At 38.3% G+C, this 57671-nt stretch carries 51 protein-coding genes (2 of these 51 cut by a window edge); 23 read left to right on the top strand and 28 right to left on the bottom strand.

The features are described from left to right. Both QGN23_RS12395 and QGN23_RS12390 read left to right on the top strand, forming a co-directional pair. Positions 1-523, top strand: partial view of a sensor histidine kinase gene (locus tag QGN23_RS12395; protein ID WP_282904586.1) — the end only. The gene continues 950 nt to the left of window position 1, outside the view; the window shows 523 of its 1473 coding nt (coding positions 951-1473); its start codon lies beyond the left edge, outside the window; its stop codon occupies positions 521-523. Between the two features lie 72 nt (positions 524-595). After that, positions 596-1291 carry a tRNA1(Val) (adenine(37)-N6)-methyltransferase gene (locus QGN23_RS12390; protein WP_282904585.1) on the top strand — a complete coding sequence of 232 codons (696 nt, stop codon included), beginning with the start codon at positions 596-598 and terminating at the stop codon, positions 1289-1291. 4 nt (positions 1292-1295) lie between these two features. Here QGN23_RS12390 and QGN23_RS12385 read toward each other — a convergent pair whose 3' ends face one another. Beyond that, complete coding sequence (locus QGN23_RS12385; RefSeq protein WP_282904584.1) at positions 1296-1859, bottom strand: DUF6759 domain-containing protein; 564 nt, start codon at positions 1857-1859, stop codon at positions 1296-1298. 138 nt (positions 1860-1997) lie between these two features. On the opposite strand from QGN23_RS12385, the gene tsf reads away from it, so the two are divergent. From tsf to QGN23_RS12370, 3 genes are all read left to right on the top strand, one after another. Then, positions 1998-2822: a translation elongation factor Ts gene (tsf, locus tag QGN23_RS12380; RefSeq protein WP_282904583.1), complete on the top strand. Its 825-nt coding sequence runs from the start codon at positions 1998-2000 to the stop codon at positions 2820-2822. A gap of 101 nt (positions 2823-2923) precedes the next feature. Next, positions 2924-5581, top strand: a complete 2658-nt coding sequence (locus tag QGN23_RS12375; RefSeq protein ID WP_282904582.1) for a T9SS type B sorting domain-containing protein — start codon at positions 2924-2926, stop codon at positions 5579-5581. Positions 5582-5665: 84 nt separating this feature from the next. After that, positions 5666-8002, top strand: a complete 2337-nt coding sequence (locus QGN23_RS12370; RefSeq protein WP_282904581.1) for a choice-of-anchor L domain-containing protein — start codon at positions 5666-5668, stop codon at positions 8000-8002. Position 8003: 1 nt separating this feature from the next. On the opposite strand, the gene fmt is transcribed toward QGN23_RS12370, so the two are convergent. The 5 genes from fmt to folK form a co-directional block, all read right to left on the bottom strand. Next, positions 8004-8951 carry a methionyl-tRNA formyltransferase gene (gene fmt / locus QGN23_RS12365; protein WP_282904580.1) on the bottom strand — a complete coding sequence of 316 codons (948 nt, stop codon included), beginning with the start codon at positions 8949-8951 and terminating at the stop codon, positions 8004-8006. A 42-nt stretch (positions 8952-8993) separates the two neighbouring features. Further along, entirely contained in the window at positions 8994-10901 is a 1908-nt protein-coding gene (locus QGN23_RS12360; protein ID WP_282904579.1) for a RecQ family ATP-dependent DNA helicase, read from the bottom strand. 89 nt (positions 10902-10990) lie between these two features. After that, entirely contained in the window at positions 10991-12424 is a 1434-nt protein-coding gene (locus QGN23_RS12355) for an OmpA family protein (protein ID WP_282904578.1), read from the bottom strand. Between the two features lie 216 nt (positions 12425-12640). Then, positions 12641-13741, bottom strand: a complete 1101-nt coding sequence (locus QGN23_RS12350) for an OmpA family protein (protein ID WP_282904577.1) — start codon at positions 13739-13741, stop codon at positions 12641-12643. A gap of 10 nt (positions 13742-13751) precedes the next feature. Beyond that, complete coding sequence (gene folK / locus QGN23_RS12345) at positions 13752-14174, bottom strand: 2-amino-4-hydroxy-6-hydroxymethyldihydropteridine diphosphokinase (RefSeq protein ID WP_282904576.1); 423 nt, start codon at positions 14172-14174, stop codon at positions 13752-13754. A gap of 20 nt (positions 14175-14194) precedes the next feature. On the opposite strand from folK, the gene sppA reads away from it, so the two are divergent. Together sppA and QGN23_RS12335 are read left to right on the top strand one after the other, a co-directional pair. Then, complete coding sequence (gene sppA / locus QGN23_RS12340; protein WP_282904575.1) at positions 14195-15952, top strand: signal peptide peptidase SppA; 1758 nt, start codon at positions 14195-14197, stop codon at positions 15950-15952. 142 nt (positions 15953-16094) lie between these two features. Then, positions 16095-17543, top strand: coding sequence for an IS1182 family transposase (locus tag QGN23_RS12335; protein WP_282904574.1), 1449 nt, complete (start codon positions 16095-16097; stop codon positions 17541-17543). Between the two features lie 234 nt (positions 17544-17777). Here the strand turns inward: QGN23_RS12335 and QGN23_RS12330 are convergent, their stop codons facing one another. The 9 genes from QGN23_RS12330 to QGN23_RS12290 form a co-directional block, all read right to left on the bottom strand. Continuing rightward, a complete protein-coding gene (locus QGN23_RS12330) occupies positions 17778-18032 on the bottom strand; it encodes a GlsB/YeaQ/YmgE family stress response membrane protein (protein WP_282904573.1) in 255 nt (84 codons plus the stop codon). Positions 18033-18177: 145 nt separating this feature from the next. Next, positions 18178-19131: a signal recognition particle-docking protein FtsY gene (ftsY, locus tag QGN23_RS12325; protein WP_282904572.1), complete on the bottom strand. Its 954-nt coding sequence runs from the start codon at positions 19129-19131 to the stop codon at positions 18178-18180. Between the two features lie 108 nt (positions 19132-19239). Then, positions 19240-19395 carry a DUF4295 family protein gene (locus tag QGN23_RS12320; protein ID WP_133439611.1) on the bottom strand — a complete coding sequence of 52 codons (156 nt, stop codon included), beginning with the start codon at positions 19393-19395 and terminating at the stop codon, positions 19240-19242. A gap of 19 nt (positions 19396-19414) precedes the next feature. Beyond that, entirely contained in the window at positions 19415-19597 is a 183-nt protein-coding gene (rpmG, locus tag QGN23_RS12315) for a 50S ribosomal protein L33 (RefSeq protein WP_133439610.1), read from the bottom strand. Positions 19598-19603: 6 nt separating this feature from the next. Continuing rightward, entirely contained in the window at positions 19604-19843 is a 240-nt protein-coding gene (gene rpmB / locus QGN23_RS12310; protein WP_133439609.1) for a 50S ribosomal protein L28, read from the bottom strand. 147 nt (positions 19844-19990) lie between these two features. Next, the gene (murB, locus tag QGN23_RS12305) at positions 19991-21025 is read right to left on the bottom strand and encodes a UDP-N-acetylmuramate dehydrogenase (RefSeq protein ID WP_282904571.1); all 1035 of its coding nucleotides are present in this window, start codon (positions 21023-21025) and stop codon (positions 19991-19993) included. A gap of 3 nt (positions 21026-21028) precedes the next feature. Further along, a complete protein-coding gene (locus QGN23_RS12300; protein ID WP_282904570.1) occupies positions 21029-21547 on the bottom strand; it encodes a DUF2199 domain-containing protein in 519 nt (172 codons plus the stop codon). Between the two features lie 230 nt (positions 21548-21777). After that, positions 21778-22983, bottom strand: coding sequence for a pyridoxal phosphate-dependent aminotransferase (locus tag QGN23_RS12295; RefSeq protein ID WP_282904569.1), 1206 nt, complete (start codon positions 22981-22983; stop codon positions 21778-21780). 463 nt (positions 22984-23446) lie between these two features. Then, positions 23447-25588, bottom strand: coding sequence for a M3 family metallopeptidase (locus tag QGN23_RS12290; protein ID WP_282904568.1), 2142 nt, complete (start codon positions 25586-25588; stop codon positions 23447-23449). A gap of 80 nt (positions 25589-25668) precedes the next feature. Here QGN23_RS12290 and QGN23_RS12285 point away from each other — a divergent pair, with 80 nt between their 5' ends. Beyond that, on the top strand, positions 25669-26466 hold the full coding sequence (locus QGN23_RS12285) for a head GIN domain-containing protein (RefSeq protein WP_282904567.1): 798 nt from the start codon (positions 25669-25671) through the stop codon (positions 26464-26466). 99 nt (positions 26467-26565) lie between these two features. Here QGN23_RS12285 and QGN23_RS12280 read toward each other — a convergent pair whose 3' ends face one another. From QGN23_RS12280 to QGN23_RS12270, 3 genes are read right to left on the bottom strand one after another with little or no spacing between them, the layout of a single operon-like run. Then, the gene (locus QGN23_RS12280; protein WP_282904566.1) at positions 26566-27372 is read right to left on the bottom strand and encodes a TPM domain-containing protein; all 807 of its coding nucleotides are present in this window, start codon (positions 27370-27372) and stop codon (positions 26566-26568) included. After that, positions 27353-27781, bottom strand: a complete 429-nt coding sequence (locus QGN23_RS12275) for a TPM domain-containing protein (RefSeq protein ID WP_282904565.1) — start codon at positions 27779-27781, stop codon at positions 27353-27355. Before QGN23_RS12275 ends, QGN23_RS12280 begins: the two co-directional genes overlap by 20 nt. After that, positions 27782-28390 carry a LemA family protein gene (locus tag QGN23_RS12270; protein ID WP_282904564.1) on the bottom strand — a complete coding sequence of 203 codons (609 nt, stop codon included), beginning with the start codon at positions 28388-28390 and terminating at the stop codon, positions 27782-27784. Positions 28391-28466: 76 nt separating this feature from the next. Between QGN23_RS12270 and QGN23_RS12265 the strand changes: the two genes are divergently transcribed. Both QGN23_RS12265 and QGN23_RS12260 read left to right on the top strand, forming a co-directional pair. Next, entirely contained in the window at positions 28467-28964 is a 498-nt protein-coding gene (locus tag QGN23_RS12265; protein ID WP_282904563.1) for a dihydrofolate reductase, read from the top strand. Positions 28965-29034: 70 nt separating this feature from the next. Next, a complete protein-coding gene (locus QGN23_RS12260) occupies positions 29035-29601 on the top strand; it encodes a DUF2892 domain-containing protein (RefSeq protein WP_133439598.1) in 567 nt (188 codons plus the stop codon). A 298-nt stretch (positions 29602-29899) separates the two neighbouring features. Here the strand turns inward: QGN23_RS12260 and QGN23_RS12255 are convergent, their stop codons facing one another. The 3 genes from QGN23_RS12255 to QGN23_RS12245 form a co-directional block, all read right to left on the bottom strand. Continuing rightward, entirely contained in the window at positions 29900-30535 is a 636-nt protein-coding gene (locus QGN23_RS12255) for a trimeric intracellular cation channel family protein (protein WP_133439597.1), read from the bottom strand. 358 nt (positions 30536-30893) lie between these two features. Further along, the gene (coaD, locus tag QGN23_RS12250; RefSeq protein WP_282904562.1) at positions 30894-31373 is read right to left on the bottom strand and encodes a pantetheine-phosphate adenylyltransferase; all 480 of its coding nucleotides are present in this window, start codon (positions 31371-31373) and stop codon (positions 30894-30896) included. Between the two features lie 73 nt (positions 31374-31446). Then, positions 31447-32433, bottom strand: a complete 987-nt coding sequence (locus tag QGN23_RS12245; RefSeq protein WP_282904561.1) for a D-alanine--D-alanine ligase — start codon at positions 32431-32433, stop codon at positions 31447-31449. Between the two features lie 151 nt (positions 32434-32584). Between QGN23_RS12245 and lpxK the strand changes: the two genes are divergently transcribed. Both lpxK and QGN23_RS12235 read left to right on the top strand, forming a co-directional pair. After that, entirely contained in the window at positions 32585-33610 is a 1026-nt protein-coding gene (lpxK, locus tag QGN23_RS12240; RefSeq protein ID WP_282904560.1) for a tetraacyldisaccharide 4'-kinase, read from the top strand. Further along, entirely contained in the window at positions 33594-34412 is an 819-nt protein-coding gene (locus QGN23_RS12235; RefSeq protein ID WP_282904559.1) for a purine-nucleoside phosphorylase, read from the top strand. Before lpxK ends, QGN23_RS12235 begins: the two co-directional genes overlap by 17 nt. Before the next feature lie 266 nt (positions 34413-34678). Here the strand turns inward: QGN23_RS12235 and QGN23_RS12230 are convergent, their stop codons facing one another. Further along, positions 34679-35446, bottom strand: a complete 768-nt coding sequence (locus QGN23_RS12230) for an NYN domain-containing protein (protein WP_282904558.1) — start codon at positions 35444-35446, stop codon at positions 34679-34681. A gap of 118 nt (positions 35447-35564) precedes the next feature. Here QGN23_RS12230 and dinB point away from each other — a divergent pair, with 118 nt between their 5' ends. The 10 genes from dinB to QGN23_RS12180 all read left to right on the top strand — a co-directional run bounded on the left by dinB (position 35565) and on the right by QGN23_RS12180 (position 48172). After that, positions 35565-36650 carry a DNA polymerase IV gene (dinB, locus tag QGN23_RS12225; protein ID WP_282904557.1) on the top strand — a complete coding sequence of 362 codons (1086 nt, stop codon included), beginning with the start codon at positions 35565-35567 and terminating at the stop codon, positions 36648-36650. A gap of 94 nt (positions 36651-36744) precedes the next feature. Further along, positions 36745-37599, top strand: a complete 855-nt coding sequence (locus QGN23_RS12220; protein ID WP_282904555.1) for a helix-turn-helix domain-containing protein — start codon at positions 36745-36747, stop codon at positions 37597-37599. 11 nt (positions 37600-37610) lie between these two features. Next, positions 37611-38156, top strand: a complete 546-nt coding sequence (locus QGN23_RS12215; RefSeq protein WP_282904554.1) for a hypothetical protein — start codon at positions 37611-37613, stop codon at positions 38154-38156. Positions 38157-38510: 354 nt separating this feature from the next. Next, positions 38511-39053 (top strand): hypothetical protein, encoded by a 543-nt coding sequence (locus QGN23_RS12210; protein ID WP_282904553.1) that lies wholly within the window; start codon positions 38511-38513, stop codon positions 39051-39053. Between the two features lie 62 nt (positions 39054-39115). Beyond that, a complete protein-coding gene (locus tag QGN23_RS12205) occupies positions 39116-39907 on the top strand; it encodes a fimbrial biogenesis chaperone (RefSeq protein ID WP_282904552.1) in 792 nt (263 codons plus the stop codon). After that, on the top strand, positions 39900-40919 hold the full coding sequence (locus QGN23_RS12200) for a hypothetical protein (RefSeq protein WP_282904551.1): 1020 nt from the start codon (positions 39900-39902) through the stop codon (positions 40917-40919). Before QGN23_RS12205 ends, QGN23_RS12200 begins: the two co-directional genes overlap by 8 nt. 6 nt (positions 40920-40925) lie before the next feature. Next, positions 40926-43721, top strand: coding sequence for a hypothetical protein (locus QGN23_RS12195; protein WP_282904550.1), 2796 nt, complete (start codon positions 40926-40928; stop codon positions 43719-43721). A gap of 808 nt (positions 43722-44529) precedes the next feature. Continuing rightward, positions 44530-45204: a YceI family protein gene (locus tag QGN23_RS12190; protein ID WP_282904549.1), complete on the top strand. Its 675-nt coding sequence runs from the start codon at positions 44530-44532 to the stop codon at positions 45202-45204. A gap of 340 nt (positions 45205-45544) precedes the next feature. After that, entirely contained in the window at positions 45545-47020 is a 1476-nt protein-coding gene (locus QGN23_RS12185) for an alpha-amylase (RefSeq protein WP_282904548.1), read from the top strand. 90 nt (positions 47021-47110) lie between these two features. After that, the gene (locus QGN23_RS12180; RefSeq protein WP_282904547.1) at positions 47111-48172 is read left to right on the top strand and encodes an NAD(P)-dependent alcohol dehydrogenase; all 1062 of its coding nucleotides are present in this window, start codon (positions 47111-47113) and stop codon (positions 48170-48172) included. Between the two features lie 51 nt (positions 48173-48223). Here the strand turns inward: QGN23_RS12180 and QGN23_RS12175 are convergent, their stop codons facing one another. Continuing rightward, positions 48224-49492: an alkaline phosphatase family protein gene (locus tag QGN23_RS12175; RefSeq protein ID WP_282904546.1), complete on the bottom strand. Its 1269-nt coding sequence runs from the start codon at positions 49490-49492 to the stop codon at positions 48224-48226. Between the two features lie 213 nt (positions 49493-49705). Here QGN23_RS12175 and QGN23_RS12170 point away from each other — a divergent pair, with 213 nt between their 5' ends. Next, positions 49706-53116, top strand: coding sequence for a T9SS type B sorting domain-containing protein (locus QGN23_RS12170; RefSeq protein WP_282904545.1), 3411 nt, complete (start codon positions 49706-49708; stop codon positions 53114-53116). A 108-nt stretch (positions 53117-53224) separates the two neighbouring features. Here the strand turns inward: QGN23_RS12170 and guaB are convergent, their stop codons facing one another. From guaB to QGN23_RS12145, 5 genes are all read right to left on the bottom strand, one after another. Continuing rightward, the gene (gene guaB / locus QGN23_RS12165; RefSeq protein WP_282904544.1) at positions 53225-54685 is read right to left on the bottom strand and encodes an IMP dehydrogenase; all 1461 of its coding nucleotides are present in this window, start codon (positions 54683-54685) and stop codon (positions 53225-53227) included. 120 nt (positions 54686-54805) lie between these two features. After that, the gene (locus QGN23_RS12160; RefSeq protein WP_282904543.1) at positions 54806-55330 is read right to left on the bottom strand and encodes a DUF4252 domain-containing protein; all 525 of its coding nucleotides are present in this window, start codon (positions 55328-55330) and stop codon (positions 54806-54808) included. A 4-nt stretch (positions 55331-55334) separates the two neighbouring features. Continuing rightward, positions 55335-56615: a DUF4252 domain-containing protein gene (locus QGN23_RS12155; protein ID WP_282904542.1), complete on the bottom strand. Its 1281-nt coding sequence runs from the start codon at positions 56613-56615 to the stop codon at positions 55335-55337. A gap of 86 nt (positions 56616-56701) precedes the next feature. Next, entirely contained in the window at positions 56702-57358 is a 657-nt protein-coding gene (locus QGN23_RS12150) for a hypothetical protein (RefSeq protein ID WP_282904541.1), read from the bottom strand. An 11-nt stretch (positions 57359-57369) separates the two neighbouring features. Continuing rightward, on the bottom strand, positions 57370-57671 hold the 3' portion of the coding sequence (locus tag QGN23_RS12145; protein WP_133439576.1) for an RNA polymerase sigma factor. 211 nt of this gene lie beyond the right edge of the window; 302 of the gene's 513 nt are visible here — the last part of the coding sequence; its start codon lies off the right edge, out of view; the stop codon is at positions 57370-57372.

Here is a 57671-nt window from a genome sequence, read left to right as displayed (position 1 = left end):
GGTAGATCAAATTGATTTGGTCGCCACAGTGGCAAACGCTTTTTCTCAGTTTGCCCAGCTACCGGAAAAGAATAATGAGGTTTTTAACCTTAATAAAGAAATAAAAAACATCATTAATATTTTCAGCGACGAAAAAATATATTTCCACGCCAATAAAGAAAAAATAATGATCGACATGGATAAAATATATTTGTCCAGAATCATAACCAATCTGGTTTCTAATGCGAGACAGGCAACCGATGATGAGCGTGAAAACATCATTAATGTCGATGTAGAACAACGGCAAAAAAGGATCATCATCACCGTAGAAGACAATGGTGTTGGTATTTCCGAAGATCACTACAACCGCATTTTCGAACCTAATTTCACTTCAAAGTCGAGCGGAATGGGACTGGGATTAACGATGGTTCGCAAAATGGTGGAAGATTACAAAGGCGAAATCTCAGTGAAATCTGAACTTGGAAAAGGATCGACTTTTACCATTTCACTCCCAAACAACATGAAATCCATTCAACAAAACTAAATCATTCGCGCGGGACGCCGTATCATTCCGAGCCGCTATTTTTGTAAAAAATTCCAAAATCTACTACTTTCAGTGAAACCTTTTCATTTTAAACAATTCAGTATCCAGCAATCGAAAAAGGTGTTTCGTGTCGGGACAGACGGTGTTTTGCTCGGTGCTGCTTCTACGGTAAACAATGCGAAAAACATTCTGGAAGTGGGCACAGGAACTGGCTTGATCTCATTGATGCTGGCTCAAAGAAATCCAGAGGCAGATATTCATGCAATCGACATTAATGAAAATGCAGTAGAACTGGCTGTTGAAAACTTTGAAAATTCACCATTCAGAAATAGATTAAAGGTTTTTCTGCAGGATTATAAAAACTTTAATTCAAAAGAAAAATATGATTTAATTGTATCGAATCCTCCTTATTTTGAAGAAAATGGATCACAAAAAGATATTACTGCAAGACAGCAAACTGAACTTTCCTTCGGGTTTTTAGTAGACAAATCATTGGATTTATTATCTGAAAAAGGGTTTCTTTCGGTAATTATCCCTTTTGATTCCGGTGTACTGTTTGAAGAATATTGTTTTAAAAAATCATTGTATTTACACAACAAAATACAGATCTGTGGCATTAAAAATTCAAAACCAAAAAGACTGATATTAGAATTTGGATTCCATAAAAAGGAAACAAATGAGTCGGAATTAGTGATCGAGAAATCTCCCAGAAAATATACAGACGAGTACCTGAAACTCACAGAAGAATTCCATCAATTCTCAAAATAAATATTTATCTAGGGGCATTCAAAGTAATCACAATATCTTTACCTATATTTTTTGTAGAAGAATATTTTGCATCACAAACCATCGTCGTAATAGAATAACTGCCTTTTTCTACCATAATGAAATTCTCATTATTTGCCGGAATATTGAGGTTATAAAATTTCTTTCCACTGAGTTTCACAATCAGGTTGCATTTCGATTTATTTTTGATTTGCACATAAGCAGTTTTACTGCTGGGATCGTTATTAAAAAGATGATTTAACAAATCTGCAGTTGCCTTATGATTGGTATTCGAAGTATTTTTTACTTCATTTTTAAGGGCCGTTTTATTCACTGGTGCAATCGTCGGTTTTGCAACTTTAGCTTGCTGAGCTGGTGTTTTGTCGCTGTTCATGACCGCAAAAAGCTTTCTTTTAAATTCAGGAGTTCTGGGATGATCCGGATTGAATTTAATAAAATTGGCAATTACCTGCATATCAGTACTTTTTTCAACCTGATCGACGGTATATTTCGACTGGGCGCAAGAAAAAAATGAAATAAATAAAAACAGGAAATAGATATATTTTTTCATGAATGAATTAATTTTTAAAATTCTATATTTTACGAATAACGGAAAATTGTACTTTTTAGTTTGTGCGAAATTTATTATCTTTGCAACGCTTAAAAACATTAGCTAACTTAATCAATTTTTAATAAAAAAAACAAGAATATGTATACACCAGTTGCTGCAGATGTAGCTAAATTAAGAAACATTACAGGCGCAGGAATGATGGACTGCAAAAAAGCGTTGGTAGAAGCTGATGGAGATTTCGATAAAGCCATCGAAAACCTTAGAAAAAAAGGACAGAAAGTTGCAGCTAACAGAGCAGACAGAGATTCTCACGAAGGTGCAGTAATTGCAAAAGTTAACCAGGACAACACCATGGGAGCAATTATCGCTTTGAATTGTGAAACAGATTTCGTTGGAAAAAATGATAATTTTGTAGAGTTAGCTCATGAACTTGCTGAACAAGCTATTTTCTATGCAAACAAAGAAGAATTTTTAGCATCTGATTTCCACGGAATGACCGTTGCTGAAAAATTAATCGAGCAAACAGGAATTATCGGTGAAAAAATCGAAATAGGTGCTTTCGAAAGAATTGAAGGTCCATACTTAGGAGCTTATATTCATGCAGGAAATAAAATTGCTGCCATTACTTCTTTATCTGCAAATGTAGATGGAGCTGCAGAAGTTGCAAAATCTGTTTCTATGCAGGTTGCTGCTATGAACCCGATCGCTTTGGATGAAACTATGGTTTCCCAGGAAACGATTGATAAAGAATTGGAAATCGAAAGAGAATTATTGACTAAAGAAGGAAAACCGGCTAACATTATCGATAATATCCTTAAAGGAAAAATGCAGAGATTCTACAAAGACAACACTTTGGTACACCAGTCTTTCATCAAAGATTCAAGCGTATCAGTTGCTGACTATGTAAAATCAATTAACAGTGATCTGAAAGTTGTAGGATATGTAAGAGCGAGCCTTACTTAATTTCCCGAACTTTATTTATAATTAAAATCTCTTTCTATTTTTAGAAAGAGATTTTTTTTCGCCGAAATAGCAGTAATTTCACCTTCTTAATTTTTATCGAATTGAAAAATCTACTCGCTTTAGTTTTTGCATTATTTTTTACATACTCAACTGCACAGATGGATACCGAGCATTGGTTTGCGCCGATGGCAGGCAACAATCCTGCAGATGGGATACAATTATTGTATCTATCTACAGGTAGTTTAAACCCTGTGAACATTAGTATATATAGTGGAAATAAATTATTAGGAACGACAACAATATCTAAAAATAATTCTGGGAAATTTAGTGGAATCCCTCGTTCACAAATGATTATTGAAAACGATAAAGAGAAGATGGCTGTATCATCAAAAGGGATACATATTGTAGGTGATGGAAACTTCTTTGCAAATTACAGAGTTTCAACTCCAGACAGTGCAGAAATGATAACTTCAAAAGGAAAATCTGCACTTGGAACAAAATTTTTCCTTGGAATGGGAAAAATGAAACTCCGCTACAGTAACAATACTGCAGGAATCATTGCCACTGAAAATAACACTGTTGTTACATTATCTAATTATGAACCCTCTTTAAAATTTACGAATGACAAAACTCCAGGTACTTCTCAAAAAACAGTAACTTTAAATAAAGGAGAATCATATGTATTTGAAGTAGACAATATGTACAGTTATAATGTTGATTACAATGGATTAATCGGTGCTAAAATTGAAAGTAGTAAACCCATAAGCGTTACTTGTGGAAACTTTACCGGTGCGATAAGTATTGGAAGAGATTATTTTGTTGATGTTTTTGTGGATCAAACTATTCCTGTTGAAAAACTAGGAAATGAATATATCATCATGAATGGCAATGGAGATATTGCCAATACTGCACGGATGGAAAAAACGTTAATTGTAGCTTCAGAAGACAATACAGAAGTATTTTTAAATGATAATTCAAGTTCTACCCCAGATTTTATACTTCCAACTGCTGGATCTTTCAAATTTGTTGAAAATAAATTATACAAACCTGTCGATCCGCAAAACAACATTTATTCCTTATATATTAGAACCACAAAACCAGCTTATACTTACCAGATTTTTTCAGGGGGCGATGACTCTGGGATTAGTAGCGGAGCTATGAACCTTGTTCCTCCTCTTTCTTGCCTACTGCCTAGTAAAATTGATGAAATATCACAGGTTGATGAAAATCCTTTTGGAGATTATGATTATAATGTAAAGCTTAATATAACGGCTGAGAAAGGAGCAAATGTATTTGTAAATGGTTCACAAAATAATCTATTTGGGCCATTTCAGGTTAGTGGAAATCCAAATTGGGAAATTTATTATTACCCAAATGCAAAAGGAAATATTTCTGTTACCACAAATAATCGCAAATCTATTACTTTTGGTTTTGTAGGTGGAAATGATGAGATTGGCTATGGCGGTAATTTTGCAGGATTTAATGTAGACCCAGAAATTAAAAAAATTGGAGGATGTGATGAAAGCTCTATTTATCTTGAAGTACAAGATAATTTTGATGTTTATGAATGGTACTATTCTGAAGACAAAATAAATTGGATTTTGCTTCCAGAAACAACAAATCAAATCCATCCTGGCAATAAATATGGATATTATCAATGTAAAGTTACTAAAACATCATGTCCGCCTTCAAGGCTTACAGAAATATTTATTTATTATAAATGCACAGTAATTGGTCCGCCACAAACCTATACTTTAAGTTTTTGTGAAAATCTAAATCCTCTTATAGAACCTAAATTTTCAACTAATCCTTCATTAGCTATTGACCCATCTAAAACTATAATTTTGGAACAAGCCACAGAAGGAAAAGCTTATGTTGACAATCAAGGAAAAATTCATTTCGAACCCAATAATACTCATCTTAGTGAAGTAACATTTACCTATTATTTTCGGGGCGTCGGTGATTTCCCTGATTCAGAACAAGTTACGGTAACTGTTCAAATAACCCAAATGCAGGTTAGAAACATTGAGATCACAGAATGCCAAGACAGTTTTGGCTATGCAATATATAATCTTAAAAAATTTGAAACAGAAAATACTGATGTTCAAATCATAAAATATCAATATTATGAAGATTTGGCATTAACAAAAGAAATTAACTCAGCCGAACTCACCAATTACAAAACGATAAACAACAGTATCGTTTATGTTAAAGTCCTTAATTTATATGGATGTTTTAGAATTGGAGAAATTCATTTAAAAACCTATACAGTACCAAAAATTGATGTTCAGGTTAATGGAAGAACAGCAACGATAATCGCATCAGAAGGTTTATCACCTTACGAATATGCAATCGAGAACTCAAACAGTTTTCTACCTTATCAAAATTCAAATATATTTTCAAATCTTCCTTTAGGTCTTAATACGGTGTATGTGATGTCAGCCGATAAATGTACAGTCTCAACAAAAGATTTTATGATTACACAATTATTTAACGTTATTACTCCCAATGATGATGGCTACAACGACATATTAGATTACAGCGAACTGAAATCTAAAGAAAACTTCTTAATCAAGATATTCAATACTTCAGGTCAAATGATTTATGAATCGAATGAAAAAAGTTATACATGGAACGGCAAATCCAATGGCAAACCGTTACCTACAGCAACTTACTGGTATATCGTACAATGGACAGAACCTAAAACAAAACAGATTGTATTGCAAACAAGTTATTTATTACTAAAAAACAGAAATTAAATGATATACATCTCTTCCATTATTGATGGAAGAGATTTTTTTTATGGCAAATAAGAAGTAATTTTGTCTTCCGCAAAAAACACTATGTTTAGATACAGATTTTTCAGCAGCAGTTTTGCTCTTCTTTTTATATTATTCTCCATTTCCGGAAGCGCCCAACAGTACATCACGGTAGATACATCAACCTATACACCGGAACAGCTTGTAAAAGATATTTTTATCGGATCCCAAAATGCAGCCTGTATTACCGTATCGAATGTATCTGTAAAAGGCTGGCAGGATTACGGGAACAATCCTTTCAGTCACGGCTATTTCGAAAAAGGAACCTTACCGTTTAATATCGAAAAAGGACTGATATTGAGTACCGGCGGAGCATACAGGGCACCGGGACCGAATAACGGTGTGCTTTCAGAAGGCGACGCAACCTGGTTAGGGGATAAGGATCTTGAAAAAGCAGTTCCCGTTGCAAGTCCTTCCTGGAACGCCACAGCTCTGGAATTTGATTTTGTCTCGCTCACTTCTACCGGAATCAGTTTTGAGTATATGTTTCTATCAGAGGAATATCAGAAAAGCGGATGCAACTATTCCGACGCTTTTGCGTTTCTGATCAAAGAAGCCGGAGCCACCACCTACCAAAATATTGCTACAGTCCTCAATCAGGCCACCGGAAATCTGGATCCCGTGTCTTCGCGAACAGTGAGAGACAACACCTACTGCTCTCCCAGTAATGCCGAATATTTTGGGCAGTATAATTTGCCGCCAATGGTGCCACCGAACATGTCGCCAACCATTTTCGACGGGCAAACCAAAGTGCTTACTGCAAAAGCAGACGTCATTCCGGGAAAAACATACCACATCAAATTGGTCATTGCAGACAATACCAACACCAGTCATGATTCAGCAGTGTTTTTAAAAGCAGGAAGTTTCGTGGGCAAAAAAGATATAGGACCCGATCTGTTACTCGCGACCAATAATCCGATCTGCGAAGGAGGTACAAAAACTTTGGATGCCACCACAGCCGGAGCTACTGCTTATCAATGGTTTAAAGACGGCATTTTAATTCCTGGTGCAACAAATCCTAAGCTGAACATAACGGGAACCGCTGCGAATGCCGGCACCTATCAGGTAGACATCACCTTGGGAGGATGTAGTCTGAAAGGTTCCACTAAAATAGAAATCTCCGAGCAGCCTGTGATTGTTCCCAACAAAGTTTTTTCATATTGTGACAACCAGCTGAACGGAAGTGTTCCGATTAATTTTTCACAACTTTCTCCTCAGTTGATTTCAAATCTCAACAGCGCTTTTATTCCAAAATATTATCTGAACCCCGCCGGAACCGGAACGCCACTCGCTGATGGCTGGCTTTTAACTGCAACCACAAAAGTTTATCTGTTTGTGGAAAGTACTTACGGCTGTCCGGCAGCCATTGGCAATTTCACTTTAAAAACCGGAAATAAAATCCCGCTGCTCAAACCAGATTATTCTACACCGGCTATTTGCGATGATAATTTTCAAGGCGTTTCAGTGAATCTGAGTAATGATATTTCTCAATTCACTGCAGATCCTTCTTTAAATATTACTTTTTACAATTCACTGGCGGAAGCAAAATTGGGAACTCCGGGAACTTCCATTTCGACCAACCAAACTTTGAGCACTACCAAAACTTTTGGAATTCGGTTCGAAGGCAGTGACTGTCCCAATGTGGCAGAAATCACGGTCAACATTAAATCACCAAAAACTTCACCTATGCATGATCAACCGGTTTGTCCAGGTTCTGTCACAACGCTTGATGCAGGTCCCGGTTTTGATTTTTACGAATGGAGCACCGGCGTCAGCGGAAGCAGTGCTTCCGGTATCAGCGTGGGAATCGGTAATTACTGGGTAGATTTATATTCTAATGGATGTGTTTACCGTCAGAATGTGAAAGTCACTGCACCGGAACTGCCGCAAATTACCCATATTGATGTTTCGGGAAGTACGGCAACGGTTTATGTCTTAGACGGTGTTCCTCCATATTCTTATTCTTTGGACAATGTCAATTTTCAGGCCTCCAATATTTTCTATAATGTTCCGCGGGGCAAACATACAGTTTACGTGAAAGATGCGCAAAACTGTGACAGCGTGGCCAAAGAATTCCTGATTATTAATCTGATCAATGTCATCACGCCAAACAGCGATGGCCATAATGATGTTCTGGATTATTCTGATTTAAAAATTAAAGAAAACGTCAGTATACAGATATTCGACCGTTATGGAAATATGGTGTTCAGCTCGAAGGACAAACAGTTTATCTGGGACGGAAAATCAGGCGGCAGGGCACTTCCCACCGCAAATTACTGGTATATCCTGAACTGGACAGAACCAGACACCCAATTACCGGTTTCCTACAAAGGCTGGATTTTACTTAAAAACAGAAATTAAATTAAGCCATCGAAATATGGTCAAAGTTCTGGAATCCATTTAAGAAATCCTTCACAGACATTCTTTTTTTCCCTTCAAGCTGAACTTCTTGCGGGAAATAAAAACCGTCTTTTGTGAAAATTTCGAATTGGTGTTTATTTATTTCTAAAGTTCCCGGAATTTTATCATGTTCCGTCATTTTAAATTTACCTTTAAATATTTTTAAAAATTTTTCGTCTTCCCCAATTTTAATGGTCGTAAAAGAAGCAGGATAAGGCGACATTCCACGGATGAAATTATGAACGGTTTCCGCGTTTTGATTCCATTGAATCCGGGTATCTTCTTTAAAAATTTTAAAAGCATTTTTAGGATGTTCTACGATCGGTTGTGGCTTCTCCTGAATCGAGTTTTCGGACAGTCCATCGAGGGTTTTTACCACGAGTTCCGCGCCCATTTCCATTAAACGGTCGTGCAGTTCACCGGCATTTTCTTCGGGTGAAATTTCGATTTCCTGTTGAAGTAGGATATTTCCCTCATCAATTTTTTCATTGATAAAAAAAGTAGTTGCTCCCGTTTTTTTCTCACCGTTGATGACCGCATAATTAATCGGCGCAGCGCCACGATAATCCGGAAGCAACGAGGCGTGAAGATTAAATGTTCCCATTTCCGGCATCTCAAATAAAATCTTAGGCATCATCCGGAATGCTACAACGACAAAAACATCGGCATTGAGTTTCTTTATCGTTTCTAAAAATTCAGGATCCCTTAATTTCTCGGGTTGAAAAACCGGTAAGTTATTTTCAACAGCAAATTCTTTGACGGCAGACTGGTGAATCTTCTGTCCGCGTCCGCTCGCTTTATCTGCAACAGTTACCACACCCACAACTTCGTGAGAGGATTGATGAATTGCTTCTAAGGAAGTTTTTGCAAATTCCGGAGTTCCGAAAAAAATAACTTTTAATGATTTCATTGAATATATAATTGAGGATATTTTAATAAATACAATTCACTTTTAATCGTGATTGTAACAGTATGTTCTAAAATTGAGCATTTTGACTTTACCTGAATCGAGGAGATGAATCAGATTTTCTAAAATATTTTCTTTGACAAAATAATTCAGTTTAATGGAAATCTCTTCTACATTTGCGGGACCTGTTTTCAAAATTTCTAAAATTTCCCCGGAAATATCCCGTCCGAAAACCGTTTCTTTCTGTTGTTCACAAACCGAGCAATGTCCACAGTTTTTCACATTTTTTTCGCCGAAATAAGACAGGATCAGTTTCATTTTACAAAACTCATTATTCTGGACAAAAAATTTCATTTCCTCCCATTTCTGAATTTTGTTTTTCTGGATCTGGGCAAAAAGATTCCAGTACTTTCCTTCTATTGCCCGCTGATCACGGTGTTTCAGAAACTTAACACTTGACAAAGCGCCATCGATATAATCCAGATGTCCCTGATGCTGCAGTTCCCGAAGTCGCTCTTTAACCAAATGAGGATCCGACTCGATTTTAGTACTCAGTGATTTTTCGCTGAACATTACTTTGTGAGTGGTAAGTCCCGAAAGAGCCCTCAATAAGAGTTCTATAAAATAAGCGTCTTTTTTGGGCAACAAATCGATTTCATCAGGCGAAATTTTAAGCTCAAGTGATGAAAGAGAATTTTGATAATTATAAAAAATAATTTCCTGATGATGCAAAAACTGAAGAACGTTTCTAATCTTTGCCAAAGATACTTTGGTAAATTTCTGAATCCTTTGAATATGAAGTTGAAATACATTTTCCGGCAGATCATTCTCCGCAATTTGAAAAGTAGAATATAAGTAAGAAACGATATTCTGAAATTCTGCTTTCGATGGAATTTGATTGATTAAAATTTGGTCAAAATTCTTTAATTCCTGTTCATTCCAAAGTAGAAAAGCATAAGAATTTGTGCCATCCCGACCGGCTCGGCCGATTTCCTGATAATAATTTTCTATGGACGCCGCGGGAGAAAAATGGATAATGAACCGCACATTATCTTTATCGATTCCCATCCCGAATGCATTGGTAGAAATCAAAACCTGGTTTTGACTTTGAAGCCAACGGTTTTGTTTCGCATTTTTTTCTTTCACCGGAATCCCGGCGTGAAAGAAATCGACATTCGTGATTTGATTTCGGTGAAGAAAAGCGGTAAGTTCTTCAGCTTCTTTTCGGGTTCTGACATAGATAATTCCTGACGAATTATTATATTTCAGGAGATTTCGAATTCTTTCATATTTGTCAGCAATTTCATCGGAGACAATTTTAAGATTACTTCTTCTAAAACTTTTCTGAAAGATTGCCGGGTTTTTCAGATTGAGTTTCAACTGTATTTCCTGTAAAACTTTTGGAGTCGCGGTTGCAGTTAATGCAATGCACGGAATATTTTTCAACTGCTCTCTAAACCCTTTGATATGCTGATAACTCGGCCGAAAATCCTGCCCCCATTCCGAAATACAGTGCGCTTCGTCTACGGCAATAAATGAAATCTGAATCTCTTCTAAATTTTGAAGAAACAACCTGTTGGATAATCTTTCGGGAGAAATATATAATAATTTGGTCAAGCCGTCTTTGCAACGGTTAAAAATAATTTCGGCATCGAATTCATCCAGTTCTGATGAGAGATATTCGGCTTCAATACCGATGTTTTTCATCTGATGGACCTGGTCTTTCATCAAGGCCAAAAGTGGAGATATTACCAAACAGGTTCCTTCTAAAACCAAAGCCGGGAGTTGATAACAAAGTGATTTTCCGCCACCTGTTGGGAGTAAGGCCAGAGTATCTTTGCCGGAAATAATTGAATTAATGATTGTTTCCTGCGAATCCCGAAAGGTATCGTAACCCCAAAAATGCTTTAAGGTCTGCTGTTTTAATTTTTCAAAATCCCGGTTAGAAATCATTGAGTAAAATTACTGAAATAGATGGCATAAAACAAGAAAAGCCACGACGAACGTGGCATTTTCTTTAGTATTTAAAAGCGTTTAGAAAATTACTTTACTTCAAAGTAAACTCTTCTGTTCGCTCTGTTTTTCCATTCCGGACATTTCGTTGCAGGATCACATTCTGGATATTTAAGATCTGTTTTCCCTCTGCCTATTGCATCTAATTTACCAGAATTCACTCCGTTTTTAATCAAATAATTTTTAACATTATTTGCTCTTCGTTCAGACAATTTCTGGTTGTAAGCTTTGGTACCTCTTGTATCTGCACCTCCAATTACATAATAAGAACCTTCGGATGAATTAATATAATTAACAGCATTGTTTAAGATTGGAGTATTAGATGGAAGAATTCGGTCTGAATTCAAATCAAATTCAATCCCCTCTAATGTTCTGGTCTCATCTGAAACAGTAGATTTTAAGTCCCATGGACAGCCGTTATTTTCGACCGGTCCCGGAACAGTTACACACTTATCATACAAGTCGATTACGCCGTCTAAATCCGTGTCGAGCGCAACACCTGCACCATCCACTCTCGCACCTAAAGGCGTATTAAGCTGTCTGTCCCAGTCATCACAAACTCCATCGTTATCGGCATCTCCTTTTTTACAAACTTCAACATCCTGGTTTTTATCTGCCAATACATCTAATTTATAATAGATTTCCTGCAGTGGATCGTGCCAGAAAAGGTGAGACTCGTGTCTTCCTAAATTTAATGTTGCTCCTAACGTAATATTAATTAAGTTATCGGAAACATTATCATTTATCGTATTGGTACGTGCGCCATCAAAAGAATCATCTCCAGAGACAATATACATCCCTCTTGCTTCCAGATCTAATGATTTTGTAGCCCGGTATTTTAAACCGGCTCCGGCTTGACCAAACAAACTTCCAAATTTGAAGGGTTTAACTTCTGTAATTAAATTCTGATTATAAACAGGTCCAGCGTCTTGTCTATAGGCTCTGTAAGCCAACGTACCTGCCCCTGCATATCCGTGAAACGCCCATCTAAAAGGAGATTTATTATCTACTCTTCTCAAAAGATTTGAAAAGTTAATATCTCCTATAATAGAAAGCGCATCATATTGCGTTCGTGCTCCATCACCACTTGGTGAAGCAACATGATCTTTTGTATTTACAAATCCTTGTCTTGATTCCCCTTTATCATACTGAAGTTTAAGACCAAAAGCATGGGTAATTGCTTTGTCAACACTTAAGTAAGCAGACCAACCAAAAAGATTTTTTCCCGCTCCGTAACTTTTAATTGAAGTAAGGTCAGAAGACTGCATTAATGGCACCCCAGCACCAGCGGAGACAGCCCAGTCGTTAAATCTTTTTGACTCTTGGGTAAAAGGCGATACTGTTGCCGATCCTGAAGTATAAGAATTAGGATAATTACCGGTGGAGCTGGTAATAGAATCCTGCGCAAAAACCGCTGTAGGCAATACCAGCGCTAATGCAATACTTGTTAAATTTAGTTTCATATCGTTTGTTATTTTTTTAATTAATAAAGTTGATGAGTATCCGTTTTTAATAATGATGCAAAACTTTAACGCGAACATTTTACAAAAAATAATTTATTTATAAACACAATGGTTTTCACATTTTTTAAGTTCGCAAAGGCTTTGTACTTATAATTAATAACGGACATCCATTTAAAAGTTAATTTCATTGTTGCCAGATACAACAGTCATTTTTTTTTATTTTGGATTCACATTAATCGGACAGCCATCATTCTCAACTGGTCCCGGCACGGTGACACATTTATCATACAGATCAATGACGCCGTCCAGATCCATATCCAATGCAACGCCAGCTCCATCTACTCTTGCTCCTGCAGGAGTATCAAGTTGTCTGTCCCAATCGTCACAAACTCCATCATTGTCTAAATCACCTTTTTTACATACTACAAAATCAATTGCAGCATTATCTAAAACATTTATTCTGTTATTAATATTCTGCAAAGGATCAAACCAGGCGAGATGAGTATCATATTTTCCCAATTTAAAAGATAATCCCAGGTTCACGCTGAACATATTATCAGAGTTTCCAGATTTTATCGAATTATATGGGGGACGTGCATTTTTCCCATAACCACCTCCATCAAAAGAGTCGTCACCAGAAAAAATATACATTGCTCTGGCTTCAATATCAATCAGTTTAGAAGCGTTGTATTTCACACCCGTTCCAACTTGGAAAAAAAAACTGTCGAAGCCTAATTTTTGATCGATTTCAATAGGAATTCTTTTTGGAGTCGTACTCCATCTCGACATATCATTATCTAATAACAAGGTGTTATACGCTTGAAGACCAACTCCGCCATAACCGTGCAAAGCCCATCTATAAGGCGAATGATTATCGGTACGGCGCATTAAATTAGAAAAATTAATATCACCCAGGACAGAAACCTGATAATATTTTGTATAAGCAGTGGCCACGCCTGCGGCTACTCCTGCAGCTCCTGGTAACAGGGCTTTCTGATTGGTTTTACCCATTTGATAAAGCAAACTCAATCCAAAGGTAGGAGTAATCTGCTTATCTAAACTTCCGTAGGCATTCCACCCAAAATCAACTTTGCCATCGTAAAAGGAATTCACGTCTGCATTATGCATAAATGCACCTCCACCACCTACTGAAACAGACCAGTCACGAAACATCCTTGATGAATTATCAAAAGGTTTGATGTTTGCGGATCCAGAGGAGTAAGCGTTGGGATAATCTCCAGTAGTATTGGCAGCGGAATTATGCTGCGCATAAAAAGCAATGGGTATCGCTAGTGCTAATAATAAATTTAATTTCATATTGTTGTTTTTAGTGTTTCGATAGCTCACCTAACAATTTCCTAGAAAAATCACGTTGATATAAATGCTTGTGATGCGGAATTTTTAATTCTTTACAACAGAAATTGAGATTACCGAAAAACACCACATCTATATCGATTATCCTGTCTTGGTACTCTCCTGAAATCAATGTATCATCGCCCCTTCCCATCTGTCTCTCAATTAATTTCACATAATTTAAGAGTTTTATAGGAGAAAATTGTGTCTTTATTACTAATGCAATATTACAAAAAATATTATTACTAACAAACTCTACAGGGTTGGTAATCAAGACCTCACTTTTCCTTAAAATCTCACCAATCTCTTCTTCTATCCTAAGGAGGGCTAACCCAATATTGTGTTCAGGATTTCCTAAATTGCTTCCGAGTAACAAAGTGACCTCATGTTGCGACATATCGTAGAAATATATAAGTTATGAAGAGTTTTTTTAAAAATGTTATGGCAAATATAGTGGCTATTATTATTATAGCCGCCGTGTTTTCACTGTTTTTAATAATGATGATTGCAGCAAGCGCATTAAGCGGTGAACAAAAACCTAACATTAAAGACAATACGATCCTCACACTTGATTTTAAAACCAATATCATCGACAGCCCTACGGAAGATCAGAATGAGATGTTTGCCTTTGGTGATAAGCCGAAAAATATTTTAATATTCGATATGCTCGAAGCCATTAAAAAAGCGAAATCTGATGATAAAATTAAAGGGATAAGTATAGAAACTGATGGAATCCGTGCCGGCCTTACACAGTTAGATGATATTCGCGGCGCGCTGGAAGATTTTAAGAAAACCGGAAAATTCGTATATGCTTACGGTAATGTGGTTTCTCAGGCCGCTTATTATTTGGGGTCTGTTGCTGACCAGTATATTCTGAATCCAGCTGGAGGAATTGATTTAAAAGGGCTGTCAACCGAAGTTTTATATATGAAGAGCTTTGCGGATAAATACGGTATTGGAATTGAAATCATCAGACACGGAAAATATAAGTCCGCTGTAGAACCGTTTATGAGAGATGATATGTCGCCGGAAAACAAAGATCAACTTTCAACTTTATTAAATGATATCTGGTCCGTAAATTCACAGAAAATCGCAAATTCACGAAAAATTGATCCTGCACAGTTTAAAACCATTGTCGACAGTCTTTATGCAGCTATTCCCGATTTAAGTTTAAACTATAAATTAGCAGATAAGTTAATGCAGAAAAGTGAGTACGATCAAATGATTAAAACAAAACTGAATCTGGCGAAAAAAGACAAACTTACCAAAGTATCATTTAAAAAATACATCAGTTCTTTCAGTAGTGATTCCTCCAAAAAAGACAACCAGGTTGCGGTACTGTATGCATCCGGAGCAATCTATAACGGGGAAGGATACCAAAATGTTTATGCCGATAATTTCATAAAAGAAATTAAAAAAATTGCAGATAATGACAAAGTAAAAGCAGTCGTCCTAAGAGTAAACTCTCCCGGCGGAAGCGCAAATGCGTCTGATGAAATCCTGTTCGAATTACAACAGCTGAAAAAGAAAAAACCCATTATTGTCTCTTTCGGCGATTACGCTGCTTCTGGTGGTTATTACATCGCGATGGCCGCAGATAAAATCTACTCTGAACCGAATACCTTAACCGGGTCTATAGGAGTATTCGGGATGATTCCTTACTTTAAAGAAGCTGCAAACAAAAACGGCCTCACCTCTCACCCCGTCACTACCAATGCGAATTCTAATATGTACTCCGTCGTAAATGGCGTTACTCCAGGTGGAGTAGCCATTTTAACCAAAAGCGTAGAAAAAACGTATAAACGATTTGTACATTTTGTAACAGAAAACCGCAAGAAATCTTTTGCCCAAATCGATGAAATCGGTGGCGGCAGAGTCTGGAGCGGAACCCGCGCGAAGGAAATCGGCTTGGTTGATGAATTGGGAACATTGCAGGATGCGATCAATTTCGCAGCACAAAAAGCAAAGCTGAAAGATTATAGCGTAACTGCTTACCCAAAAAAAATGAGCCAGTTCGAGCAACTATTTAAAAATCTTGATGAAGATGAAATTTCTGCAAGACTGATTAAAAATAAAATCGGAACAGAAAACTACAAACTGTTTGAACAAATAACCAATCCGAAATTACAGCAAGGCGTAATGATGAAAATGCCTTTTGAAATTAAAATTGATTAAATCCTTTAGTAAAGTTTAAAAAAAATCCCGCTCTGAAATTCGAGGTCACTGAAAAAGTGCTTTATAATAAACAAAGGAGGGAAAACAGTTTTGTTTTCCCTCCTTTTTCGTATCTTAAAGGCGTATTTCAAAAGCAGAATATATGTTGGTACAGCAAGAAAAACTAGCACTGAGTTCCTATTCCGGATTATATGATTTAATTGTTCCCAGAGAAAATCTTCTTCGTAAAATTAATGAGCTTATTGATTTTTCTTTTATCTATGATGAGCTTTTGAACAAATATTGTTTAAGCAACGGTCGTAATGCAGAAAGCCCTGTGCGGATGTTCAAATACCTGCTTTTGAAAAGTATTTATACGGTTTCTGATGTAGATGTGGTGGAGCGTTCCCGGTATGATATGTCGTTCAAGTATTTTTTGGGAATGACTCCCGAGGAGAATGTCATTAATCCCAGCTCGCTTACAAAATTCAGAAAACTGCGTTTGAAAGACAGCGATCTGTTAAGTTTACTTATAGGCAAAACTGTGAGCATTGCCATTGAAAAAGGGATCATCAAATCCAGATCAATTATTGTAGACGCGACGCATACCCTGTCCAGAAGTAACCCTTTTTCCACGATAGAAGCATTGCGGGAACGCTCAAAATTACTTCGGAAAACCGTTTATCAGTTTGATGACGAATTTAAAACTCAAATGCCTTCAAAAAACACCGATAATGATCTAAACAAGGAATTGGATTATTGCAGAGAACTCGAAAAACGTATTGAAAACGACCCCGCTGTCTGTGAGATCCCTGCCGTAAAGGAGAAACTAAACCTTCTGAAAGAAATGATGGAAGACACCAACGAGCAATTGGTTTTTTCAAAAGACGGTGACGCCAAAACGGGTCATAAATCCGCTGACAGTTCTTTTTTCGGATACAAAACGCATCTGGCCATGAGCGAAGAGCGCATTATCACGGCAGCCGTTGTAACTTCTGGAGAGAAGGGTGATGGCCCGGAGCTTCCAAAATTATTGCAGATGAGCCAGGATAACGGGATGGAGGTAGATGCCATTATTGGCGATGCCGCTTACAGCGGAAAAGAAAATCTGAAATTAGCAAAGGAACAAAACATCAAAGTGGTCGCCCGACTGAATCCCGCCATCACGCAGGGGTTTCGAAAAGATGAAGATCAGTTTGACTATAATAAAGATGCTGACCGTTTTGTTTGTCCTGCCGGGCACATGGCAATCCGCAAGGCTAGGCAGGGCAAGAAAAACAAAGGGAAAAATCAGGTTGACACTTATTATTTTGATATCGAAAAGTGCAAGGTTTGCCCACTGAACGAAGGCTGCTACAAAGCCGGGGCGAAATCCAAAACCTATTCAGTCTCCATTAAATCAAATTTCCATCAGGAGCAAATGGCTTTTCAGGAAAGCGATTATTACAAAGAAAGATCCAAACACCGCTATAAAATTGAAGCCAAAAACAGCGAACTTAAAAATGTGCACGGCTATAACAGAGCGATTGCCTACGGCATCGAAAACATGCAAATGCAGGGAGCAATGGCTATTTTCGCAGTTAATTTGAAGAGGATACTGAAGTTAATATAGAGAAGAACGATATCTGAGCAGTAATTTATCAAAAGTCGTCACAGAGCACACATCCAAGACCATAAAGCCACAAAAATTTTATACACAAAAAAAGAAAAGAACTTATTACGAAAGTTTTAAACATCGTAATAAGCTCTCCTTTGTAACCCAAATTAGAAGAATAAACTAAAAATCATAGGGTTTTTCAGTGACCTCTGAAATTCAGAGCGGGATTTTAAATTTTTAGTTATTTGGTTAACCTCGTCTGGTGGCCATTCCGTAAATCCACAAAACAATTAACGCGCCTGCAACAGCCAAAAACATACTTCCGATGTTGAATCCTGTTACATCACCCAAACCTAAGAGCTGGCCGACAAACGCACCAACATAAGCGCCTACAATTCCTAAAACAATTGTCAATAACCAACCCATTCCCTGATTTCCCGGCATAATGAATTTTGCAATAGCTCCTGCGATAAGACCAAAAATGATCCAAGTTAAAATTCCCATAGTTTTAAAATTTTTAATGTTAATATTAAGTAATTATTATTGTTGATTAAATATCAAACATAAGACCAAAATGATTTAAATCATATAAATTGGTTCTAAAAATAAAAATTTACTAAATTAATCCTAACCGCATTATCCTTACATTTTATCTCTTTTTAAAGAAAGAATCTACAAATTCAGGTCCGTTAAACAGCTGTAAATCAGTCATTTTTTCACCTACGCCGATATATTTTACAGGAATTTGAAACTGATCAGAAATCCCGATCACCACTCCTCCTTTCGCAGTACCATCAAGTTTTGTTACCGCTAAGGCATTAACTTCCGTTGCTGCTGTGAATTGCTTTGCCTGCTCAAAAGCATTTTGTCCCGTAGAACCATCCAAAACCAAAAGAATCTCGTGAGGAGCATCAGGAATTACTTTCTGCATCACTCTTTTGATCTTCGTCAGTTCGTTCATCAGATTCACTTTATTATGCAAACGACCGGCGGTATCTATAATGACGACATCTGCCTGATTGGCCACCGCACTTTGCACCGTATCAAAAGCCACAGACGCAGGATCGCTGCCCATATTCTGTTTCACAATCGGCACACCTACTCTTTCGCTCCAAATCGTCAATTGTTCTGTTGCCGCTGCCCGGAAAGTATCTGCAGCACCCAGTACTACTTTTTTACCTTCCGATTTAAACTGGTGCGCCAATTTCCCGATTGTCGTGGTTTTGCCCACTCCATTTACGCCGACAACCATTATGACATAAGGCTTTTTCGTTTCATCAATATTTCCGGTTCCTGCGTGCGGGTTTTCCAGGAGCAAACCTGTAATTTCTTCACGAAGAATCTGATCCAGTTCATCGGTGCCCACAAATTTATCTCTTGCTACACGCTGCTCGATTCTTTCAATGATTTTAATGGTGGTAGATGCACCCACATCCGAGGCGATAAGAATTTCTTCGAGATGATCTAAAACATCTTCATCAACTGTACTTTTCCCAACAACTGCTTTGGAAATTTTCTCAAAAAAACCTTGACTGGATTTTTCTAATCCTTTATCTAATGATTCTTTCTCCTCCTTTTTGAATATTTTTTTATACCAACTCATTATAAAAATTACAAATTTGAATTATAAACATGTGCCACTGGCAAACAAAGATAAAATAAAAAAACTATCCATTTAGGATAGTTTTATATATTCTCGTGTGAGTGAAAATTATTTTTTCAAATAAGCATCAACTTCATCAGCGTTCATTACTTTCTCATCGAAAACGTAAGCTCCACTTTTAGCAGACTTTACCATTTTCACAACTTTGGTCATTTTTTTTGAACCTGCACCACCTTGAAGTGTTGCTACTACTTTTTTTGCCATTTTTTATTACTTTAAAAAATTACTTAATTTCTTTGTGAACAGTATATTTCTTCAGTACAGGGTTGAATTTTCTCAACTCTAATCTCTCGGTAGTGTTCTTCTTGTTTTTAGTAGTGATGTATCTTGACATTCCTGCTACTCCGGTTTCTTTGTGCTCTGTGCACTCCAGAATCACCTGTACTCTATTCCCTTTTTTTGCCATGATTTCTTATTTTTTAATGAAACCACTTCTGGTCCCTCTTACAATTGCTTCTTCAATCCCTATTCTATTGATAATTCTCAATCCGTGAGCTGAAACTTTTAAAGTTACAGATTTCTCTTGCTCCGGAAGGTAAAATTTCTTTTCCAATAAGTTAATTTCAAAACGACGCTTCGTTTTGTTATTAGCGTGAGAAACATTGTTTCCTACCATGGCACGCTTTCCTGTTATTTGGCAAATTCTTGACATATCTCGACGTTCTTATTTCTGAATAAATATTTGAGAGTGCAAAATAACGAAGAATATTTTAGTTAGACAAATATTATTGTAAATTATTTCAAAGAAAATTCAATCTTCTGCACTGCTATTATTGGTAACGGGAAATTCCTTTTATTATTAAACAATATTTACCTCTCTTTCCAGCTCAATCCCGAATTTTTCTTTTACCGACTGAATTATCATCCTAGAAAAATCAAAAATTTCTTTTCCGGAAGCTTCTCCGGTGGCATTTACGATTACTAAAGCCTGCAATTGATGTGAAGCCACATTCCCGATTTGTTTCCCTTTCCAACCGCATTGTTCGATCAGCCAACCTGCCGGAATCTTCACCAAATCCCCATTTGGATAATTCGGCATTTCCGGATATTTTTTCTGAACTTCTAAAAATTGCGCCATCGGAATCGAAGGATTTTTAAAAAAACTACCCGCATTTCCAATTATTTTCGGATCTGGAAGTTTACTCTGCCTGATGTTGATTACCGCCTTAGAGACATCCTGAATCGTGACACAGCGATTATCGGAATATTCACTTCCCAACTTCTTTAATTCAGCCTGAATCGCGCCATATTCTGTTTTGATTAAATGGTCTTTTCGGGTCAGTTTAAAAGTCACTTCCAGAATAACATATTTCCCTTTTCCTTCCCGTTTAAAAATGGATTCCCTGTAACCGAAACGGCATTTTTCATGATCAAATTTTTCTACTTCCAAAGTTTCCAAATTCAATACTTTGCAACTCACGAAAGTATCTTTAATCTCCACCCCATAAGCGCCAATATTCTGCATCGGCGACGTCCCCACATTCCCGGGAATTAATGATAAATTTTCTAAACCTCCATAACTTTTACCCAGGCAATACTGAACAAACGCATGCCAGTTCTCCCCCGCTTTTGAAGTTACGAGAACCTCATTCTCACTTATAATTTCTTCTGAAACACCTTTCAAATCTAATTGAATGACAACTCCGTCAAAATTTTGGGTAAATAAAATATTGCTTCCACCACCTAGAAAAAGTGGTTGTGCATTTTTAGCATTTGCGTATTTCAGCGCTTCAAAAAGTTCGTCTAAAGAAGTAACTTCTGCGAAATATTTTGAGGTCACATCAACGCCGAAAGTGTTGTGTTTTTTTAAAGAAAAATGGTGTTGGATGTTCATATTTTATTTCGGGCTGTTTGAGAGCATATTGTGAATTCTTTTCTCGGCTTCCTCTTTGGTAATTCCATGGTAAAAATCGTGCACAAAAGGATGATCAAAGTCTAAATGAGGATAAATTTCCGGCCTCTGATTTCCACTTTTGGTTTTTACATCCATCGGAATGCTTTTTTCAAATTTGTAATCAGGAAGCGCATTGCTCAGCCAACCAAAATAGATGGTTTCGTGATTTTCATTATTGAAATTAGCGACATAATCCTCATAACTTTCTTCGCTTACAGAAACCCAAAGTCCATATTCCAAATAAAGACCGGATTTTGCAATCTTCTGTTTTAATACCACCCGAATAAACCGGTCTGTTCGATCCGGATATTCAATCGTACAGAAATCTGAATCGATATGAACAGGAAAACTGTTTTTCTGTTCCTCCGTAAGCCAATAATAAGAATTGGGATAAGCAAAATTCAGCGCCGGATAATCGTGATGAATCTCACCACAAACTGAACATTTATATTTTGAATTCATTATTTAAGTTAATATCATTATTTAATAAAAACGTTCTGCAAATTTACTAAAATTTAAAACGCTTTAATTTTTTCAATTTTAATTTTAATTGACTGAATTTACATTAATTCAATCATCATATTGACGGAATTTACTTCTAAAGACAAGTACTTGATTTTATCGCTTAAGATTAATCAAAAAAAGCCACGAATACAATAAATATCCGTGGCTTTTGTTTATTTTTAAAAATATTAAAGACCGAATTCAATCTTATATTTCTGAAGCGCATCATTCAACAATTCTACACTTCTGCGTAAATCTGCTTCTTTTAAAACGTACGCAATTCTCACCTGCTTTTTACCCAGTTCCGGATTGCTGTAAAAACCGCTCATCGGCGCAACCATTATGGTTTCGTTGTTATGAGAATAGCTTTCGAGCAACCATTGCGCAAACTTATCGGTATCATCTACCGGAAGTTCTACCGCACAATAAAATGCGCCTTTCGGTTTCGGACAAATCACTCCCGGAATTCCGTTGAGTAAATCAACCAAAACATTTCTACGGTGCGTATATTCTGCACGGACTTTCAAAATATATTCTGTATCATTTACGTGAGCCGCCGCCGCCGCAATCTGTCCCAAAAGAACCGGACTTAATCTTGCCTGCGCAAAAAGCATTGCAGCATCATGAATCTCTTTCGAACGGGTCACCATAAAACCGATTCTTGCGCCACACATCGAATATCTTTTGGACTCAGAATCGATGATCACACAGTTTTCTGCAATTTCAGGAAAATCAAACATCGAAACCTGCTGTTTTCCATCGTACACATATTCTCTGTAAACCTCATCGGAAATAATCACGATATCATGTTTCAAAGCAATATCGGCCAACTTTTGCAACTCTTCTCTGGTGTAAAGATACCCCGTTGGATTCCCGGGATTACAAATTAAAATCGCTCTTGTCTTTGACGTAATTTTTTTCTCAAAATCTTCAATCGGCGGCAAGGCAAAACCACTGTCAATCGTAGAAGAAACCGCGACAACATTTACATTGAAGGTGTTGGTAAACCCATTATAATTCGCATAATAAGGCTCAGGAATAATAATTTCATCACCATCATCACACAAAGTAGAAATCGCAAAATTCAACGCTTCAGAACCACCGTTGGTCACGATAAAATTATCGGTCGTCAAATCGGTAAATCCTAAAGAATGATAATAATCTTTCAGCGCTGTTCTGTAATCCAGATTGCCTTCTGAAAGTGCATATTCAAAAATCTTTAAATCATTGTTTTTCACAGCATCCAAAGCAGATTGCGGTGTTTCGATATCGGGCTGACCAATATTCAAATGATACACTTTTATTCCTTTCTGTTTTGCTTGCAACGCGTAAGGAACCAGTTTTCTTACCGGCGATGCAGGCATATGCTGCGCTCTGTGAGATATTTTTGGCATTATGATATATTTTTTACAAAATTAAGAATTTTTTTGGAGCAGGACGATTTTTACTTCTTTGAGGTTCCGGTCCGGCTCTCCGTTACAATCTTTTTTTGCCCTTTCCTAATCCAACACCAAAAAAAAGGATTTCCTCTGCGATCCGGGCTAAAAGTTCAGGCGGTTTGTTTTTCACATTTTTTTTAACACAAATGTTTTCACGAACGACACGAATATATTTTTACAAAGCAACAGAAAACCACAACATCAAAAACAATCCTTGCTAGTTAAACTGGTGAAATTTCTGAACCCATTCGTTTAATCTGTGTTTAAAGCATCGCTAATTTCCGAAGGAAATCTAATCCTCTTAATTACTTAACTGAATCTTAATGGTTAAGTTATCAACTTATTTCACCAACAATTTTCAAGACAAAAAAAAACCGTAGAAAAAATCTACGGCTTCAAAATTATTTTATGTGAACTTTTATTTTATAAATCCTTTGCTTTTTAATAACGGATTTAAATCAGGATTTCTGCCGGTGAAGTTTTTAAACGCTTCATTCAGATCCATAGAATTTCCTACCGATAAAATATATTTACGGAAACGGTCACCATTTTCACGCGTCATTCCACCGTGGGTTGTGATCCAGTCCCAGGCATCAGCATTCAGCATATCGCTCCACATATACGCGTAATATCCTGCAGAATAACCGCCGCCCCAAATGTGCGCAAAATAAGGAGAATGGTATCTTGGTGGAACTTCTTTCAAATTAAAACCATATTTTGCCAGGACGGCTTTTTCAAATTCCAAAGTCGGCTTAAACTGGGAAGCGTCGGTTACAGAATGCCAGTTCATATCAATGGTCGCCGCAGAAACCAGTTCTGTTGTAGAATATCCCTGATTGAAAGTTCCTGCTTTTTTAATTTTGTCAACTAACGCCTGTGGCATCGGCCGTTTGGTTTGATAATGCAAAGCGTAATTTTTCAGCACCGAAGGTTCCAACGCAAAAAACTCGTTGATCTGAGAAGGAAATTCCACGAAATCACGCGGCACGTTGGTTCCCGAAATTGAAATGTATTTTTGGTCTGCAAACAACCCGTGCAGCGTATGTCCGAACTCGTGGAACATCGTGGTAACATCATCATACGAAATCAAAGAAGGTTTTCCTTCTGCCGGTTTCTGATAATTAAAGACATTTACGATAACTGGTTTTTGACCTAATAAATGCGATTGTTCAACGAAGTTGCTCATCCAGGCTCCACCATTTTTGTTATTTCTGGTATAAAAGTCCAGATAGTAAATCGCCAGAGATTTCCCGTCACGGTCGAAAACTTCATAAGCCACAACATCTGTATGATAAACAGGAAGGTCATTTCTTTTCTTAAAAGTAATTCCGTAGAATTTTTCTGCAGCGTAGAATACTCCTTTTTCTAAAACAGTTTTTACTTCAAAATAAGGCTTGATTTGATTCTCATCTAAATCATATTTTGCTTTTCTCACCTGTTCCGCATAGAAATTCCAATCCCAGGGTTCTACGGAGAAACCTCCTTTTTGCTGGTCGATCAGTTTCTGAATTTCGTCGCTTTCTTTTTTCGCAGTTTCTACGGCAGGAGTTGCCAAACGTGCCAAAAGATTCACTGCATTTTCAGGAGTTTTCGCCATCTGATCCTGGAGTTTCCATTCTGCAAAAGATTTCTTACCCATCAGATGTCCTTTTTCCATTCTCAGTTTTGCTTCTCTTTCCAGGATACTTCTGGTGTCGTCCGCGTCTCCTTTTTCGGCTCTGTACCAGGAAGCTTTGAAGAGTTTTTCTCTGGTTGCTCTGTTTTTTAAATTCTGAAGCATCGGCTGTTGCGTGGTATTCTGTAAAGCAAGCAAATACCCCGTTTTTCCGGCACTTTTTGCATCTGCAGCAGCGGCGGCGATTTCATCAGCAGAAAGTCCATCCAGTTCTTTCACATCGGTAATCAACAGGGCGCCATCTTTTCTTGCATTTAACAGTTTGCTGGTATATTGCGTAGAAAGCGTGGCTAATTCCTCATTAACTTTCTTAACCTGCGCTTTGTTTTCAGGAGAAAGATTAGCTCCGGCGATTTCGAAATTGGTGGTATACAATTCCAAAAGTCTTTTTTCTTCGGAACCTAAATTTTCTTTTTTAATGGCTTTGATTCTGTTATACAATTTCTCATTCAGCATAATTTTATCGCTCAATGCTGAAAAAACGGGCGCATACACTTCTTCCAGTTTCTGTAAAGTAGGGTTGGTATTAGATCCTGTCAAATTATAAAATACAAGCTGCGCTCGTTTCAACACTTCACCGCTGTTTTCTAAAGCCACGATGGTATTTTCAAATGTAGGAGCCGCTGGATTATTGGCGATATTATCTACTTCCACGATTTGTACTTTCATCCCATAATCAAATGCGGGTTTGAAATGTTCGTCCTTAATTTTATCAAATTCCGGTGCCTGGTATTGCAACGGACTTTTTTTCATAAAAGGGTTTGCTGCCAGAGTGGCATCCGGAACTGGAATTTCGGTAGGAGAAGCATTGGTGGTTTTCATAGTTGTACAGGCGGTTGTCATCGCCAAAGATGAAATAAAAAAAACAGATGTAATATTTTTCATTCGTAAATTGTTATTAAAGGATAAAGGTATTAATTTTTAGATATATCTTTAACATAACAAATCACTAATACCCCCAGTCTATGAAAACAATCTCTATTTCTGTACTCGCCGCATTTTTAACCTTATCTTCCTGCAACATCAAATCTGAGAATGGATTTCCTTTTAATCTGACGCCAAAAGAAGGAACCGGCATCCTCAAAACCCAGGAATATAAAATGTCTTTTGATGAAATTAAAGTCGCGCAATCCATTAATGCAGAGGTAATAAAAGCGGACGAAGAAAAAGTCGTGGTCACAGCTCCTGCTGATATTTTAGATGATATTTTAGTGGAAAACAATGGCGGTAAGCTATACATCCACTTTAAACCAAATCTTAATATTTCAGCACGGAATATCTCGGTGAAAATTTTTGCTAAAGATTTTAATACCATTAAAGCCAGCTCATCCGCAACGATAATCATAAAAGATAAATTCACTCAGGAAAAAACCGACATTGAAGTTTCCAGTTCAGGAACGATTAAAGGAAATCTGGAGGCCAATGATTTATCGATTGACGTATCGAGTTCAGGAACGTATTCCGGAACGGTCTGGGCAGTAAATCTGGAATCTGAAGTGACTTCTTCCGGTGATATCATTATTTCCGGAAAAACAAAAAACGCTACTTTGAAAGCCTCCTCATCCGGCACCTTAAACGCCAAAAACGTTATTGCTGAAAATGGCGACATCAGCGCATCGAGCAGTGGTGATGTAAGCCTTTCTGTTTCTAATCAACTTAAAGCTTCAGCAAGTTCGTCCGGAGGAATTGAAATTACGAGAAAAGGGAATTTAAACATCGTCAGCCAGAAAGAAAGCAGCGGTGGAAGTATTTCGATCCGATAAAATTTCGCTTTAGTCCAAATAAAAATTCAGCTCTGGAATATCGGAGCTGAATTTTTTTTATGTTAATTGGATATTGTAAACTTAATTACAAAAAAAGTATTACCAACCGCCAGAAGCACCACCGCCACCGAAACTTCCGCCACCGCCGAAGCCACCGAATCCGCCACCGCCGCGGGAACCGCCGCCAAATCCACCGCCACCGAAGCTGCCTGGGAATGGGAAGAATCCACCGGGATAAATACTTCGTCCTCTTCGGGAAAGAATCACATCATCGTCATCATTATTACCGCCACCACCCCGGCCGCCATTTTTAAATAAAAAGCTAAGGATGATGAAGACAAAAAAAGCAATCATCACGAGTTGACCCGGACTTAAACCTTTTTCACTGGAAGTATCTTTGACAATAGGTTTAAATTTCCCCTGAACCGCTTCCATGAGCGCAGTTGTTCCACGGTTGATTCCTTCGTACCACAAACCTTTCTTAAAATTCGGGGTAACGATATAATCCATAATCTGTCCGGCAACCGACGCAGTTAAATACTGCTCAACGGCGCGTCCCTGCTGGATCGACATGGTATGATCCTCGGTCGCGATAAGGAAAACAATTCCATTATCAATTCCTTTTTGGCCGATTCCCCATTTTTCGCCATACATTGTCGCCAAATAATTCACATCTTCACCACCGGTTGTGGGAATAATAATCACTTCAATTTCAGTAGAAGTTGAATCTGAAAATTTAATCAGTTTTTGATTCAGTTGATCTTTTTCAGTTTGCGTCAAAAGTCCTACCTGATCGTAAACCGGATAAAGAACTGCTGGTTTTTCTGGAACTTTCTGGGCAAAAACAAAAATGTTTAAACCTAATAAAAGAAAAGCTAAAAAATAGTTACGAGAACGTAATCTCATTGGGAAGTTCATTTGGATTTTCTCCCACAATCGGGAAATGTTTTTTCAATTCAATACCGGTTTCTACAATGCCTTTTTTCAAACCTTCGAAATACTTGCCTTTGGAAAATGCTGTTGTAATTTCATCATGCATCTGATCCCAAAATTGTTGGTGAACTTTTTTATGGATTCCTTCGTCACCGATGATGGTAAGATATTGCTGTTCAAAATTCACATGAAAAAGCACAGCATTTTTTTCAGCAGTCTGATCCTTACAAAGTTTTTTGAAAACTTCAAAAGCAATCTCTGCATTATTTCCTTCGGTGGTGGAATCGATATGAATCCTGATTTCTCCGGTGGATTGGTTTTCTGCTGTTTGAATGGCTTCTACCAGAGAAGCCATTTGATAATCTGTGAGGAAAGTATTCATTTAATTGGTAAAAACTTCTGGTGCTTTTTCCGCGCCAACTTCAGCTTTAAAATAAGGTTTCTCTTTAAAGTTGGTAAAGTTCGCCAAAATATTATTCGGGAACGTTTTAATCGCCGTATTATATGCCTGCGCCGATTCGTTATAATAGACCGTTTCGCTTCGGATGCTGTTTTCTATCGCCGTATATTCTCTTTGGAAATTAATGTACTGCTGATCCGCTTTCAGATTAGGATAACTTTCTACCACGGCCATCAATCTGCTTAAAGAACCTGTAAGCTCCCCTTGAGCGGCTTGAAACTTCGCCATATCTCCTTCAGTCATATTGGTAGGATCGATGGTAATTGAGGTCGCTTTTGAACGCGCTTCTATTACTTTGGTTAAAGTACCCTGTTCGAATTGCGAATACGATTTTACGGTCCGTTCCAAATTGGGAATCAGGTTCGCCCGTTTCTGATAAACAGTTTCAACATTTGACCATTTTGTATTGACGGTCTGTTCTTTGGCAACGAAATTATTGTACCCATTTTTGCCCCAGAAAAAAACCAGTACGGCAATAACAAGAAGAGCAATACCGATTGTTCCGGCGCTCATGCATCCTTTATTTCTCATAGTTTATTATTTTTTTAATTTAAAGTGATACCCAAATATACAAATTATGTGCTAAATTTGTGAAAATTTAAATAAAATGATTACAATTGTTGTAGCAATGGGGTTAGACAATGAAATTGGTGCAGACAATCAATTACTTTGGCATCTTCCAAAAGACTTGAACCATTTTAAAGAAATTACTTCCGGGCATCCCATTATCATGGGCCGCAAAACTTATGAAAGTATTGGCAAACCGCTTCCCAACCGCACGAATATTGTAGTCAGCAGAAAAAAAGACTGGTTCGAAGAAGGGATTTTGATTGTCGGCAGTATCAAAGAAGCCGTGAAATTTGCCAAGAAAATTGATGAGGAGATTTTCATTATCGGCGGCGGAAATATTTATGAACAAACCCTTGAATTAACAGATAAAATCGAGGTAACTCTGGTAAAAACCAATATCAAAGCGGATACTTTTTTCCCCAAAATAAGTCCTAAAATCTGGAATAAAACAGAAGAGGTTTGTCATGGAAAAGACGACAAAAATGAGTTTGATTTCTGTTTTCAGACCTATGAGCGAAAAGTAAAATTAACTTAAAATTCAGGAATTCTACATAGACTTCAATTCTCGACACAAATTATTATCTTTGCACCACTAAATTTTAACAATGAATAAATACATAAAATTCGTCATCACAGCCATAATGATTGCCTGCGGAGTTTATCTGATGATGAACAGAAATATCGGCTGGGGAATCGTAGTGGTTATTTTATCTGCCATTCCTGTTTTGCTTTTCTTTAAAAACGAATATATTTTATTGGCATTTTGGTTTTTAAGAAAACAGAATATGGTAAAAGCCTCAAGTTGGCTTGATAAAATCACCAATTATAAGTCGCAGTTGCACAGGACTCAGTATGGTTATTTTCATTATTTACAGGGACTTACTTTGGCACAGGACAATCCGTCGAAGGTAGAACCATTTATGAGAAAAGCCCTGGAATATGGTTTGAATATGAAACATGACCGCGCCATGGCCACCTTGAATATTGCAGCAGGAGCGATGCAGAAAGGAAGACGCCAGGAAGCGAAAAACTTACTGGAAGAAGCTAAAAAATTAGACACTGCCGGAATGATGACCGACCAGATTAAAATGATGAAAGATCAGTTGAAAATGCCGTCAATGCAGAAACACATGCATAATCCAAATATGCGGAACAGAGGGAAATTCTCTTAATAGAAAATAATTATTTAAGGTAAAGTAAGAAAGTCTGAGTTATTTCAGACTTTTTTTATGGGGAATTGTGAGCGCAGGAAAGGGCTGTTTATAATCCGTTTGACTGAATTTTATGAAACTCTTTATGACGAAAAGAACAGTTGCTGCTTTTTGAAAAAACAACTGAATGGTATTTTAGCCCCGATCGCAGTGGCATCCTTTTTCTTTTTTGGAAAAAAAAGGAAAAGATAGAACGGAGAACGGGACCGGTATTTCTGAGAAAACCTGCTCTTGTTGCTCCTAAAAAACACAATAACACTTACATTTCCGAATTATTATCTACCCCGTAAAATTTCGGTATCTGCCACTGGTATTTGATCGATAATGTTCGGATGGCAACAATCAGAAATATGGTGGAAATCTGTACAAAAGCGTAAGAAAGTGCCGTGTACTTCACCAACATCAAAAATATACCGCCGCCGACAATACAGGCTGTTGCGTAAATTTCTTTCCGGAAAATCAGTGGAATTCTGTTCAGTAAAATATCACGGGTAATTCCCCCAAAACATCCTGTAATCGTCCCTAAAGTAATACAGATCAAAGGATGCAGATCGGCATTCATCCCTTTCTGAATTCCAACAATGGTGAAAAGCCCCAGCCCAAAACTGTCGAAAATAAAAAGGGTGACCTTGAACTTTTTTTCCAGTGACTTGAAAATCATAGAAACAATACAGGTAACGAAAATTACCGAGCATATCACCATATCGTGCATCCAAAAAATGGGAACGCCGAGCAACAAATCACGGATCGTTCCGCCGCCGACAGAAGTGACAAAGGCAATGATGAGTACACCGAAAGGATCCAACCGCTTCTGCATCGCAGCAAAACTGCCCGACATCGCAAATGCAATAGTGCCCAATATTTCAATGGCTAATGTAAAGTTTTCCTGAACCATGTTTTTAATAAGTAATGAATAATAGGTAATGAGTAATCTGAACTGCTAATTTATAAATAAGTAATTGGTATTGGCTAATTTTTGCGGCTCATTACCTGTTGTTAACGTTCATTATCTATTGCGGCAGGCTATCCGAAAGTTTTTCTTGTAACTGGTCATCACCATTACAGTTTCATCACATTCTATTTTTAAATAATTTAATTTTTCTGAGGAACTTGAGGAACCATAAATTTGTTTTCTAATCACTTATAAATCCTCAGAATAAGCCAACCCAGAAAGAGCTCTGAGGATCGAAATGCACAGCTTTTTTGTTCTATCTCTAAAAAATTTGATTATAATCAGGATTGCTCATTACCCATTATTTATTGCTCATTTTATGAACACGCACCGCTTCCGGAACCAGGATTTCATAATTGCCTTCAAAGGTGATGATTTCACGGACGATGCTGCTGCTGATGAATGATTTGCCGGAAGAAGTTAATAAGAATATCGTTTCAATCATATTGTCTTTGGTCAATTCCCGGTTGGTTTGTGCAATGGCTTTCTCGAACTCGAAATCTGCTGGGTTTCTTAGTCCGCGCAAGATGAAATTTACATTTTTGCTCCGACAGTAATTGATGGTTAAACCCTCAAAATGATCAACTTCGATATTGGGAAATTTCTCAAATGATTTGCGGATAAACTCCATTCTCTGCTCCAGAGAGAACATGTATTTTTTCTGTGAATTTTGTCCGATCGCGATAATTATTTTATCAAATAAAGGATAAGCCCTTTCGACAATATCATAATGACCAAGCGTGATAGGATCGAATGAACCTGGGAAAACAGCGACTCTCATAGATGAATTTAGATTTTGAATGATAAAATTTTAGATGAAAAATAATTTTAAATCTAAAATAAAAAGGTTTTATTTAATTTTTCGCTAATGCTTTTTCTACTTCATTCCCACACAGATCTTTAATGGAAATCCCATAAATAGCAGCCTGTTGCGGCAAAATGGATGCCGGTGAAAATCCCGGATTGGTATTCATTTCGAGCATATAAGGAATTCCCTTCATAATGATGAATTCACTTCTTGAGAATCCACTCATTCCTAAGGCTTCATACGCGCGTTTCGAAATCTCTTCTACTTTTAAACGGGTTTCATCATCAATTCTGGCGGGAGTAATTTCTTCGGAAGCACCTTCATATTTCGCTTCATAATCGAAAAACTCTTTGTGAGGAACAATTTCGGTAATTCCTAAAACAATGGTTTCATTATTGAAATCAACAACGCCCACTGAAACCTCCATTCCATCGAGGAAACTTTCAATTAAAATTTCTTCGTCTTCAGCAAAAGCAAATTCCAGCGCTTTCTTTAATTCTGACTGTTCTTTCACTTTCGAAATTCCCAGAGAGGAACCCGACTGATTCGGTTTTACAAAAAGCGGCAAGCCTAATTCTTTGATGATTTCATCCTCCTTAATTTCTTCACCATGCCTTAAATAAATACTTTTCGCCGATGGAATTCCGTATTTTGAAAGAACGGCTAAGGTATCTTTTTTATTAAAGGTTAAGGCACTCTGATAAAAATCACAGCCCGTATATTTTTGACCGATGGTATTCCAATACGCCTGAAGTTCGCCGTTCTCGCCAGGTCTTCCGTGAATAATATTAAAACAGACATCAAACTTCACCTGAAATCCACTGCTTAAACTTACCGAAAAATCTTCTTTATTAATGGGGGCTTTTTCACCACGGTCGTCCAGGAAATACCATTCATCTTTTAAAATGACTACTTTATATACATTATAAAGATCGCGGTCCAGAGAATCGAAAATCAACTGACCACTTTTCAGGGATACTTTATATTCATCAGAATATCCGCCCATCACGACGGCCACATTTTTTTTGCTCATGAGGTAAAACTAAGGAAGCAAAATTAAGCAAATTGTTTAAACACCACGGCCATAATTACAAAATTTATATCATTCATTAAAATTAAGGAACTGACAAAAATGAGGTTTTAACTGTTTCCTGTACTGTTAAAAAGTCGTAATTTTGAACCCTATGAAAAGATGGTACCTCTACCCTTTTTCCCTGGGTTATCATTTGGCAACTGCCATTAGAAATACAATGTATAACTGGGGAATCTATAAATCGACCACATTTAAAACTCCGATCATCAATGTCGGCAATCTTTCGGTGGGCGGCAGCGGAAAATCGCCAATGGTGATGTATATCGCGGATCTTTTATCCAGGCATTACCGAACAGGCGTATTATCCCGTGGTTACGGACGAGTAACTAAAGGTTACGGCATCACGAATTACGACAGCAATTACAAAACTGTTGGTGATGAAGCAATGCAGCTTTTTGAAAGATTTAAAAACCGTTTTGTTATCGGCGTTTCTGAAGAAAGAGTTCCCGGTGCAAAAAAGATGATCGCCGACATGGATTTAAATGTCTTATTACTGGACGACGCTTATCAACACCGCGCCATAAAACCTGGCTTCAATATTTTGATGACGGATTATAATGATCCTTATTTTAGAGATTTTCTGTTACCGGCAGGGGATTTGCGTGAAAGCAGAAGCGGCGCAAAACGTGCCCAAATCATTATGGTTTCCAAATGTCCGGAAGATTTGACCGACGAAAAAAAACAATATTACATTTCGAGAATCAAACCTCAACATGACCAGAAAGTTTTCTTTTCGAGTATTGGTTATGATGAAAATGTGTATTCCAGGGACAAAATGATTCCTGATAATAATCTGGATTACTATGACATTTTATTAATTACCGGAATCGCCAATCCGAAACCTTTGCTTAAACATTTATCTCGTTTTTCAAAAAAGGTAAAGCATTTAAAATTTCGGGATCATCATAATTTTACCGATCAGGACATTAAAAATATCATTGCAGAATATAAAAAACTTGGCGAATATAAACTCATTCTCACCACCGAAAAAGACTACGTAAGGCTGAAAACTTTTGATTATCTTAGAGATCTTGTTTACTATTGGCCCATCAATGTGAATATTGACCGAAAGGAAGATTTTAATCAAATCATTTTAGATTATGTTAGAAAAAATTAAAGAGACTGCTCGTTTTATTAAAAACATGATTCAGGACACCCCAGATTTTGCAATCGTTTTAGGTTCCGGTTTAGGAAAACTGAAAGACGAAGTGGAACCGATTCATATTTTAGAATATCCTGAAATCCCGAATTTCCCCCAAACGACCGTCGCCGGACATGGCGGACAATTAATTTACGGAAAACTTGAGGGTAAAAAAGTGCTGATGATGAGCGGCAGATTTCATTATTATGAAGGGCACGATATTCAAACCATCGTTTTCCCTTTCCGGGTTTTTCATTTATTGGGAATTAAAAATCTGATTTTATCGAATGCTGCCGGTGGCGTAAATCCCGCATTCAATGTTGCCGATGTAATGATTATTAACGATCATATCAACATGATGCCGGAACATCCGCTGCGTGGAAAAAACTTAGACGAACTCGGCCCACGGTTTGTGGACATGAGCGAACCGTACAACAAAAACATGATTGAAGTTGCTTTAAATGTTGCCAAATATTTAGGCATTAAAGCGCATCAAGGTTGTTACGTTGCGTTGCAGGGCCCAACTTTTGAAACGCCGGCAGAATACGGAATGATAAAAGCCATCGGCGGCGACGCTGTTGGAATGAGCACCGTTCCGGAAGTAATCGTCGCTAAGCATCAAGGTATGGATTGTTTTGGGATTTCCATTATCACTGATGTTGGCGGACCGGATATCGCCTTCACTGTTTCGCACGAAGAAGTTCTGCAAGCCGCCGATAAAGCAATGCCGAACGTCATCAAAATTGTAAAAGGGTTGGTGAAGAATTACAACGCTTAATTTCCATCAACCATATAAATAGAGAAACGCATCTTTTCGGGATGCGTTTCTTTTGTTTCAAATCAATGGGATCAGGCACAAAAATGAGGTAAGACAGCAAAACAAACCGGCGCATGCTCTATTTCTACTGCACTTCCACTGATAGCAACCTGCACTGTATGCTGACTTTTAAGGCAAGGGGAAACAGAAAATCATGCAACTTCCTGGGCTTTTGAAGAACTTCAAAAGAATAAAACTTTTGTTCCTTTTGCGGTAAAAAAGAGACGCTATTTCACTTTCACATAAATGTGTCTGATATTATTCACGCCGGTTTCGCGTTCATCAATTTCGATTTTACCGATGCTTTTAATTAAAGGTAAAAGTTTTGGAAAACCGAAATTTCTTGGATCGAAATCAGGTTTCTTTTTAATAATGAAACTGCCGAGATTCCCGAGGAAAGTCCAACCATCTTCATCTCCCAGATCGTTAATACTTTCAGTAATCAATTTAATCGTTCTACCGTCAACTTTGCTGAGCGGTTCTTTTTTCCGTTTTGGTTTTTCCGCTTTTTTAGTGACTGTATTTTCAGAATCCTTTTCGGAATCTTTTTCAGAATCGTCTGTATTATTTAAAATTTCCAGATAAATAAATTTATCGCAGGCTGATATAAATGGTTTCGGTGTCTTTTTTTCGCCAAATCCGATTACGTTCATTCCGGCTTCCCGAAGTCTTGTCGCCAGTCTCGTAAAATCGCTGTCGCTGGAAACGATGCAAAAACCATTGACCTTTTCGGAATACAAAATATCCATCGCATCGATAATCAAGGCACTGTCGCTGGAATTTTTTCCTGTCGTATAACTGTATTGCTGGATTGGAGTGATCGCATTTTCCAGGAGCACATTTTTCCATCCGGAAACCGTGGGCTTGGTCCAGTCGGCATAAATCCTTTTGATGGTTGGCGTTCCATTTTTAGAAATTTCCTCCAGCATTTCTTTTACATTTTTGTAGGGAACATTGTCCGCATCGATGAGGACTGCTAATTTATCGTCTGTCATATTAGTTTTATTTTTTTAAAGAATATTGTTGTCACTGGTTATATCCAAATTTACACCATTTTTTCTTAAAGACATAATAATTAATGGGGATACCAATCCCATTTTATAATTTTACACCATGCAAACCGACCGAAAAATAATTCATGTGGATATGGATGCGTTTTACGCTTCTGTAGAACAACATGACTTTCCGGAACTTAAAGGAAAACCTTTGGTGGTAGGCGGTGGGCAACATGGCGTGGTTGCCGCAGCAAGTTATGAAGCCCGTAAATTTGGGATCCGTTCTGCGATGCCTGGAAGGATTGCTTTAGAAAAATGTCCGCATCTGATTGTCGTAAAACCGCGGTTCAACCGCTACAAGGAAATTTCTCAGCAGATCAGAAAAATCTTTTATGAATTCACCGATTTGGTGGAACCGCTTTCTTTGGATGAAGCTTACCTGGATGTGACGGAAAATAAAAAAGGCATCGAATCTGCACAGGAAATCGCGCGGCAAATCAGAAACCGTATTTTCGAAGAAACCGGGCTTACAGCTTCTGCGGGAATTTCTGTGAATAAATTTCTGGCAAAAGTGGCTTCCGATTACCGCAAACCCAACGGACAGAAAACCATTCATCCGACTCAGATTCTTGAGTTTATGGAAAAACTTCCGATCGAAAAATTCTACGGAATTGGAAAAGTGACGGCCAACAAAATGCATGAACTTCACATTTTCACCGGCAAAGAATTAAAGGAGAAATCACTGGAAGAACTGATACGGCTTTTCGGAAAGGCGGGGAATTATTATTACAACGTGGTTCGCGGAATTCATAAAAGCGAAGTAAAACCTCACCGCATCCAAAAAAGTGTCGCGGTAGAAGAAACTTTCTGGGAAAACCTTTTGGATGAAGATGCTGTTTTTAAGCAGTTGCAAATCATCAGCGCTGAACTGGAAGCGCGGCTTTCTAAAAAAGAAATCAAAGGAAAGTCTTTAACACTCAAGATTAAATATAAAGATTTCACCGTGTATACGCGTAGCAGAACGCAGGAAGTCTATTTTGACAATGCTCAGGACTTCTACGAAACCGCTCAAAACCTTTGGGGACTGCGACCATTTGACAAACCCGTGCGTCTGCTGGGATTATCACTTTCTAACCTCAATACACAGGAAAAAAAACAGATTTCTGTGCAGCTGAAAATCCCGTTTGAAGATTCAATAACATAAATCATATTTTATTCCTAGTATTATCAGTAAAAATTTAATATCTTTATCATATTATTCTTCCACACGGAAATAATACGCATTATAAATACAGTTAATGAAAACATTGAGAGATTGGGGACTTAGCACCCTTACAGATATACAGGACGAAGACAAGATGATTAATTTTTCAGGATATTCCATCCTGTATTCCGCAACAGAAAATGTACATCTGCTTATTTTCGATAATGAAGTGCATCTTCCACCTGAAACTTTCTATTTTATACCTCCAAAAAGCCCGGTTCAGTATTTGGGTGAAACCAAAAGTGCGCTTCTGATCTGGTTTAAAGTCGATCTTTTCGTGGACAGACTTGAATTTCTGCAGCACATCAAGAGGGGAATTTTCTTCAGAGATCCTCTCGGAATGGCGGTGGAAAATAATTTCATGTCCTACACCTCAATAATGAAATATTACTATCTGCCTACACAGGAAGGGTTAATGAATATTATTTTCGCTAAAAACCTGCTGGTCAACTTTCTGGAATTTATCCTGATCCGCACCCTGATGGTACACGATCCCAAGCTGTATGAATACCGTAAAGACAGTTACGAAAAAGAAATAGCCAATGAGTTTGTTTATCTGTTGCAGAAAGAAACCACCTTCAGTTTCACCATGGAACATTATGCATCGCAGCTCAACATCACAAAACGGACCCTGGATAACGCAGTGCAGACCATGTACGGATGTACCGCAAAACGGTTCATTACTGCCAAGGCGTTGGAAAAAGCCAAGAAACTACTGCGGGGAACAGAAACTCCCATCAAGACCATTAGTCAGGAACTAGGATTTTCAGAAGAGAGCAATTTCAGTAATTTCTTCCGTAAACACACGAACAGTTCACCCAGTGAGTTCCGTGACCATGCAATAAGCCAGATTCCAAATCTTCGGTCGGCTCGTCTTAGTTCCAATTAATAATTTGTACAATGAAGACTCTCATAACTTTCGGTCTCCTTCTGCTTACCGCCCTGTTCCCGAAAAAAGCAACTGCTCAGAGTGACGGTGCTGCAGTCCTGAATATAGTTTTGCATCCCGTTCAAACCCTGATGATCAATGCTGCGGATCAAACCGTAAACTTGGAATACAGAACCAGAGAAGATTACAGCAACGGGGTCAGCCTTAACAAAGAAAACCATTTACAGATCTACAGTACAGGTGGCTACGTAATCCGCGTAAAGACTGCGGACCCTCGGTTGCAGTCAACCGCAAACAGTGCAGCCGGAATTGATGCCGGTGACATTACAGTTACAGCGAGTAAAGGTACCACCATTGGCTATGAATCGTTTATCTCTGCCCCGGTACTGCTATCAGCTTCTTACGTCGAACTTATTTCAAGCGCTGTGGGAGCCAGTAAAGCATTTAATATCAACTACACTGCAAAAGGAGACAACAAATATCTTAATCTCTTTACCAAGAACAAGAATCCAACGGTATATACCACTCAGGTAGTCTACAGTATTGAACCTCAGTAAAGCCTGGTTCACAGACTGTTACTAACACACCACTAGCATATTCCCTTCCCGCTTTTCCTCCTGATCAAATCAGCGGGAAAAGCGGTGTTGTTTCATATTTCTACCCCTTAAAAACTTCAGGCCAGAAATGCGGTCCCCTGAAAAAGGAACAAACCGAACGGTATTAAAATAAAGATAATGCAAAAAAAAACATTGATAAAAACAAAAACTGCAATAGACGTTTGGATGAACAAATGTATAAGTTATTTGTTTTTTTTCATAAAGTACTTTAACTAGTAGCACATTACCTTTGCACCATCAAAAAAGCACCTAGCTTACCAACAACATTTGAAACAACAACAACAAAAAAAAATTATGAAAAAAGCAATTTTATTCGCAACGTTCTTAGGAGGATTATTTGCAGCTAATGCACAAACCGCAGGACCTGCAACTGGAGATGTAACACTTAACGTTAACCTTTACCCTTTACAGTCTATCGTGGTGAACCCATCAAAAGTCGTAGACTTAGACTACAAAACTTCAGCAGATTACTTAAATGGTGTTAACAAGACGGAAGTTGATCATTTAAACGTATTCAGTACCGGAGCATTTGATGTAAAAGTAAAGTCAACTGATACTAACTTATCAGGAGCAGGAACAGCAATTCCATTAACGGACATTAAAATTATCGCTTCTCAAGGAACCACTACCGGAACAACTCCTTTAATATTTGTCCCGGCTTCTGAAGTAGCTCTGTCAGGGACTGAGCAGATCATTGGCGGAAGTACTGCCGCAGGAAGTGGAAACATCAGTGTTAATTACAAAGCAGCAGGTAATAATGATTATTTATCACGTGTTGTGGGTGGTGCAAAGACAACATATACCGCGAATTTAGTGTACTCTATTATTGCAAAGTAATCTAATTTTCAATATCTCTAAAGACAATTTAAGACGCTCTTAAATTGTCTTTTTTCAATTATATGAAGAATCTCCAATATCTTTTTTTTCTGTTGCTGGTTCCCTTTGTTACCGTTCAGGGCCAGACAGGATTGAGTGTAAGCCCACCAAGAACGTATGTAACTTCTGTCGCCGGGGAATCCACGGTGAACAGGATTCTGGTGACCAATACGAGCAAAAGCACTTCTTTAAATCTGACCGTTTCATTAAGCGACTGGCAATACGAAGAAAGTGGGAATAACATCATGGCAGACCCAGGGACACTGCCTAATTCTGGAGCCTCATGGATTACGGTGAAGCCGCAATCTTATTTTACACTTCCGCCAGGGGAAACCCATGAGCTTGAAGTTACACTTACCGCCCCGGCCCAAACCGATTCGGTGCAAGTGCATACCGCTCTGCTTTTCATTACGCAGACCAATCCTGTAGATTCGTTCGAACAGGGCGCTCTTGTGAAGGTAAGTTTAAGATCGGGGGTCAAGATTTACCACCGCTACAACACGCCAGCAAATCCCAATATCGAATTTAATGATTACCGGTTCGAAAAGAAAGCCAGAAATCTGGATCTTTCTCTGCAGAATACAGGAAATACCTGGACCGACGGTACGGTAATTACAGAACTGGTGAATGTGAATGATGGTACCAAATACGAACTCGCCGATCAGATTATCTACACCCTTCCCGGTGACCGAAGAAACGTAACGGTTCCGCTACCGAAAAATTTAAAACCCGGAAAATACACTGCTTCATCCACCCTGTCTTATGGCGACGATGATACGATAAAAATGGCCGAACTGGCTTTTGTATATGAATAAGACTTTGCTTTTTATCAGTATACTGTGGACCGCTATTTATAGCGCACAGCCAGTAAAAGTTACCGCGTGGGCACCTGGCTGGGCCGGCGTACAAAATTATAATGGACTGCAGGTTAATAACCATTCTGTAATTTTTCTGGAATTGCAGGATTCTCAGGGAAATCAAATGAAAGAATGGACCCTGTCTTTCCGTGTAAATGGGAATATTACCAACGGCTCCAAGAATTTTCCTCCTTCCAGCTTGAAGTTTCAGTTCAGTTATCTCACCAGTAACGGACCCAATTCAGATGGGGTCTATCCCACTCCAGGAAATATGGGTCTTATAACAAGCCCCGTTCCGTTTCCGGCTTTAAATACTACTACAGATCTGGTGAAGAACTCAAAGTACAGTTTCCAGGTCAATAATAAATATTTTTCGACAAACCTGAATTATCATCTTATTATTGATGGTGGCGCCTACCTGCAGGAGTATTACTCTCCGCAAAATTATGTAGTTAATCTAATGATAGAACTTAAGAATGCGAAGGGAGAATTACAGGCGACGGCACCGCTTAGATTTGAGATGCAGATTATGCCTAGTGGACCCCCTCCAAACTCTCCCACTTACGGCATTCAGTTTGACCAAACCGCAAAAAATGTTCTGCTGGAATTTAAAACAGCGAATGATTATGCAAATGGCGTTTCCAAAACCTTAACCAAAGCATTTTCTACATTCTCAAATACGCCGTACGTTGTACGGGTAAATACGCTCAACACCGACCTGATCAGCAGCACCAACAAAACCCTGCCGGTAAATGCCGTCAAATTAAGTGTACGCGACAGTCAAACCCAGACTGTTACCGGAACCGTGAATCTTTCCAGTTCGCAGCAGAATGTATTAACCAGCGGCTTACACAGCACAGCCAAATTCTTTGACACCATTTATTCCACACAGGCAGGAGATCCTACATTTTTCAACAAATCATCCGAACAATACTCAGGAACGCTGGTTTATACCATGATTCCTCAATAAATAACTGTGGGCTTATTAAGGACTATATTCAGCTTCTTTTTCATACTCGGAACAACACTCGCTTATTCCCAGAGTGATGGGATATCCATCGAAACCGACAAAGCAATTGTGGTGGCCAATGGCGAGATGCGGAGCTTGATGGTCAGCATTGAAAACAAAAGCGAAACCCTTCAGAATTTACATCTTGTAACCAAAACCGACGACGGCGTACGGGTACTGAACACGGGAACCCTTATTAAAATTGAGCCCAAAGAAAAAGTTTTTCTTCCTTTTAAAATTTTTATTGAAAAAAGGCAGCCCGCCGGCTCTTCAGTCATCACACTGAACTTGCAGGATTCTACAAAAAAAACGGTAGCATCGTGGGAAACTGTACTGACGGTAGAACCTAAGCGCCTCCTGAGGATCTCTGCCAATGACCCGCAAATTCTTATCTACAGGGTGGGAGATTCTCTGAAAATTTCGTCTCAGGTGACCAATGGTGGCAACCAAACCGAGCAGGCAGAAATATATGCAACCTTTCCGCAATATCTGGGCAGCGAAACGGTTATGAAAAAAAAAGTGACCCTCCAGCCCTTTACCAGTCAGGAAGTCGTTTTTTCAAAAATCATTGACCGCGATCTGTTAAAACTGGAGATTTTCACAGTAAATGTCGCGGGAACAAACAGCAATAAAGAATTTTTTGGTAATACCATGGTGACCGTACAGAATGCATTAGGAAACCGCCGGTATATAGATCCGCTTCAGAACAACAGCTATCGCGGTGGTAGCGCAAATCATATTTCCTGGAGCACCAGCAATCCTTTTGATAAATTTTCAGCTTCTCACAATGTTGACGTCCGCACAGAAGTGAATTTAGGCAATACCAAAGCCACGGTAAACCTCAACGGGACTTACTGGCCCAATCTTGACACAAAAATGCTTTTTCAAAATTCCTGGCTGAAGTTGGAGCATAAGGAGTTCGGCGTACAGCTTGGGAACCTTAACAGCTCTGATTTAGAGATTACTCTAAATGGAAGAGGTGCACAATTTACCTATACCCCCGATGCAGAGCGAAAAACAATGATTACTGCCGGTGCAGTTGAAAAAAGCTACAATATCTTCGATCCAGTCCGGTTTAATAATTTACCGCGCGGATATTCTGCATTTGCTAAAACGGCCTACAGCATGGATGAAGACAAATCGCTGGATGGCGAAGTGATTTTAGACACCGACACTTTCCAGAAAAGCTTTATCATCAAAGGGGGATATGAATATAACAACAGGATAAACGAATCATACGGCATCGACCTTGGTTATGGTCATACACGATCCGTAACGGATGATAATAATGCAGAATCTTCGGTATCCATAGGCCTTAACTACCGTAAAACCTGGGACAAATATGCGTTCAGCTCTGCCAATTATCACAGCAGCGGTTACTATCCGGGAATTAAACGGGGCAGCACAGTCTCTGAACAGCGCGTAAGCAGATCTTTTGAGAAATTCTCTCTTTACGGAGCTTACAGCCTTAATATGTATGACCCAAAAAATATTGAGCCGCTCTACCAATTCAATTCGCTTACGCAGAGGCACCGGGCAGAGCTCGGTTCTAATTTTACCATCGCGAAAAGAATTGGAGTCAATATGATTTCACAATTTTCCACCGAAAAATCAGATGTGTTTCTTGGAGATTATTTTTCGCGGTTGCCTGTACAATTTAATTCTGCCTCGCTGGCCACTACACTTAACTACAGTACAGCAGACCAAAAAAACAGAATCACCTTTACTTACGCACAGGGAATTTCGTACTACCAGGACATTACAGAACCGCAGCATATTTACAGTTTTCAGGCTAACTTGCAGCACATGAACCTGATGCTCAGCACCAACTATCAGCGGGGAAATTTCATGCTTTATGAAGGAAACCGCAATGGCGATCTAAGTTCTGACACCGAAAAACTTTCAGCCTTAGCGACCTACCGGCTCATCCTCCTGAACAATAAGCTGAATCTGAATCTCAGTACCATGGCTAATCTCGACACTCAGTCAGGAAACAGCTTTTCCTTCAACTCCAATTTCGATTACCGCCTGTTCCGCGCGACGAAAATCTTTGGCAGCTATAATTACAGCATCTACTCGCGAAACGGTTTCCGCACGGGAAATAATTATTACCAGTTGGGAGTCACTCAGGATTTACCCAGCATAGGTGATGAAACCGTGAAATATAAAAACGGAAGCATCAAGATTTTCACCTTCTATGACCTTAACAATAATAATATTTACGATCCGGAAACCGACCAACCTGCCAGGGGCGTAAAAGTAAAAATCAACAATACCATCTTCATTTCCGGCGATGACGGCAACATCAGATACCGCAAGGTGCCTTACGGTGAATATAAGGTAAAATCAGTAGAGAACGACTGGTATGGCGATGCCAGCAAAATAGACCTTCAGCAGAAAGAAATATTCCTCACGCTTCCGCTGGAAAAAACCAGCATCATGAGAGGCAAGGTGGTCTATGAGAAAACGTCGAAAACTCAATATGAGGTTCAGGAGCATCTTGCGGGAATACCGGTTCTTTTCAGAAACACCTCCGGCAAAATATTTACTTTCTACACCAACGCCGTAGGGGAATACACGGCCTATATCCCTTTAGGAACCTATCACGTCTCGCTGGAAAGCCAGGTATTGCAGAAAAATGTCTATGTAGACAAAAACATTGAGTCTGCGGTTGCCGAACAGGACGTGGTAAAAATTCTTGAAAATATCCTTCTCAAAGTAAAAGAGAAAAAAGTGGAAGTAAAGAAATTCGGCATCCAGTAAGAGACCTATCTAAAATCAACAGCATGCTAAAAGCGGATTTAGATACAACCGCGTTTCTGATCATAAATCCATCTCACAATTATTCACGGTGATTCTTTGCGCTCAAATTAAAAACAAACAATTTTACCAAGAGCCTGTTTAAACTATTTTATTTTTAAGCTCTTTAAACTTTAAGATTCAAAACCTTTGTGACTCCTTTGTGGTTAAAAGAAATAGAATTGATCGCTTATTTTTCAACATTAAGGAATGAAGAATAATTAAGATTTCTCTAAACCTTGTGACTTTTTGTGGTTAAAAAAAATAGAATTGATCGCTTATTCTTCAACATTAAGGAATGAAGAATAATTAAGATTTCTCTAAACTTTGTGACTTTGTGGTTTTATTTAAATTTAACCAGGCTCTAAATGAAAAAACAGGTATTTCAGGACGGGAAAAAGCCAGGCCAGAACAAGACCTTGCAAGACACCGTACTTCCTCAAAATATGTAAATTGATTACAATGTGCAGACTGCAAACTTAGAAGAAGGTATTGTGAAAACTTTAGAAAATTTCGTTCTTAAAGTAAAAGAAAGTAGAAGTCAAAAAATTTGGTATCGCAGATTAATCAATTTAGAACGCCTGAGCATCAGTTGACTTCTCTTTTTTTAATTTCACCGTTTCGCGGTCTCCTCCCCTTTTGAAGGATATCAATGATTTTCCTTTCTCATTTGAACTTTGTTCAATCATTTCTGCACTTCTTATCATAGGTCAATACCTGCCTCGATTATCCGCTTTAATTTTGCATCAAATTAACAATTAAATATTTTACAATGAAAAAAATATCAATTTTGGTACTTTCAGTCGCTCTGGTTGCCGTATCATGTAAGGAATCAAAAACCGACAACGCTACCGCTACCACAGAACAAGCCGTTGCTGAACATGCAGGTGAAACCTTTACCGTAAATTCAGACAGCAGCACAGTGAACTGGACTGCTTACCACAAAGGCGGATTGAATCCAAGATTTGGAACTACCAAAACGACAGGGACCTTTTCTGTAGAAAACGGAAACATCACTTCAGGAAGCTTGGTTTCAGACATCAATACTTTAACCACGGATCCTACTGCCGTAGATCCTAAAATAACTGAAGGAAAAACTGCTGCTGACCTCGACATGCATTTGAAAAGTGCAGATTTCTTCGATGTTGCAAAATATCCAAGTGTGAAATTCGACATTACTAAAGTAGAAGATATTGCTGAAGGTACAGAAAGTAAAGTAGAAGGAGCCAACAAAATAGTAAGCGGAAACCTTACCATCAAAGACAAAACAGTAAACGTAACTTTCCCTGCGAAAGTGGAAGTGACTGACGGGAAAGTAAATTTCGTGTCTAAATTTACCATCAACAGACAGGATTGGGGCTTAGCTTACGGCGCTGAAGGCGACCCAAAAGACTGGATGATTTCCCAGGAAGTTGACCTCGAACTGAATATTGTTGCTGATAAATAATTTCTTCAACACCATCCATTAGAAGCCGCATTTTTGCGGCTTTTTTTTGTGGCATAACCAGGAACTGAAAATCTTTCTGATCATTTAGTAGTAATTTTATCCTCCACCGAAAAAGGCAATTAAATCGCAACAAGTCCTATATAAGGTCTTTGGATATGGTCCGTTCTTTTTTTTAATATTCCTTTGGCAATAGTAAGCGCTTATTTAATTCTATTTTAAACACGCTCAAAACTCCATAAAATAACTTTTGAAACCAATTTCAATCCTTTAAAAACAAAAAAACCGACTTCTATAGCCATTTCGGGATGGTTTTTGCTCCTCCATTTCAAAATCTTTACATATGAACCCAACCATGATTCAGTTTTTCCATTGGTACTCAGATGGAAATTCGCAACTGTATGATCAGATTAAAAATTCAACTTCTTATTTAAAGGAATTAGGAATTTCTGCAGTTTGGTTCCCTCCCGCGTACAAAGGTGCTGGTGGCGGTTATTCGGTAGGTTATGATCCTTATGACTTATATGATTTGGGAGAATTTGACCAGAAAGGGACCGTTGCCACGAAATACGGAACCAAAGAACAATACCTTAATTGCTGCAAAACGCTGCAGGAAAACGGAATTTCTGTAATTGTTGATATTGTCCTCAATCACAAAGCCGGTGGTGATGAAAAAGAAAAATTCCATGCTGTAAAAGTGAATCCCGAAAACCGCCAGGAAAACCTGTCTGAACCTTTCGAAATAGAATCCTACACTCAATTTACTTTTCCAGGAAGAGGCGAAAAATATTCAAATTTTAAGTGGACTTTTCAATGCTTTTCCGGGGTTGATTTTGCCGAAGGTCAGGAAGAAGGAATTTACCAAATCATCAATGATCACGGCGAAGGTTGGGAAGAAATGATTTCTGATGAAAAAGGAAATTATGACTATTTAATGTACAACAACATCGACCAAAGAAACCCTTTTGTACGCGAAGAATTAAATAATTGGGGCAAATGGTATCACGACCAGATTCATTTTGACGGTGTCCGTATAGATGCCGTAAAACATCAATCGCCTGAATTTTATAAGGAATGGCTCTACACTTTAAGAGCGAATACCGGAAAGAACATTTTCGCAGTCGGCGAATATTGGGCGCCTGGAGAAGTGCACCTTTTGGAAGAATATATCGCAACCACAGAAGGTTCGATGAGTTTATTTGATTCTTCGCTACAGCAGAATTTTCATGTTGCTTCTTTAGCGGGTGCCGAATATGATTTAAGGGAAATCTTTGATGAAACTTTAACCCAGGCCAACCCACTTCTATCAGTAACGCTGGTAGACAATCACGACACGCAGCCTTTGCAGGAACTGGAAGCTCCGGTTGAAAAATGGTTTAAGCCGTTGGCGTATGCTTTAATTTTATTGAGAAAAGACGGTTATCCCTGTGTTTTCTACCCCGATTTATTTGGAGCACACTATACCGATAAAGACAAAGAAGGAAATGATCAGGAAATATTTCTTGATAAAGTGGAGAAGATTGAGGAACTCTTGAAAGCCAGAAAATTATTTGCTTACGGAGATCAGCGCGATTATTTTGAAGACGCAAATTGTCTCGGCTGGGTTCGTGAAGGTGACAGCGGTCATCATGGTTGCGCAGTGGTTCTCAGCAATAAAGACGCCTACAACAAACCAATGGAAATAGGAGCGCAATATGCCGAACAAACTTTTTACGATTTTATGGGTTGGTTTGCAGATAAAATCACCATCGATGAAAACGGTTGGGGAAACTTTCCTGTTCCGGCGGGAAATGTTTCGGTGTGGATTCCAGAGGCCTGACTTTTACAATTCCAGCCATAATTATTTAGGACTTTATTAACATAGTTTCTTTCGTTAACCTATTATCTTTGTTAAATTAAAATTAAAAAAATGAGCAACAACCTTCATATAAAAGCATTTGGAACACCCTCAAAAGATGATGATTTAAAAGAAATGACCATCGACCGGCGAGAGGTGCAACCGAAGGATATCGAGATTGATATTTTATATTGCGGCGTCTGTCACAGTGATTTGCACACTGCTAGAAATCATTGGGGCGGCACAAAATATCCGGCCGTTCCCGGACACGAAATTATCGGAAGAATAACCAAAGTCGGCGATGAAGTGACCAAATTTAAAGTCGGTGATTTAGCTGGTGTGGGCTGTCTGGTGGATTCCTGCAGAGAATGCGAAAGCTGCAGACATGATCTTGAACAATATTGCCTCAATGGATCTACCGGAACTTACAATGGAAAAGACCGATATCTAAACCAACAAACCTTTGGAGGATACTCCGAAAAAATAATAGTTGATGAAGATTTTGTTTTACAAATTCCAGAAAACTTAGACCTAAAAGCGGTCGCACCGTTACTTTGTGCGGGAATTACCACCTGGTCACCATTGAGACACTGGAATGTAAAAGAAGGAAGCAAAGTCGCTGTCGTTGGTTTGGGAGGATTGGGCCACATGGCGATTAAACTGGCAAGAGCATTGGGCGCCGAAGTAACTTTAATCTCCAGAAGCCCGGATAAAATTCAGGATGCTTTGGATTTAGGAGCACACGCCGTTGTCATTTCCACTTACGAAAATGAAATGAAAGCCGCCGCAGGAAAATTCGATTTAATCATCGACACTGTTCCTTACGATCACGATATCAATCCTTATCTGGCAACATTGAATATCAATGGAACTTTGGTTTTAGTAGGATTTATCGGAAAACTGGAAAATGCATTATCGACGCCACCGATGATTTTGGGCAGAAGATCAGTTGCCGGCTCTGTCATTGGCGGAATTAAAGAAACTCAGGAAATGCTGGATTTCTGCGGCGAACACAATATTTTACCGGAAATTGAAATGATCAACATACAATACATCAACAAAGCTTACGAAAGAATGTTAAAGAGCGATGTGAGGTACCGTTTTGTCATTGACATGCAGTCTTTGAAAAATTAAGAATCCTTATATAATTAAAAATCCGGTTGACAACTCAGCCGGATTTTTTTTTTATTTTTTGAGGACTTCTTTCGCTGTTTTTTGCGTTCCATCAATCGGTTCCGTAATTTTTAAATTTAAAATATCAGTAACAATGGGATAAATATTTACGTTTTGAAACACATTTACTTTTTTATCTTGTTTGAAAGCTGGGCCGAAAGCGATAAAAGTTGCTTTCATTTCAGAAACTTCATAGGGACTGTAACCATGTTTCCCGACAGAAGTATTTTTGCCTTTTTCTAAAAATATTTTTGGAGCTTTTGGAACGAGTAGAATTTGTCCGATTCGATTATAGCGATCGTCTTTCAGTGCAAAATTCAATTTCTTTGGGAATCTTTTATTCAGGAAAACATCATAATCCGGTGTTTTATTTCTCTTCAATTCTTTGTAAACGGATTGTATTTCTGCTGGATTTTTCACCACAACTCTCAATAATGTTTGTGCATTATAAAAGTCAAAGCGGTTTTTATCAAAAAGAATTTCGGGGATTTCTATCGGATTTTCCAGATCTACCTTTATCATTCCATGATCAGAAACAAAAATAAAGTTGACGTTTTTCAACCCAAGCTGATTGACTTTTTCAACTAAATTTCCGATGGCCTGATCTATTACCTGAACTGCATTTTCGGTTTCTTTACTTTCCGGCCCGAAATGATGTCCACTTGCATCTACTTCCGGGAAATACAAACTGATGAAATGGGGACGACGGTCTTCCGGTAACTGGAGCCAGTCTATTACTTTCGCCACTTTTTCGTTAGGCGTAAATTTTTCATGGTAGTGGTAATAATAGGTTGGGCGCATACCACCGGCATCACTTGCAGAACCCACCCACATCATCGAGGCAGAAAGGGCTCCCTGTTTCTCTGCCAAAGTCCAAAGCGGTGTTCCGCCATACCAGGAACCGTCTTCTGCAGCTTCCTTATTGCTCATGGCGTACAACTTTTTCTTTTGATAATCGTAGAAATAATTATCAATCAAGCCGTGATGCGCAGGATACAAACCGGTAATTAAGCTCCAGTGATTCGGAAAAGTGATGGTAGGAAAACTTGGCAGCATGGCCTTTGCTGAAACGCCGTTTTCCACTAATTTTAAAAGATTTTTGGTTTGAAATTTTTCAGGATAGTCGTGTCGGAAACCATCAGCGGAGATTAAGATCACATAAGGTTTCGAAATTGTTGCGGCAGCGTTTTTCCTGTTTGGAACTACCACCTGCGCGGTATCTGATTGTGCAAAAACAGCGAAATAACTTAAGATTAAAAGAATGGAAACGATTTTTTTCATAAAACGATAATAATGGCAAAGTTAACTTTTAATAAAATAAGGAAATTATTTTTAAAAAGAAACTGCGCTTCAGGTAAACTTAAAGTAAACTTTTAAAAAAACCTCAATCCGGAAATATTACTTTATAAACACTTAAAAAGACTAGTAATAGACTAAATTTCACTAAATTATGTTAAAAAATATTACATTTGCAAGGAACCCCAGGCCTTCAATATGAAAAAATCATTACTCCTTTTATTTTTCTTTATTTTCTTCAGTTCTTTCGCCCAGCTTGACCGTGAACATTGGTTTGCCCCGATGGTTGACCGGGTTAGAAATACATCACAATATCAGTCGATATATCTCTCAACAAATGAAACAACTCCTTTCAAAGTTGATATTTACCACAACAATATTGTAGTAGCTTCAGTCAACATTAGCAAAAATAATCCTGTAAAATATAGCATTCCTAATGCACAAAGAAACAGGATTATCACCACAAACCAATCCGATTTGTTTACACCTGTAGCAATGGGTCTTTATTTGAAAGGCGACAAGCCCTTTTTTGCCACTTTACGATTCTCGGTAACAAATCATGGTGAAATACAAACCTCAAAAGGAACCGCTGGTTTAGGGACCGAATTCCGCGCCGTCATGGCCCCAATCACAGTAGAAAATGCCATTCTGAATTTCATGAACAGCATCATGGCGACGGAGGATAATACCAAAGTAACAATCACTGATTTTGAATCGAGCGTTAAGTTTTCAGATGGCATCAATCGTTCTCAAATTACATTTACCTTAAACAAAGGCCAATCATATATCATCGATGGGACTGGGGAGTATGAAGACAACTATACTGGTTATATCGGCGCAAAAATAGTGTCTGACAAACCAATTGTTATTGCTAATGGAAATTTCAATGGGCAATATGCCGGCGACCTCCCCAACTCTTCGGATATATTGATGGACCAAGGTGTTCCTGTAGATAAACTGGGTCAGGAATTTGTACTAATGAAAGGAAATGGAGAGACCAGTTCCAATATGGAGAAAGCGATCATATTAGCCACTGAAAACAATACCGAAATTTATATTAATAATGGAGCGGCACCTGTTGTAACATTAAATGCTGGACAATATTATACGACCGATAACAATGCGTACATTGAGCAAGCTTATGGTCATTTCAACATGTTCATTAAAGCAACCAAAAATGTTTACATTTATCAGTTATTGGCTGGTGCAAGATCAGCTTCCGAAGCAACCGGTGGGTTTAATTACATCCCACCCTTGAACTGTTATCTTCCCAAAAAGATTGATGAAATTGGTAAAATCAATGAAAATGAATACTCTTCAAATAATGTAAATTATAGCTTAACAGTCCCTACAAAACTCAATATCATCACCGAAGCAGGAGCTTCTTTGGATGTAAAGAGCAACGGAGTTTCTTTAATTCTGAATGCAAGCAATGGCCCGTTCGATGTTTCCGGGAACAACACCTGGGTTACCTATTCCATTCCTAATATCACAGGAAACATTGCCATATATTCCTCCAAAGCCGTTACGGCAGGTATCTCTGCCGGAAATGATGCCGTGGGTTACGGTGGTTATTTCGCGGGATTCTCTTCCATTCCACTGATTACAAAAACGGAGGGTGACTGTCTTCCTGATGTAAAATTAGAAGTAACAGAGGGGTTTGACCGATATGAATGGCTCCAAAAAATTGGAACCACTTATGTTCCGGCTCCCGGGGTAAACAACACCTTTGTATATATTCCTACACAAGCGGGTATATACGCCGTAAAAGTGAAACAAGGTTCCTGCGATGAAATACAAACGCGCGATTTTAAATTTTACAACTGTACCACCTTTACGAATTATGATTTCACCACCTGTACGTCACAGGATATCACGCCGATTTTTGCTTTAAGTTCCCAAACCATAAATACGCCTACTCTTACCATAAATACGCCACCTACGAAAGGAATCGCTGTCATCAATGCAGATGGAACCATTACTTACACCGCAAACCCAAATGCGACAGGAACAGACACTTTTAAATTCTCATTCTGCGGAAATGGCGACATTCCCGATTGTGAAATCTTGCAGGCAACCATTCATCTCAATCAAGTCGCTACCAGCAATGTGATTTTAAAAAAATGCAGCAGTGTCAACAGTGCGGTTTTTAATTTGAACGATGCGACCGTAACACCTGATACAACGGCTCAGAAAAGCTATTACAGCGATGCCGGTATGCACAATTTAATCCCTAATAATCAACTTGCAAATTATCCCGGTACAGAGGGTGATTTTATTTATGTTTATATCAAAAACAGTTTCGGTTGTGATGCTGTTGCTACGATAACATTGGCAATAGATTATCCTCTTGTTGTCAATGAAAACCTTTATACTAAAAATCACTGTGATGAAGATGTAGACGGGATCATCGACGGGAAATATAGTGTTAATGTAAATTCAATAACACCTGTAGTCATTCAAAACAGTACAAGTCTTACCATTCGCTATTATGAAAATGAAATGAAAGCAATAACTGGCGGCAGTGATAATATTACAGGAGTTTATGTTTTTTCTACAGCGTATCATGAAGTATGGATCAGAGTCGATACATCAGGTGATTGCCCTCCTACAGTCAAGAAGATTGTTTTAAATATTGGAACCAAGTTAAATATTAAGAATGCAGTCTCAGATTTTGCCTGTGATAACGATTTAGATAATGAAGCCAATATTAATCTAGCCTCCTATATTGCGCTGTTCAGTACCGATTCTACTGTTGCGGCAACATATTTTGATGACCTTACGAAAGCACAAAACAATTTCGCTGGGGAAAACATTATTGCAGACCAAATGATTAAAGGCAACAAAATTTTCTATTACCGGTTAAAAAAACAGGGATTTTGTGATGCCATCGGAACTTTAAATATAAATTTAAGACAGCCGCAAAAATCCACGGTGTTAAAGGATAAAAAAATCTGTCCTGATGCAAAAACAAGTCTTGATGCCGGTTCAGGATTTGACGGATATCTTTGGAGCACTGGCGAAAAAACTCAAGTTATACAAAATCTTCCCGTTAATGATTATTGGGTAGACTTGTATTCCAATGGTTGCATTTACAGACAAAATGTTTCCATAACTGCAATCGCTCTTCCACAAATTACACGCATCGACATTCAGGGCTCTACCGTAACGGTGAATGTTACCGGCGGAAATCCTCCCTATCAATACGCCATAGACCACCTTAATTATCAGTCTTCCAATGTTTTTTTGAATGTTCGTGGCGGCGATCATACGATTTCTGTCATATCAGCCGACAATTGCACTCCGGTTTCAGTAGATATCAATGTTATACAACTCTACAACGCTATTACTCCAAACGATGACGGAATTAATGATGTTTTAAATTATTCCGGTTTACTGAAAAAAAATGAACCTTCGCTACAGATTTACAACCGTTCTGGACAAACCGTATTTAGTGGTGACAAAAACAACCGTTTTTCCTGGAACGGAAAGTTTGCCGGAAGAGCAGTAAACACTGGAACTTATTGGTATGTGATGTCCTGGAAAGAGCCGGGTCACGAAACACTTACCCAATACAGCGGTTGGGTGTTGGTTAAAACCAGGGAATAAAAATCCTTACTATTCACAGAAAAACCTGAATTCAATATAAATTCAGGTTTTTCTTTTTTTATCAGTGACGAAATGATTTTTGCTGATATTCTATTAAGTTCGATTTTTTTACAGCGAATAATTCGGCGCTTCCTGTGTAATAATAACATCATGCGGATGCGATTCTTTTAAACCACTTCCTGTAATCATCACCATTTTTCCGTCTTTTTGTAAAGTATCGATATCTTTGGTGCCGCAGTATCCCATGCCGGCTCTGATTCCGCCAGTTAACTGAAAGACGACCTCTTCTAATTTTCCTTTGTGTGGAACCCGGCCTTCAATTCCTTCAGGAACGAATTTTTTGGCTTCACTTTGAAAGTATCTTTCTTTTCCGCCACGTCGCATGGCTGAAAGTGAACCCATTCCTTGATAAGCCTTGAATTTTCTACCCTGAAAAATAATTTCTTCACCTGGAGCTTCATCCGTTCCTGCCAATAATGAACCAAGCATTACGGCACTTGCGCCAGAAGCCAGAGCTTTTACAATATCGCCGGATAATTTAATTCCACCATCGGCAATTACGGCTACATTTTGGCTTTTCGCATATTCGAAAACATTATAGATTGCAGACAATTGAGGAACCCCAACTCCGGCAACTACTCTTGTTGTACAGATCGATCCGGGACCGATACCTACTTTCAGTATATTCGCGCCGGCATTTATTAAATCCTTTGCAGCGTCTGCAGTCACAATATTTCCTCCTACAATATCAAGATCAGGAAAGTTTTTCCGGATTTCTGTAATTTTATCTAAAACTCCTTTTGAATGGCCATGTGCTGAATCTACAGCGATAATATCGACCCCAGCTTTCACCAAAGCGGTAACCCTTTCAATGGTGTCTTCGCCAATTCCTACGCCGGCTCCTACGATTAATTTCCCTTTGCTGTCTTTGTTTGCATTGGGATATTCCATTTGATTATCAATATCTTTAATGGTAATTAAACCAACAAGTTTGAAATCTTGGTCAACGATAGGAAGTTTTTCTACCCGATTTTTCAACAGGATTTGTTTGGCTTGCTCCAGGGTGGTGGATTTATCAGAAGTAATCAATTTATCTTTAGTCATCAATTCTTCAACTTTTGCCTCCAGGTTTTCCTGATACTTTACATCCCGGTTGGTAATGATTCCAATTAAAGTATTTTCAGCGTCCACTACTGGTAAGCCGGAAATTTTATAATCAGCCATTAAATCTTTGGCGTATCTTAAAGTGTGGTCTTTTGTGAGTGTTACGGGATCAGAGATCATTCCGTTTTCTGAACGTTTTACCCGATAAACTTGTGCTGCCTGTTCTTCGATAGGCATATTTTTGTGAATAAAACCTAAACCTCCAACTCTTGCCAGAGCAATAGACATTTCTGCTTCGGTTACCGTGTCCATTGCTGCGGAAACGATGGGAACATTGAGGGTGATTTTATCGGAAAGTCGTGATTTTAAAGAAACCTGATTAGGTAAAACCTCTGAATAAGAAGGGATTAGAAGTACGTCATCGAAAGTGATGGCCGTTTCTACGATTTTGTTGTGGATAGACATCTTTACTTTCTGCGCGAAATTAAGTTATTTTTATCAAAGATGAAAATTTATGCTTTTTATTAACAGAAATTTAATAGGCATTTCAAAATTTAAAAATATTTGGTTTCTTTAAAAATAGAATTACTTCGTTACCATCTTATTCACTTCATTTTTCTCTGAATAATTAATGAGCCTGGAAATATCATCCGCCGTAAACTTGCCGGTAACATCTACAAGAACCAGTTCACTTCCCGAGGCAACCGTAATCATTAACCGCTTAATTTCGTCTCCTTTTTGTTTTGCCTGAAAATGAATCGTTTCTTTTTCTTTCTTCACGGTCATCCATTCTTCGAAATTATCTTTCTTCAAATATTTGGCAAAATCAGCGACCATTTCTGCATTTCCGTTTTGGATGGTCATTACTTTGATATCAGAAACTTTTTTGATGAGGTTGATGAGTTCTTCGCTTTCACCATCTTCCCGCAATGCTTTTTTTACAATGGGTTTTGCGAGAAACATCGGAACATTGATGCTCGTGAATTTGGCGTCTTTATAATCATAGTAAGGGTTATCAAAGAATCCCATATTCGGATGCTGTGATACAATACACGACTGCAAAGAAATCAATACTAAGGCAAATGCGGATAAGAAATATATTTTTTTCATGATTTTAATCTAAAGGTTTAATAGTTCCGCCACTTGTAGACTTGGTATCGGTGTTCGATATTTTGGGATTTCCTTTGTACCGGATTGAGGCTCCGGAACTGGCGCTTCCTGCTAAGGTTTCCGTGGCGTGAACTTTAATATTGGCGCCGGAAGAAGCATTTGCCATGACGTCTTTAGCGATGAGATTCTGTGCGTTACAGGCGGCGGCACTCGAGAAGTCGAGAGCTATTTTATCGGCGCTTCCTTCAATTGTTGACATAGAACCGCTGCTTCCTTCAACTTCTATGGATTTTGCACGGGCCGTAATTCGGGCACTTGAACCGGAACTGATTTCCATTTTTACCGCATTTTTAATATTTAAATCTGCATTCAAATTGGCACCCGATGAAATATCTGCTTTAAAATCGCTTTCATCAATGGTATTAATCGTTGTTAAAAGCGAACCGGAAGAAACCTTTACCGAAGAAAGTCGCGGCGCTTCGATGGTTACTAATAATTTTTTGAAATTTAAGTTCTTCTTATTTTTATTGTTTACCGCAATAACTAAGATTCCGTCCTGCACAACGGTAGAAACGTATTCCTGCATATTTTGGTCTGTATCTACAATGACCGACTGATTATTTCCCTGCGTGAAATTTACTTTAATACCGCTGGAAACTGAGACTCCTGTAAACCTTCCCACATTTCGGACCTGGCTTGTTCCGCTGGTAGTAATGTCCGAATTATTGGTGATAACGGTAGTTTTCGAACTGGTGGAAAAAGCTGAACTGATGGGCGCAGATTTTTCGGCTTCATTAATGAGGTTATTTACATCATCCATAGAAATTTTGCCGTCGAGCATCATTAATACTTGGTTTCCGTCGGAATTGATGCTCAGTAAAAGATTGTCGAGAATACCATTGGTGGCATCAGAAGACAGGAATTTTATTTTGTTGTCTTTACTGTTCACGGTCATCAGCTCTTCATATTTCATGCTTTTTATGGAAGCAGAAATGTCCGACTGTAATTTTTGGAACTGCGACTGTAGTTTTTGTTCGCCAGGCTTTTCAACAATTAAAATTTTCAGTCCGTTGATTTTACTTAATAACGGTTTTATTTGGGCCAGTTCATTATCAGCGATATTCAGTTTGTTCAGCATATTGAACATCGGTTTTGCAATCTTAATCGAGGTCACGCCGTCGGTTTCCTGGTATTTTTCAAAAAGCTGATCCAGCTTATCTTTCTGGGCATTGATTTGAAAGAAATGGGAAAAGAAAAGGGCAAATATTAAAAGTGATTTTTTCATGAGTATATTTTTATTTGTTAAAGGAACGCGTATTAAGGGCTTGAGTGGTGATTTGCCAACTGATACGCGTTTCATGATAATTGGTTTTAGTAATCATTGTTAAAGGAATTGATAACCTCAGTTTGAGCCATCGTTTTAGACACATTTTCGGACAGAATCCGGAAGGAGTACTTCGTCAAGTCAATCGCTTCCTGTTCGTTTTCTATTTTTTGTCCGTTGATAATCACGTAATTAGATTCGTATTTTGGTGTTTTTGTATTTTTTGGGACTGAAATTTCCGCATACCGTACTCTCGAGGTTCTGTTGATTCTACCTCTTTTCGGGATAAGCTGCTCCATGATATCTGTATCACTGTTTTGTTCAACCGTTCGGGTGGAGTCGGAAATGATGCTGTCCGATTTTATTTTTAAAGAGTCATTAATTAAATTAATTGCCAATTGAGATTCCTGTTGAAAGCTGTCTTTCTGTTTTAGAATTTCATTCTGCACGAGTTGATCTTTTTTATCAACCGTATTTCCGCTTTCATATTTAAAGAGAATTCCCAGCGCAACAAGCAGTACAACACTTGCCGCCATCCAGAAAATTTTCGGGAAAGAACCGCCTTCTGTCTTCGAAGTAAGTGGGATGGTTTTCTCTTCTTTTTCTGTTTCAGCTAAAAAATCTTCGAAATCCCAATTCATTTTTTCTTCCTTGATTTCTTTCAGGATTTCGGTATATTTATCTTTTGACGGGTCGGTTTTCATTTTCAAAATTTTTATAAACTATCAATCATTCTATTTTCGAAATCCATCAGCTTTTGAATCTGGTCTTTTACCTTTTGCCTTGCTCTCATTAGATTTACACGCACTGCATTTTCTTCCATATCCAGCATTTCTGCAATTTCCGAGACGTCATATTCCTCTACATCTTTCAGGTGAATCACGGCTTTCTGTTTTTCTGGCAGTTGGTTGATGAATCCGATGATTTGTTCTTTCAGATTATTGGTTTCCACCTGATAAAGCTCACTTCGATGCATCTGAAAATCTGCAAAACCCATTTTCACATCTTCGTGCTTCA

Origin of the sequence: Chryseobacterium gotjawalense (assembly GCF_030012525.1) — a bacterium.
GTDB lineage: Bacteria > Bacteroidota > Bacteroidia > Flavobacteriales > Weeksellaceae > Kaistella > Kaistella gotjawalense.
This window is presented reverse-complemented; position numbering and strand designations above follow the sequence as displayed.

Bases quoted from the DNA above. Each gene is read 5' to 3' on its own strand.
- QGN23_RS12355 (WP_282904578.1), bottom strand. From the start codon at position 12,424: ATGAAACTAAATTTAACAAGTATTGCATTAGCGCTGGTATTGCCTACA.
- QGN23_RS12290 (WP_282904568.1), bottom strand. From the start codon at position 25,588: ATGAAAAATATTACATCTGTTTTTTTTATTTCATCTTTGGCGATGACA.
- QGN23_RS12320 (WP_133439611.1), bottom strand. From the start codon at position 19,395: ATGGCAAAAAAAGTAGTAGCAACACTTCAAGGTGGTGCAGGTTCAAAA.
- dinB (WP_282904557.1), top strand. From the start codon at position 35,565: ATGCAAACCGACCGAAAAATAATTCATGTGGATATGGATGCGTTTTAC.
- QGN23_RS12350 (WP_282904577.1), bottom strand. From the start codon at position 13,741: ATGAAATTAAATTTATTATTAGCACTAGCGATACCCATTGCTTTTTAT.
- QGN23_RS12235 (WP_282904559.1), top strand. From the start codon at position 33,594: ATGTTAGAAAAAATTAAAGAGACTGCTCGTTTTATTAAAAACATGATT.
- QGN23_RS12260 (WP_133439598.1), top strand. From the start codon at position 29,035: ATGAATAAATACATAAAATTCGTCATCACAGCCATAATGATTGCCTGC.
- ftsY (WP_282904572.1), bottom strand. From the start codon at position 19,131: ATGAGTTGGTATAAAAAAATATTCAAAAAGGAGGAGAAAGAATCATTA.
- rpmB (WP_133439609.1), bottom strand. From the start codon at position 19,843: ATGTCAAGAATTTGCCAAATAACAGGAAAGCGTGCCATGGTAGGAAAC.
- QGN23_RS12385 (WP_282904584.1), bottom strand. From the start codon at position 1,859: ATGAAAAAATATATCTATTTCCTGTTTTTATTTATTTCATTTTTTTCT.
- QGN23_RS12295 (WP_282904569.1), bottom strand. From the start codon at position 22,983: ATGCCAAAAATATCTCACAGAGCGCAGCATATGCCTGCATCGCCGGTA.
- QGN23_RS12185 (WP_282904548.1), top strand. From the start codon at position 45,545: ATGAACCCAACCATGATTCAGTTTTTCCATTGGTACTCAGATGGAAAT.
- QGN23_RS12230 (WP_282904558.1), bottom strand. From the start codon at position 35,446: ATGACAGACGATAAATTAGCAGTCCTCATCGATGCGGACAATGTTCCC.
- folK (WP_282904576.1), bottom strand. From the start codon at position 14,174: ATGTCGCAACATGAGGTCACTTTGTTACTCGGAAGCAATTTAGGAAAT.
- QGN23_RS12245 (WP_282904561.1), bottom strand. From the start codon at position 32,433: ATGAGCAAAAAAAATGTGGCCGTCGTGATGGGCGGATATTCTGATGAA.
- sppA (WP_282904575.1), top strand. From the start codon at position 14,195: ATGAAGAGTTTTTTTAAAAATGTTATGGCAAATATAGTGGCTATTATT.
- QGN23_RS12150 (WP_282904541.1), bottom strand. From the start codon at position 57,358: ATGAAAACCGACCCGTCAAAAGATAAATATACCGAAATCCTGAAAGAA.
- QGN23_RS12215 (WP_282904554.1), top strand. From the start codon at position 37,611: ATGAAGACTCTCATAACTTTCGGTCTCCTTCTGCTTACCGCCCTGTTC.
- rpmG (WP_133439610.1), bottom strand. From the start codon at position 19,597: ATGGCAAAAAAAGGGAATAGAGTACAGGTGATTCTGGAGTGCACAGAG.
- QGN23_RS12265 (WP_282904563.1), top strand. From the start codon at position 28,467: ATGATTACAATTGTTGTAGCAATGGGGTTAGACAATGAAATTGGTGCA.
- QGN23_RS12155 (WP_282904542.1), bottom strand. From the start codon at position 56,615: ATGAAAAAATCACTTTTAATATTTGCCCTTTTCTTTTCCCATTTCTTT.
- lpxK (WP_282904560.1), top strand. From the start codon at position 32,585: ATGAAAAGATGGTACCTCTACCCTTTTTCCCTGGGTTATCATTTGGCA.
- QGN23_RS12270 (WP_282904564.1), bottom strand. From the start codon at position 28,390: ATGAGAAATAAAGGATGCATGAGCGCCGGAACAATCGGTATTGCTCTT.
- QGN23_RS12180 (WP_282904547.1), top strand. From the start codon at position 47,111: ATGAGCAACAACCTTCATATAAAAGCATTTGGAACACCCTCAAAAGAT.
- QGN23_RS12300 (WP_282904570.1), bottom strand. From the start codon at position 21,547: ATGAATTCAAAATATAAATGTTCAGTTTGTGGTGAGATTCATCACGAT.
- murB (WP_282904571.1), bottom strand. From the start codon at position 21,025: ATGAACATCCAACACCATTTTTCTTTAAAAAAACACAACACTTTCGGC.
- QGN23_RS12190 (WP_282904549.1), top strand. From the start codon at position 44,530: ATGAAAAAAATATCAATTTTGGTACTTTCAGTCGCTCTGGTTGCCGTA.
- QGN23_RS12330 (WP_282904573.1), bottom strand. From the start codon at position 18,032: ATGGGAATTTTAACTTGGATCATTTTTGGTCTTATCGCAGGAGCTATT.
- QGN23_RS12360 (WP_282904579.1), bottom strand. From the start codon at position 10,901: ATGATTTCTAACCGGGATTTTGAAAAATTAAAACAGCAGACCTTAAAG.
- QGN23_RS12275 (WP_282904565.1), bottom strand. From the start codon at position 27,781: ATGAATACTTTCCTCACAGATTATCAAATGGCTTCTCTGGTAGAAGCC.
- QGN23_RS12285 (WP_282904567.1), top strand. From the start codon at position 25,669: ATGAAAACAATCTCTATTTCTGTACTCGCCGCATTTTTAACCTTATCT.
- QGN23_RS12170 (WP_282904545.1), top strand. From the start codon at position 49,706: ATGAAAAAATCATTACTCCTTTTATTTTTCTTTATTTTCTTCAGTTCT.
- guaB (WP_282904544.1), bottom strand. From the start codon at position 54,685: ATGTCTATCCACAACAAAATCGTAGAAACGGCCATCACTTTCGATGAC.
- QGN23_RS12200 (WP_282904551.1), top strand. From the start codon at position 39,900: ATGAATAAGACTTTGCTTTTTATCAGTATACTGTGGACCGCTATTTAT.
- QGN23_RS12175 (WP_282904546.1), bottom strand. From the start codon at position 49,492: ATGAAAAAAATCGTTTCCATTCTTTTAATCTTAAGTTATTTCGCTGTT.
- QGN23_RS12335 (WP_282904574.1), top strand. From the start codon at position 16,095: ATGTTGGTACAGCAAGAAAAACTAGCACTGAGTTCCTATTCCGGATTA.
- fmt (WP_282904580.1), bottom strand. From the start codon at position 8,951: ATGAAATCATTAAAAGTTATTTTTTTCGGAACTCCGGAATTTGCAAAA.
- coaD (WP_282904562.1), bottom strand. From the start codon at position 31,373: ATGAGAGTCGCTGTTTTCCCAGGTTCATTCGATCCTATCACGCTTGGT.
- QGN23_RS12160 (WP_282904543.1), bottom strand. From the start codon at position 55,330: ATGAAAAAAATATATTTCTTATCCGCATTTGCCTTAGTATTGATTTCT.
- QGN23_RS12280 (WP_282904566.1), bottom strand. From the start codon at position 27,372: ATGAGATTACGTTCTCGTAACTATTTTTTAGCTTTTCTTTTATTAGGT.
- QGN23_RS12255 (WP_133439597.1), bottom strand. From the start codon at position 30,535: ATGGTTCAGGAAAACTTTACATTAGCCATTGAAATATTGGGCACTATT.
- QGN23_RS12210 (WP_282904553.1), top strand. From the start codon at position 38,511: ATGAAAAAAGCAATTTTATTCGCAACGTTCTTAGGAGGATTATTTGCA.
- QGN23_RS12205 (WP_282904552.1), top strand. From the start codon at position 39,116: ATGAAGAATCTCCAATATCTTTTTTTTCTGTTGCTGGTTCCCTTTGTT.
- QGN23_RS12370 (WP_282904581.1), top strand. From the start codon at position 5,666: ATGTTTAGATACAGATTTTTCAGCAGCAGTTTTGCTCTTCTTTTTATA.
- QGN23_RS12220 (WP_282904555.1), top strand. From the start codon at position 36,745: ATGAAAACATTGAGAGATTGGGGACTTAGCACCCTTACAGATATACAG.
- tsf (WP_282904583.1), top strand. From the start codon at position 1,998: ATGTATACACCAGTTGCTGCAGATGTAGCTAAATTAAGAAACATTACA.